A 57,671-nucleotide genomic window follows, 5' to 3' on the forward strand; every position below is an offset into this window, starting at 1 on the left:
GCTTTTCCAAAGGTGCGTTTTCACCAAACATTTGGGACAAGCGAGACAGGAATAATCCAAACAAAAAGCCTAAAAGATTCTATAAAACTAGAAAATATAGATTACAAAATCAAAAACAATGAACTTTATTTAAAAAGTAAAACTCAAAGCTTAGGTTATTTAAATAGTGATAATAAAGTATTTGATGATGAAGGATACTTTGCTACAGGTGATTTAGTAGAAGTAATGGAATCTAGTGGAGAAGAATATATAAAAATTGTTGCTAGAACAAAAGAAGTAATAAATGTTGGTGGTGAAAAAGTATTACCTAGTGAAGTTGAGAGTGTGATTTTAGAATTGCCTTATATTTTAGATTGCTTAGTTTATGGAGAAACAAATTCTATTATGGGACAAAGTGTAAGTGCAAAAGTAGTATTAGATTCTAAAATAGAATCTAATGCAGAACTAAAAAAGAAAATTAGAATCTACTGCAAAAATAAGCTTGCAAACTACAAAATCCCTACAAAAATAGAACAAGTAGAATCTCTAGAGATAAGTGAGAGATTTAAGAAAGTTAGAATATATGCAAATTCTACTAAAGGCTAAATGATGCAGGGATTTTATTCAAATTTAGAGCTAAAAAAATTAGGATTTAAAAATCTTGGTAACAATATATTTTTAAGTAAAAAAGTAAGCATATATGGCATAGAGCAAATAAGCATTGGCAGCAATGTGCGTATTGATGATTTTACGATATTAAGTGGAAACATACAAATTGGCTCATTTGTGCATATTGGAGCTTGTAGTCAAATCGTAGGGGCTGAAAGCGGCGTAATTATAAAAGATTTTGTTAGCATTAGTAGCGGTGTAAAAATCTATGCCTCAAGTGATGATTATAGTGGAAATAGCCTTACAAATCCGCTTATTCCCACACAATACAAAAATATCACACAAGAGCAAATCACACTTTGTAAGCATAGTATTATTGGAAGCAATAGCGTGCTTTTACCAAATAGTAAAGGTTTGGCTTTTGGTGTAAGTGTAGGCGCTCTAAGCCTTGTTATGCGTCCTACAAAACCTTTTGGAATCTACTTTGGAATCCCAGCAAAAGAGATTGCAAAAAGAAGTAAAGATATTTTAAAACTAGAAGAAGATTTTAAAAAGAACTTTATGGGGGGGGGGGAATTCTAAAAAATCCTCTATAAATAATCCATCAAAGGCATGTGCATGATAAAAATTATCACTGCCACTAAACTGCATTATAAATATCAAAGCGATATAAAAACACTAATAAAACTAGCCTACACCTCATCATTTAAGCCTAATATAATCACAAAATCACTTATAGATGAAATAAAGGATATAAAATGAATAAATATCCTGCTATTGGTGGCTATTTTGCATTGGAATTATGTAAAAATTCATATCCACACAAAAATGCACTACATTTAAACCTAGCAAGAAGTGCCATAAAGCTTATTATAAAAACTCATAATATAAAAGAAATTTTTATTCCATATTTTACTTGCAAAAGTGTGCTTGATAGCATAAAAGAGCAAAATTGCAATATTAGATTCTATCATATCAATGAAGATTTAAGCCCAAGATTGGATTGTAAAAAGCATTGTTGGATAATTTATAATGATTATTTTGGCATTAATAAAAACAATGTAAAACTACTAAATAAAAAATACAAAAATCTAATCATTGACAATGCACAAAGTTTTTTTGCAAAAAAATCAAAAATATGTTTTTATAGTCCAAGAAAGTTTTTAGGCGTAAGCGATGGCGGAATCTTATATGATAATAAAAGCAAAATAGACAATATAAAACAAGATTCTAGTCTATATAGAGCAAAATATTTATTTACTAGAATCGAAAATGGTGCTGAAGCTGGATATAGTGATTTTTTAAAAGCTGAAAAAAGCCATACAAAACACATCAAAACGATGTCAAATCTCACATATACATTACTTCAATCTATTGATTATAAACAAATCAAACAAAAAAGAATCAAAAACTACAACTATCTAAATAATGCACTAAAAAACTCCATAAAACCAAATCTAGAATCTGATGAGATTCCTATGATTTATCCTTATTTTGGAGATAAAAGCCTAAGAGAAAAACTAATTAAAAATAAAATTTTTGTGGCTACATATTGGAATGACATGGAAATGTGGTGTGAAAAAAAATCTTTTGAATTGCATCTAAGAGATCATCTCTTACCTCTACCAATAGACCAAAGATATGGAGAATTTGAAATGAATAGAATTATTAAAATCACTAAATGGGGGGGGGTATTAGATGATAGATACAATAGCCCAAGCCATATTACAAAATATGAGGTGCATTGTGCCTAAGATTTGTTTTTATGTATCAGGGGCTGCCCAAAGATTGATTGCATTGTTTAAAAAAGATTCTAAGATATTACAATCCACTGCATTAATAGTATTTGATAATCCACCATTATCGCTTTTAAATCAATATGCAAAAAATAAAAATATAGAATTATTAGAAATCGATTATAAAAAACTCGGCTTAAACCTAAAAGAGCGAAATATTTATCTAAGCAATACACTTTTAAATGCGATGCAAAGATTGGATATTACACATTGTTTTTGCTTTGGTAGATTGCTTTTAGTAGGTGAGTTATTAAAAATCTATCAAAATAAAATAATCAACTTCCACCCTTCTATTTTGCCACTTTTTAGTGGAAATAAAGCTATTGATAAAGCATTGGAAAATAAGGCATTTTTACTAGGAAATACTGCGCATTTTGTAGATGATGGTATAGATAGCGGTCCAATTATTATGCAAAGTATCATAAAATCAAGTGAATTTAGAGATTATGAAGATGTATTATCTTTGCAGATTCCAATGATTGAATATATTTATAATAATATAGATTCAATCTCTATAAAAAATAATATTGTATCAATAAAAGATTCTACAAGCTATCCTGCATTTTTCCCTAGCATTTTGCACAATAATACAAAAGAGAAAAAAGCTATTTTTATTGGCAATAGATTAGATGTATTAGATGAGATTTTGCAATCAAATATAAGATTAGAAAAAATTTTAATATTGAAAGATTCTTATGCACACAAAAATATAAAACTAGAAAATTTTATTTTATTTGATACAAAAGAAATACTCTTAAATGAGATAAAAAATTGCAATTTTGATATATTAATCTCAAATGGCTGCCCTTTTATACTACCTGTATCATCACTAAAAAAACCTAATCAAAAATTTATAAATATCCACCCTTCACTACTTCCTAGCCTTCGAGGCAAACACCCTATAAATGGAGCAATCTTGTTTAATAAAAAAGCTGGAGCTAGCGTGCATATGATGAATGATGAAGTAGATAAAGGAGAGATTCTATCTCAAGTTGAAATACCGCTAAAAAATCTAAGCTTAGCACTTTTATACAAACTATCATTTAAAGCTGAAGCAATGGCTTTTAAAATAGCATTACAAAATGATTTTAAAGCCACAAATAAAATAAAAATATACAAAGAGAGCTACTACTCTCGCCCAAAAGATATAAAAATCCACATAAATAGCAACAATAAAAAACTAATACGCACGATAAATGCCTTTGGTATAGAAAATATCGCTGCGACAATAATCACAAAAATAGGAGAATTTAAAGTGTTAGAAATAAAAAAAATAAAAAATAAATTTTTAAAAAAAATAAGCCCACATTATAAAGAATATGAAATATTAGAAACATATGAAGACAAGATTTTATTTTTAAAAAATGATGAATTTTTAGAACTTAGATTTTTAAACAGAAAAGATATATCAAAACTAAAAAGCAAAATGATTCTATGGGGGGGGGGATATTAGATGAGATTTTGCAAATTTTTAGTTTTTTACCAAATAAAAAAGCTTATTTTGGAGGCAATTATGCCTTATCTTAAAGAAGAACAAATAGCAAAACTTGGATTAAAAAGCTATGGGAAAAATCTCCTTATAAGCGACAAAGTTACATTTTATCGCCCAAATAGAATCTCCCTTGGAAACAATATAAAAATAGATGATTTTGTAGTGCTTGGCAATCATATCACAATAGGAGATTATGTGCATATTAGCCTTGGTTGTAGCTTGCTTGCAAGTGATGATGGTGAAATCATAATGGAAGATTTTAGCGGATTTGCACCAAGAGTTCATGCATTTAGTGGAAGTGATGATTATAGTGGTGAATTTATGACAGGTGCTTGCATCCCTAAAGAATATAGAGGAACTTACTCTAAACCACTTTATATTGGACAAAATTCCATTGTAGGCTCTATGAGCTGTATCATGCCTGGAGCACACATAAGAGAAGGTGTCGCAGTTGGAAGTAGTAGTCTTGTTATGCGACCTACAAGACCTTTTGGAATCTACTTTGGAAATCCAGCAAAAAGAATAGCTGAACGAAACAAAAATTTACTCAAACTAAAAAATGAATTTTTAAGCAAATTTAAAAACAATAATGGGACTTTTTCATGAAAAAACTTCTAATGTTAGGCGGTAGCTATTTTCAAACACATGCTATTTTAAAAGCAAAAGAAATGGGCTTATATGTCATTACTTGTGATTATTTAAAAAACAATCCTGGGCATAAATATTCAGATGAATATCACAATATCTCAACAACAAACAAAGAAGAAGTATTAAATCTTGCAAAAAGATTAAAAATCGATGGGATATTAGCTTATGCAAGCGACCCAGCTGCACCTACTGCAAGCTTTGTAGCACAACATTTAGGATTAAATGGATTGCCTTATAAGAGTGTAGAGATACTAACAAATAAGGCGCTTTTTAGAGAATTTTTACATAAAAATGGATTTCATGCACCAAAAGGCATTAGTTTTTGTGATTTACAAGATGGCTTAGAAAAAATGCAAGATCTTGCATTTCCACTTATCTTAAAACCTGTAGATTCAAGTGGCAGTAAAGGCGTTTATAAGATAGATTGCAAAGATGATTTAAAAAAATACTTCTTCAAAGCCATGCAATACAGCCTAAGTAAAAAAGTCATTTTAGAGGAATGGATAAATTATGATGGATTCCAGATAGCAGGTGATGGTTTTAGCATAGATGGTAAGCTTGTATTTTGTGGCTTTGCAAATGAACATTTTAATACAAAAAGCAAATCACCATTTGTCCCGATATGCGAGAGCTTTCCATATATTGGAGATGAAAAAACAAAAAATATGCTAAGAGATGAAATACAAAAAGTATTAAATCTATTAGATTTAAAAACAGGAAGCTACAATTTTGATATTAGAATAAAAGATAACAAAGTATATTTTTTAGAAATTGGTCCTAGAAATGGAGGGAATCTCATCCCTCAAACAATTCATTTAGCCTATGGAGTAGATTTAGTAGATGCTCAAATTAGAGCAGCTCTTGGGATGGACTTACAAAAACTAAAAGATGAGATAAAAAACTCCACTTTAAATGGTTATTTTGCTTGCTATGTTTTACATTCAAACAAAAGCGGTATATATGAAGGTTTAGAAATAGATAAGGATTTTAAGCCAAATATTCAATCTTTGCAAATATTTATCAATATTGGTGATAAAATCAGCCATTTTAGCGGTAGCAATGCAACTATAGGAATAGTTATTTTTAAATCTAGCTCAATTCAATCAATGCATAAAAACATAAAAAATATGCAAAATCTAATAAAAATAAAAATGGGGGGGGGAAGCCCATCATACAAGAATCTTAGAATCTTATTTATTATTTACTACCCACTCCCATCATACACTAAGGAGTGCGTAGCATGAAATACACTCCTAAAAATCAAAGTCTAGCTATAATGCAACCATATTTTTTGCCATATATTGGATATTTTCAGCTAATTAATGCAGTGGATAATTTTATTATATATGATAATATTCAATATTCAAAAAAATATTTTGTAAGCAAAAATCAATTTTTGCAAAATGGCAAGCCAAAAGCATTTTCTATCGCCTTGCAAAAAGATTCTGATTATTTAAATATAAATGAGCGATATTTAGCAAAAAATTTTGATAAAGAAAAATTACTAGATTCTATTCATTTTGCATATATCAAAGCACCATATCATAATGATTTAATGCCACTATTAGAATCTATTTTTGCATATCCAAAAGAAAATTTATTTGATTTTATTTATCACTCAATCCTTAAAATATGTATTTATTTAAAAATTGATACAAATATTTTTATCTCATCAACTCTACCTATAAATCACGAATTGAGAGCACAAGATAAAGTTATAGCACTATGTAAAGCTATGCAATCAAACATATATATAAATTCTATTGGTGGAATCTCACTTTATGATAAAAAAGAATTTGAAAAGCAAAATATCAAACTTAGATTTATGCAAATAGATTCTAATCTTTTTTATAATCAATTTGGAAATACTTTTATTCAAAATCTTAGCATTATCGATGTAATCGCATTTAATAACAAATCTCAAATAAAAAATCTCCTAAAACAATATTGCTTTAAAAATGGGGGGGGGGATTCTATTTTTTAAAAATTTTCTTTTATTTCATTTTATCTACACAAATAATGGAGGGATAAAATGAAAGCAAAATTTAAAAACATCTCCATAAAAGCCATTTTTAGCACTATCCCAAATAAGATAATAAATCTAAAAGAGCAAATAAATATATTTTATGATGGTGATTTAAAAAAATATGATGGATTATTTCTATCTTATACAATGATACAAAATGGAGCTAGAAATGTATTATTATGCGTAGGCGATACAATAAGCAAGATAGTAAATCCTCTAGATTCCAATACTGCACCAATCTTTGGCGATGCAGGAAGCACTACACTAATCTCTTGTGATAACACAAATAAAGATTCTTATTTTAGTTTGCATGCAGATGGCAAAGGATATGAGAATCTAATATATCCAAATAGTGCATTTAGGATTGATAATAAAGAAAAATATCTATTTATGAATGGAGCAGAAATATTTAATTTTTCTATTGATAAAGAGCCAAAAAGCAACAATAAAGCAAGTTTTATTTGGATTAGCTCAAATGCTAGTATCAAAGCACAAAAAGGACTTGCAAACTACTCTGCATCAAAAGCAGGAATCAATGCTGCCATAAAATCAATAGCCTTAGAAGTTGCACCAAAATATCGCATAAATGCAATATCACCAGGATTTGTATTAACAGAGATGATAGAATCTTGGAAAAGTGTCTATGATAAAGAATATATTTCAAATATAGATATGATGTATCCGCTTGGCATTGGAAAAGTAGAATATATAACTCCGCTTGTTATTTTTTTATTAAGCAAAGATTCTGCATACATAACAGGGCAAAATATCGTTATTGATGGTGGAGGAATCTTATGAAAAAACCTCTAAATATAATCACAAATCTCATGCAATCCCAAAGAAACAAAAGTCATTATAGTGATGATGAACTGCAAAATATTGGATTTAGAGAAATTGGAGATAATGTATTAATAAGCAAATTTGCAAGAATCTATTCACCAGAAAAAATAACACTAAAAAATAATATCAGAATAGATGATTTTGCGATTTTAAGTGGAAAGATTACTATAGGGAATTTTGTCCATATTGCAAACTATGCAAGTATTATAGGCGGGGAAAGTGGTGTTGTTTTTGTGATTTTTGTGGAATGAGCTCATATGCAAAAATTTATGCAAGTAGCGATGATTTTTATAATGGCAATTTAATTGGTCCTTGTATTTTAGATAATTTTAGAAATGTTTTACATAAAGAAGTGATACTAAAACGTCACAATCATATTGGAAGTCATAGTTTAGTGCTACCTGGGAGTATATTTGAAATAGGTGCAAGCCTTGGTGCTATGAGCTTAAATATAGGACGCAAGCTAAAATCTTGGAATTATTATTTTGGGAATCCTGCAAAAATCATATATAAAATAGATTCTAAAAAAATCGAACAAAAAGAATTTGAATTTTTAAGATTATGGGAGGATTAAAATACTATTTTTTACGCTCTGTGCTGCATTTATATAAATTCATAAAAACAAATCAAGAATCTTATAATAGATAAATGCGATATAATAACTACTTTTTTCAAAGGAATTTTATGAATCTAGCACCAATTATTCTTTTTACATACAATAGACTTGAACATACAAAAAAAGTATTAGAAAGTCTCATGCAAAACAAATTAGCAAAAAATAGTGAGCTTTATATATTTTGTGATGGTATAAAAGATAATGCAACAAATCAAGAGATTTCAAAATCACAAAAGCTACAAAGCTATCTAAAAGATTTCAAAATAAAATCTAATAATTTTAAAAATATCCATTTAGTGATACAAGATAAAAATATAGGACTTGCAGATTCTATTATAAATGGCATTAGCAAGGTCATAAAACTTCACAAAAAAGCAATCATACTAGAAGATGATATCGTAGTAAGCAAGGTATTTTTAGATTATATGAATGAAAGTCTAAATAAATATGAAAAACAAAGCAAGGTATGGAGTATCAATGCATGGAGCTATCCAATAGATTCTAATGATTTAGATGATTGCTATTTTTGGAGGATTCCACATTGTTGGGGCTGGGGCACTTGGGAGGATAGATGGAATCTATATGCTAGAGATATAAAATGGGTAGAAAATAATTTTAACAAAGCAGATATAAAAGCAATAAATCTTGAAGGATATGCAAATTATTTCAATGATTTTTTATTAAATAAAAGTGGCAAAATAAAAACTTGGGCAATTTTTAATTATCTAATATGTTACAAATCTAATGCCCTAAATCTAGCACCAAAAATATCCTATATAAAACAAATAGGATTTGATGGAAGTGGTGTGCATTGTGGTAGTGAAGATATTTATAATGCAAAAGCTATAAATGAAAAATTCCCTATTTCTTTTCCATTAGAGATCAAAGAAGATAAAATCGCTCTAAATAAAATACAGCAATTTCACAAAAATTTAAAAAAACCGCTAATTTCAAGAATAAAAAATAAGATTCTAAAATTATACAATAGGGGGGGGGTAGCCAAATCTAGCTACGCTCACACCTCCAAAAAGGCTGCATAATGGCAGCCTGCAAATCTCCAATTTTATTCCTAACATTCAATAGACTTGATACAACAAAAGAAGTTTTCAATCAAATTGCAAAAGTAAAACCACCAAAAATATATTTAGCAAGTGATGGAGCAAGAGATAAAATAGATACATTTGGGATAAAAGAGAAAGATAAAGTAGATGAAGTGCGAGAGTTTCTAATCTCGCATATATCGTGGGATTGTGAAATAAAAACAAGATTCTTAAGCAAAAATCTTGGTTGCAAAAAGGCTGTAAGCTCTGCTATTGAGTGGTTTTTTGATAATGAAGAATATGGAATCATACTAGAAGATGATTGTTTTCCAAGCATAAGCTTTTTTAGATTCTGCGATGAAATGCTAGAAATGTATAAAAATAATGAAAAAATATTTATGGTGAGTGGCTGGAGCGCATTTGATTTTGATAAAAAAACAAAAGATTCTATAAATTCAAGTTATTACTTTTCAAAATATAATCACATTTGGGGCTGGGCTAGTTGGAGAAGAGCATGGAAAAAATACGAACTTGAAAACAAAAATTTTATTGATGATTTTAAAAAGATCAAATTTGATAGTAGAAAAGAAAAAAATGAATACAAAAAAGTATTAAGTGCATATTTTAGGGGAGAGATTGATACTTGGGATTATCCTTGGAGTTTTAGCATATGGAAGAATAACGGGCTTTGCATATATCCAAAAAATAATATGATAAAAAATATTGGATTTAATAGAGATGATGCCACACATACAACAGGAGAATCTAAATATCAAAATATGCCTATCTATGAGATATGTTTTCCACTAAATCACCCAGATAAAATCCAAAGAAATCAGAATCTTGATATGGCAAATTATAAAATCATAGCAAGCCCAAATATATTTAAAAGAATAATAAATAAGATAAAAAGATATATAATAAAAAGAAAAACAAAGGATTGATAAATGAAGCAAATTATAAAAAAACTAATTCCAAAATCATTGCTAGATAAATATTACCCATACAAATGGCAATATCTAAATATAAAAACACTAATAAAAGAATACAATCAACTCCAAAGCATGAAAGAATGGAAAAGTATAGATAAAAACAATAATCCAATTGCGTGGTATACCTATCCAACTTTAGAATATCTAAATGCACTAGATTTAAGAGAAAAATTAGTTCTTGAATGGGGGGGGGTAGCTCGTCTTTATACTGGAGTGCAAGGGCAAAAGAAGTAACTACAATTGAAAGTGACAAAGAGTGGTTTGATACAATAAAATCACAAATGAAACCAAACAATCACTTACATCTAAAGACTGCAATAAATACAAATCCAAATGATGATTATGCAAAATTTCCACTTACTTTAAATAAAAAATTTGACATAGCAATTATTGATGGTGGTGGGATTTTTGGTAAAGATACAAGAATGCTATGTGCAAAAGTGGTGCTAGATATTTTAAATACACAATCAAAAGATGGTGTCATGGTGATACTAGATAATGCTGATTGGTATAATGGAATCGCAAAATTTTTGCGAGAAAATGATTTTATACAAATTGATTTTTCTGGATTTGGTGCGATAAATTGCTATACATGGACAACATCAATATTTTTAAGTAGAAATTTTGCTTTCAAGCCACTAGATAGACAGCCAAATTATTCTATATCAGCAATTCATCACGATATTATTTAATATCAATAATATTTTTTTAAAAATAAATTATATAGAATGGCAAAATTTAAATATAAAAAGGAATAAAGAATGAATGAAATAGTCAATGGGGGGGGGCAGAAAGGATTCCCAAAATAATATAATAATAAAAAATATCAATAATGATTTTGTCCTTACAAACAAAAAGCTTCCTACAAGACGCGGAGTGATTTGGCTTGGACAAACTTGCAATCTTAATTGTTATTTTTGCTATTTCAAAGAAAGGATAGAAGATAAAAGCCACCCAGAACATCCATTTTTCACACTCACAAAAGCAAAAGAGATTTGTAAAATTTTTGTAGATGATTATGGATTAAATAGTATTGACATACAAGGCGGCGAACCTACCATATATCCACATATTTTTGAACTTATAGAATATTGCAATAAAATTGGGCTAAAACCAACTCTCATAACAAATCTGATTTCTCTTGCAAATGTCAATCACGCAAAGAAGTTTAAAGATGCTGGGATTTATGATTTCTTGGTCTCACTTCAAGGTGTAGGAGAGACTTATGATAAGGTAGTTGGCAAAAATGGTGCATTTAATAAACAAATGCAAGCCTTAGAAAATCTAGCAAATTTAGAGATTCCAATACGAGTAAATGCCGTCTTATCCAATGAAATTATAAATGATCTCGAAAAAATCACACAAATAGCTCTAGATTACAATGCAAGGGCTGTGAATTTCATAGGTTATAATAATACTGGCGATCAAAAAATGCTAAGAGATAAATATAAGATTCCATATTATGATATTATCGCTCAAAAACTAGAACCCCTAATTGATAAGCTAGAATCTAATCATATTGAAGTAAATCTTAGATTCTTACCATTTTGCGTAGTAAATGAAAAATATCGCAAAAACATCCAAAATAGCACTCAAATGTTATATGACAATCATGAATGGGAATCAAGCTCAAGGCTGTGGATTGATAGACCAAATCAAAGAAGAGCAAAAGAAGATATTGAAAAAAGACGCACGATATATTATCTATCAAGATTTAAATTACACAAAATTTATCGTGGAAATTTGAGAGAAAAATTTATATGGTTTGCAAAATTTATAAAGCCATTTATCACTTTTTCTCCAAAATATGCACCAATCCCTGCATACCAAAAGCCAATTTTAGAAAAAATGAGATTCTATACACCAGATACATATTTTAGAAGTGGATTTAGCAAAATAGAACATTTTTATTTTGAGCAAAAAGAAGTCTTAGAGCAGTTAAACAAATCAAAAATTCACCATCAAAAATGCCAATCTTGCGATATTAAAGAAATATGCGATGGATTTGCATGTGATTTTATCGATGAATTTGGTAGCAATGCAATCAAACCTATAAAAATTGCAAATGGAAAGCAAAGCAACCCTAGATTCTACTTAAAAGATCAACTTAAAGTCATTGAAAAAGAAGAATGGGAATGGTTTTTTAGCAAAGATGAAATTAGTCGCATAAAATAAGGATTTGTGATGCAAATGCCAAAAGTAAGCGTTCTAATAAATCTTTTTAATTATGAGAACTTTATCATTCCTTGCATAGAATCTGTAAAAAAACAAAATTATCAAAATATCGAAATCATCGTTGTAAATGATGGTAGCAGTGATAATTCACTAAAAATTATAGAATCTATAAAAGATATAAAAATTATTAATAAACAAAATGGTGGTCAGCTAAGTGCATTTAATGCAGGGTTTGAAGCAATAGACAATGATACTAAAATAGTATTTTTTCTAGATGCTGATGATTTGATGAATGAAAATTATATACAAACTTGCATAAATACATACATACAAAATCCACAAATCGATTTTATGTTTTGCCAACAAGAAAATATTTATCAAAATGGAAATATTGAAAAAATCACAAATGAATATAAAAGCGGCATTATTGGATTTGGATTATATAGGGCATATTTTCTTAAAGATTATTTAGGGACATCTACATCGACAATTAGTATCAAAAAAGAGATATTAGATAAGATTCTGCCACTTCCATTTGAAAATGAATGGAGAATCCGCGCTGATGACTGCATAATATGGGGCGCATCTCTTGTATGTGCAAATATATATAATCTAGATTTTTATGGTATCAAATATAGAATCCATGGACAAAATAATCACTATGGCAAAAACTTTGATTTTAATTATCTTTTCAAAAGAGAAATTAGTATTGAACGACTTTTTAGATTTTTAATCAATAAAAACAAAATATACTTCTCTACTTCAAGCCTGTATCTTGAATTTCTATCAAATAAAGAAAAATGGAAATATATAAAAATCACACTTTATACGCCATTTTCATTTTTTAGAAAACTAATGCTAATTGCCAGAATCCTAAAAGGATAAAAATGAAAAAAATTATAAAGAAAATCATAAAAAAATTTTTAGGACTAAATAAATTTGATGATTATGTTGATATTGGCTATTATTGGAGTGATAGCTTTAAAGATTCTATCTTTAAATGCGATATAAATCAAAATTTAAAAAGACTAAAAGCAAATTTGCCTGAAGATTCTAAAAAAGTCATTGATTTGGTATTGGAACGATTAATCTTTTTAATACCACGAAAAAATCAAAAGATTTTAATTCATAAAAATACATTATTTAGTGAATATGAATTAAGCTTGCAAGAAAAAATATTGAGAGAGAAAACTTATGAAAAATATCCTTTTAAATATCATTATTTTACAAGTGAGACCTACTTTTTTCATAATGGAATAAAATTTTTAAATAAAAACAATATAGACAATTTCATAACAAATAATGTTATTTTAGATGTAGGTGCTTACAATGGAGATTCTGCATATATTTTTAGTTTATACAATCCAAAGCAAATTATTTCTATCGAAGCAGATAAAAATAATTTTTTAGCATTGAGTGAAAATATCAAAAAATTTAATCTAAAAAATGTCTTGCCACTAAATAAAATGATAGATAGTATTAATAGCATTGATAATATTATCAAAGATTTATGGGGGGGGGGATCTCAAAAAATAGGATTTATCAAAATGGATATTGAAGGAAGCGAGATGATGGCACTAAATGGAGCGACAAATACGATTATAAATCACAAGCCGATCCTTGCAATTTCTATTTATCACAATGTTGAGCAATTTTTTGGAGCTAAGATTTTTTTGGAAAATCTTAATTTAGGATATAATTTTAGGATAATAAAGCTATCGATATTTCACCCAAGCGATGAAATATACCTACTTGCAATACCAAATGGAGATTAAATATTTATGAAGATTCTAGTTACAGGTGGTGCGGGATTTTTAGGTTCGCATTTATGTGAGAAATTATTGCAAAATGGAGATGAAATATTATGTGTTGATAATCTCTTTACTGGCACAAGACAAAATATTTTACATTTACTTAGCAATCCAAATTTTGAATTTATGCGTCATGATGTAACCTTTCCTTTATATGTAGAAATCGATGAGATATACAATCTTGCTTGCCCTGCAAGTCCTATCCATTATCAATTTGACCCTGTGCAAACGACTAAAACTTCTGTAATGGGAGCAATAAACATGCTAGGGCTTGCAAAAAGAACAAAAGCAAAGATACTTCAAGCAAGCACAAGTGAAGTTTATGGCGACCCAGAGATTCACCCACAAATTGAATCTTATAGAGGCTGTGTGAATCCTATAGGCATTCGTGCATGCTATGATGAGGGCAAAAGATGTGCAGAAACGCTATTTTTTGATTATCAAAGGCAACATAATGTAAATATAAAAGTTATGCGTATTTTTAATACTTATGGACCGCGTATGCACCCAAATGATGGACGCGTAGTAAGTAATTTTATCATACAAGCACTAAAGGGTGAGGATATTACAATTTATGGAGATGGAAGCCAAAGTAGAAGTTTTTGTTATGTAGATGATTTGATTGATGGAATGATAGCTTTGATGAATAGTAAAGATGGATTCTATGGACCTATAAATATAGGCAATCCAAATGAATTTAGCATACTAGAATTAGCACAAAATATATTAGAACTTACAAAATCAAAATCTAAACTCATATTCAAACCACTTCCACAAGATGATCCAAAACAAAGAAAACCAGATATTAGCCTAGCAAAAAAGGAACTAAATTTTGAGCCAAAAACCGAGCTAAAAGAGGGTTTATTAAAAACTATACAATATTTTAAAAAAACTTTAGATTTGTAATCTTTAAGGAGTTTTTAGTGAAAAATAATGATTTTATTTATATAACAACTAAAAAGATTCTAAAAGATTGATAAAGTCAAATTAATAATAGATTAGATGCAGTAATTTGCTAACATTATAAACTTATATTTTAAGGAATTTTATGAATATTACAATAGTAGGAAGCGGATATGTAGGGCTTGTAGCAGGTGCTTGCTTAAGTGATATAGGACATAAAGTCATATTACTAGATAATGATGAAGTAAAAATTAATGCTATTAGGGGGGGGGCAGATACCAATATATGAGCCTGGTCTAAAAGAATTAATACAAAAAAATAAAGAAAATATTACTTTTAGCACAGATTTTAAAAAAGCATATAGAGATTCTAGTATTATTTTTATTGCAGTTGGGACACCTCAACAAGATAATGGCGATGCAAATATGGACTTTGTAAAAGCTGTTGCAAAAGATATAGGAAGCAGTATACAAGATTATAAAATCATTGTAAATAAATCTACAATGCCTGTTGGTAGCACAAAACTCGTTGAAAATATCATAAAAGAAAATCTAAGAGATAAAAATATTAAATTTGATGTCATATCAAATCCAGAATTTCTAAAAGAAGGTTCGGCTATAAAAGATTTTATGTCTCCAGATAGAATCATAATTGGTGGTGTAAAAAAATCTGCTATAGATTCTATTAAAAGCGTATATGCTCCATTATTTGCAAGAAATAATAGAATAATTACTATGAGTGCAGAATCTGCTGAAATGACAAAATATGTTTCAAATGCGATACTTGCTACAAAAATCAGCTTTATAAATGAAATGAGTCAAATTGCAGAGAAAGTTGGTGCAAATATCAATGATGTAAGAATTGGAGTAGGTGCAGATTCTAGAGTGGGATATAGCTTTATATATCCAAGTTGTGGATATGGTGGAAGCTGTTTCCCAAAAGATATAAAAGCACTAAGATTTATAGCAAAAAAATACAATATTGAGACAAAAATACTAGATGCAATAGAGCTAGTAAATGAAAATCAAAAAAATATATTAGTAGATAAGATATTAAATAGATTTAAAGATTTAAAAAATATGACTTTTTGCATATGGGGACTTAGCTTTAAGCCAGAAACAGATGATATTAGAGAATCTCCTAGTATAAATATCATCTCAAAACTTCTTTCTTATGGTGCTTTTGTGCAGTGTTATGATCCAGAGGCTATGGATAATATGAAAAATATATTTCCAAATATTAAATATTTTAATAATAAATATGATGCACTAAATAATGCTAATGCACTTATCATAATAACTGAATGGAATGAATTTAAAAATCCAGATTTTAAAAAAATACAAAAGCAAACTAATATCATTTTTGATGGAAGAAATATATTTCATAATATAAATATGAATGATTTTGAATATTACTACATAGGTGGAGATAATCTAAAATAATAAATTTTTATGTGTTATAATTGTGCAAAATTAGAAAATTTATAGGATATTTTTTATGGCTAATTTAGCACCAGTTTTAATCACAGTATATGATAGATTAGATTGTTTGCAAAATGCGATTAATTATCTAAGTAGGGGGGGGCAGCTAGCAAAGGAGACAAATCTATATATAGTATCAGATAATGCTTATAAAGAAGAACATAAAGAAATAATAAAACAAGTAAGAGAATATATCACTAGCTTAAAAGACAAGGGCTATTTTAAAAGTGTTGAGGGAATCTTTTGGGAACAAAATAAAGGTAGTTTTGATTCTATAAATGATGCTATAAGATATATTTTTAAAAAATATGACAAACTTATTGTTTTTGAAGATGATATTTTGGTATCTAATAAATTTTTAGAATACATGAATAATGCTCTAGACTTTTATAAAGATGATAAAAGGATCATGTCTATTGCATCACATACTCATTATAAAAAAATCGCACCCAAAGACTATCCATATGATGTATATATGTTACAGATGTATTCTCCTTGGGGAGTTGGAATCTGGAAAGATAGATTTGAGAGTATAGATTTTGAGATAAATGATATACAAGATTTTTTAAATGATAAAAAAGAAGTAGAAAGATTTAATTCTATTTCAAGGCACATGCTTGCAATCCTAGAGGATATGCTAAAAAAGGGTAAAAAATATGGAGATGTTATCATCTGCTACAATATGTTTAAAAAAGATAAATACACAATCTATCCTATAAAACCACTATCTGTAAATAGAGGACATGATGGTAGAGGTGAGCATTGTGGCACTGATAGATTATGGCAAAATCAAGAATTGGTAAATGATTTTCTACCAAAATTAATAAAAGATATAAATCTAGATTCTAGAATCACAAAAAATACATATAAGGCATTTTATTCATATAAAAGAGATATCATAGAAAAAGGACTGCATAAACTTGGTATCTATAAACCTGTAAGATTTGTTTATAAAAAAATAAAAAATGTATTTGTAAGCTAATGCTTTCTTAAACAAAGCTAATATATTGTGAGTTTGCAAGTCTAGCACTTCCCTACTACAGCTAAGCCCATCAACTCTACAATACAATTTTAAAAGACTTGCTTCTTGTGTATGATTTATTTGGCTTAAGAAAGATAAGGTTTTAAAAGGCACAAAGCATAAGTTAAGCAATAATAAAGTTTGTTATAATTACACACTTTTTAAGTTTGAATGGTTAATTAAATGAAAAAGATTATATTGTCTATATTGTGCGTTTTGGGCTTTTTACATCTAAACGCGATAGATTTAAAAAGGAGCAAAATATGCAAAAAGTTTATATCATTCATGGCTATGATGCACACCCACAGAAACATTGGTTTGTATGGCTAAAAAATGAACTTGAAAAAGATAATAATGTAAGTGTAGATATTTTGAACCTACCAAATGCAAACAATCCTACACTAGAATCTTGGATAAATGCTTTGAGTGATCAAATTAATAAAATAGATGAAAATACATTTTTTATTGGGCATTCTTTGGGTTGTATTACAACTTTACGCTATTTAGAGGGACTAGATTCTAAAAAAGTCGGTGGAGTGCTTCTTGTAAGCGGCTTTGATAAACCTTTGAGTATTTTACCTAGCCTTGATCCTTTTGTAAAAGAGCCTTTAGATTACAAAAAACTTCAAAAAAATATCAAACAAAAAATCGTGCTTAGTGCTAAAGATGATGAAATCGTGCCAACAGAACTTAGCAAAGAGCTTGCAAAAAATCTAGGTGCAGAATTTATACAGGCTAAACAAGGTGGGCATTTTATGGAAACTGATGGATTTAAAACTTTTCCACTAGCACTAGAAAATATGCAAAAAATGCTAGAGAAGTAGCCTAATTTTAGCTTAATTAAGCTAGATTCTGCAATAGAATCTAAAATCTCATCTTATATCTTATATAAACATTCTAAAACTCCTCTTTTTTTGACAGACACAAAACCTCATGCTGTATAATTGCATTTTTAAAACAACTTTTTACACAAGGAGAATAGATGTAATCAACAAAAAACCAGCCTGTAAAAGGACAAACAGCATAGCCAACTGCACCTCCTGCACTTCCCCCAAGTAGTCCGCCCCCAAATACTGCTCCACCTGATATAGTAGCCTTAGGTTTATTTTCACAGCTCATTTGTCCTCTCCAAAATCTTTTGCATTTTTGGCTGATTATTATATTTTTCTTGCAAGATTTTGTAATCTTGCGAAAGTGGCTTACAATATTGTTCTAATTTTTGGCTAAGCTCTTTTTCTCTCGCCTCATTATATCTATATTCACCGCGAAAATAGTTGCAAGCGCAAGCATTTTGTATATATGTTTGTAAATCTTGTGGATAAAGCATTTTAGATTCTATAATGCTTGCTACATTTGTATCTATTTGCTTTAAAGATATGTAATAGCTTCTGTAAATGCAAATTCTCTCCCCATTATCAAAAGCCTCTAGGCTGATTTTTACCTCTTTTGTATTTTCCCACTGCACCTTCAAAGTTTTATATCCATAGATTTCACTTTCCTCATCATCAAATGTTTGTGTGATATTTTTCATAGCCTCAATATCTTGTGGGAGGTAATAGCCCTCTGAAAAACTATTTTTCATTTGTTTGTAAGCTTTTGTGATATTTGTATCCATAAAAGTCTCTACAGCATTTAAAGGGGTGCGTATGAAAAAAATCATTGTCTGCATAGCCGTTGTTATCGTTGCTATAGGACTATACGCGCCGATTGTGGAACGATTTTATACTCTTGATTTCGGACAAGATTTGGCAAAAAAGCCCGTGCATATTGTGCTTTTAAGCGATATTCATTCTGGCACATTTTATCTTCAAAACCTTCTTGAAAAGCTGAAAGCAGCCAAAATGCGCGATGAACTCGATGCTATTTTTTTGTTGTGTGATATTGTTGATGATGAAGTACCGATAGATGGGGCTATCAAGCTATTAGAATCGCTTAATGCGGAGTTTGCTGATTTGCCGCGTTTTTTTGTAGCGGGGAATCACGAGTTTTGGGGCGATATAGCCGCTATCAAGCAGCTTATGCAAACGCATGGAGTGCTTGTTTTGGATGCGAATTTGCCCAATGTTTGCGTGCGTATCAATAAGTGGAATCTGCGCATTGTTGGAGTTGACGACCCTGTGAAAATGGGCGTAAAAAATGGAAAAATCAGCTTGAAAAATCGCTAACCAAGCAAAAATGTAATGACAAAATAAATCCAAAAATCCGCTGGCTTGCGCCTATAATCGTGGATTCTGCGGCAATAGAGCGAACATTATTGCTTACTCATCACCCAGAATTTGTTGATGAATTTGCGAGGCTTCCTGTTGATGTCGTGTTTGCTGGGCATACACATGGCGGGCAGGTGCGCATTCCATATCTTTTAAATGGCTTATATGCCCATAATCAAGGGGTTTTCCTGCCTTTTGCTGGCGGAATCTATGAGCTTATGCCAAATATCGTGCTAAAAGATACATCAATTACGCATAATCCCGTGCATTTAGGCAATCTATCGACTTCAACAACGCGCTATCTTGTTGTATCGTGCGGAATAAGCCTTAATTGGCTGCTGCCGCACATTTTTAATCCACCTGAAATTGTATGAGTGAACTTGCATTAAACTTTAACTATTCTTTTCATATAGCCCTTTTTCAACCTCAATATAAAAAGCAGCAATGGCATTATAAGCCTTGTCCCAAGCCTCTAATATATCAGGAGTTGCGGCATCTTTTAGCACAGTTGTAAGGGCTTTTAATAAACATTCACCAACAATTGGATAATGCTTAGGTTTTACATTTAGCTTAACATGAACATTACCAATATTTGTTATTTGTTTGCGAATAGCTTCAAGATTCTCAATATTCTCTGCTGCATTGAGAATTGCAAGTGCCAATGCCTTTGGTTGCTTGCCATTTTTTTGCTTTTCCATGTCAAACATACCTTTAACACTTGGATAACGTTCAAACATATCCGCATAAAATGCCTTTGTAATTTCCTCTCCCCTCGCCCTAAGAATCGGCACGGTAGATTTCACAATCTCAATTGTTTTGTTGTCAAGTTGCATATTGTTCCTTTGTAAAAAAATGAATGTGATTGTAATAAAACACGGGCTATCTGTCATTAACATTAGTTAAGTAATTGAGATTCTGTGGCTATGTGCCGCAGGCAACCTTAGACAAGGATAACCAAAGTATGTTGTCGTCATTATGGCATCTTCGTGGATTCTTAGAGTCATTGCGAGCATAACGAAGTGCAGCGTTGCAATCTATGTTTTATGGATTACTTCCAAACGTTGCAATGACTAAGGAATCTGTGAATTGCTTTATGCCTAATAAGACGTTATTATCTTTGCACGTCTTTACCTTTTTTGTCATTCTAAAGAAGTGAAACGACTGAATAATCTTTGTTTGTGTTATTTAGATTCTATAAAATTATCTAATAATTTTTAGTAAAATTTTCACGTTTGTTTATAGATTGCTTCGCCTATCGGCTCGCAATGACGCTTAAAAAAGATTCTTCGGCTTACGCCCAAGACATGACAAGGCAATTTAGATTCTGTAAAGATGTTTCGCTTCACTTCGTTTCGCTCAATATGACAAAAAAGGTGAGTTCGCACATTGCACTAGCATTACACACCTGCACTTACAAACATGAATATTTATAGAATCTAATTTCCCTTGTCATTGTAAACCTGCAAAGCAGGTGAAGAATCTTTACAAACAGATTTTTAAAAGCAGCTTTTGAAGTATAATGCCAAGACTAAATTGGAACAATGGTGTTTAGCTTAAATATTTGTTTAGCAAATACAAATCCTTTGACTGACAAATCAAAGCATATTTACCACCCACAAAATCGTGATGAATTAGTGCAACTTTTAAGAGATGAAAATATAAAGCTAGATTCTATTGATACAAGCAAAATCACCGATATGAGCTTTTTGTTTGCTAATATGTTTGACTACTGGTGTGATGAATTTGCACCACATATGCAAACTTGTAAAAATACCGCTGGCAAGCGAAAAGATTTTAGTGGGATTGAGACTTGGGATGTGAGTAATGCAACAGATATGGACTCTATGTTTTATCATGCAAAATCTTTTAAACAAAATCTAGATTCTTGGAAAGTAAATAAAAATGCAAACATAAACTATATGTTTTACAACTCATCCATAGAATCTAACCCGCCGAAGTGATATAAGGAATAAAAGCAAAACTGCCAAAAAGCATAACAAAAACACAGTTCAAGAGTAAATAGATTTTTACAAGCCTTGCCTTAAAACTTTTTTTGAAAAAAATTTACAAATTCTTTGAGTTTGCTCTTGACTGAGAGCCGCTCTCATCCTTTATAATTTATTTTTTGTTATTTTGATTAAAAATTAAAATTTACTTAAAATAAAGGAAAAGAGTATGAACTCACAAAATGAAAGTATTTCAAACAACAAAAGAAGAGAGTGTTTGAAAAACTCAGCTAAACTTGGCATAGCAAGCTTTGGCGTCTTAGGCTTGGCTCACTCGCTTTTTACTGCAGGCTCTAACACAGCTTCAAATTTAGCCAATGCTGTGCCTTTTACTACTTTAAATAACGGCGTAAAATGCCTATGGTGGGTTTTAATACCTTTAACATGAAAGATTCAAAAGAAGTGCAAACTAGCGTAGATTCTGCCTTAGAAGTGGGATATCGCCACTTTGATACAGCACAAAGATATGGTAGTGAAGAAGGCTTGGAAGCTGGAGTTAGGGCAAGTGGGATAAAAAGAGAGGAAATTTTCATCACAACAAAGCTTCTGCCACGCTTTGCAAATAAAAAAGATACGCTAAAAGCATTTGAGGATTCTTTAAAAAGATTGCAAACTGATTATGTTGATCTTTTTTTTACTGCACTGGCCTGTAAATGATACTTATGCAGCTTGGAGGATAATGAGCAAATTGCAAAAAGAAGGCATGATAAAAGCCCTTGGAGTGTGTAATTTCACAGCAGATCGCCTTGTGGATTTTGTATCAACAATGAGATAAAGCAGCTATTAATCAAGCTGAGTTTCATCCCTTATATCGACGCACAGCCTTGCAAAAAGCAGGTTAGGAATACAGCGTAAAGCTTGTTTCTTGGTCGAGCTTTGGAAGGGGACGCGAGGGCGTGCTTGATAATGCTGAACTAGCAAAAATCGCTAAAAAACATAATAAAAGCGTAGCTCAAGTGGTGCTAAGATGGCTTATAGAGCAAGATATCATCGTTATGCCAAAAACGACGCGAAAAGAAAGAATGGTAGAAAATATCAGCATATTTGACTTTAAGCTTAATGAGAGCGATAAAACAGCCATTGCTAGGCTTGATAAGGGTAAAAGTTTGTTTTATGATCCTCAAGATACTCAAAGGATAAAGTGGTTTAATAGTAAAGAATATGACATTATCAAGCTTTAGGGATTAAAAAGCTAGCAAGAAAAAGGGCAAAAACTCAAAAAAAATTATAAATTCTTTGAATTTGCTCTTGATAGACACTAAGTGTCTAGTTTTTTAATTACATAAAAAATAAATAAGAAATAAAAAATGGTAGCACAAAACTTTTTATATAGGATTCTAAATTTACAAAAGGGCGAGTTTTTCTTGCTTTTATATTCATTTTTATTTATGTTTTTACTCTTTGCAAGTTATGGAATTTTACGCCCTATTAGAGATGCTTTGGGTTTAGAAGGTGGAAGTGAGGAGCTAAAATGGCTCTTTTTAGGCACTTTTATAACAACTTTGCTTAGCTCTTTGCTAGCTATGTGGCTAAGTGGTTTTGTCAAACGTAAGCTTTATATAGATTGTATTTTTGCTTTTTTACGCTAAATTTGCTTTGTTTTTTTGTGGCTATGCTTAACATTGCTCCTGAAAGTGAGTATTTTGTCTATCTTAGTCGAACTTTTTGCTATCCTAATTTCAAAGATTTTACTTTTAAGAGTATGTATGAATATTTGAAACAATGGATTTGTGATTTATCCGGGTAAGTTAAGCGGTGCTAATACTTTTAAAATAGGTAATATAGGTGATTTGTAAGCTCTATGCTTTGGTTTAGGAAGTGGTTTATTTGATAGCTCTATCCTCATTAATTAGCTTTAAAATTCTATCAAACTCATTAAAAATATTGTTACCTTTTTTAAGATTGATTGGATATTCTTTATCATCAAAGCAAATCTTTGATTTTATGCTATTTTTATGCAGTAATAGCTATTTAAAATCTTGAAAAATGCTATCTATATCATATTTTATACTTTTAAATTCATTTATGCTATGCGATTCAAGAATACTTATCCTTAGAATCTATCACATTTTCTCATATATCTTTTAAAAAACCATACTCACATTTACAAAGATTTTGTTGATTAAATTCTTCTATCCATTTTTGGTTAATTTTCATTGCTTCTTTGCTCTCATCAATGCCAATGAAGTTTCGCCCAAGCAAGAATGATTCTCTCAAAAATCCACCACTTCCACAAAAGCAATCCATTACTAAGGAATCCACATTAGAGGACATTTGAATAATTCTTTTTAACATTGCATTATTTTTCTGTGTAGGATAAATAGGATTTTGTGTGTCTTTAAACTCCCAAATATCCTGAATCTTTTTACCCTTAGAATCTTGCGCATACACCTTTTTTCTGGGCACTCCATTTTTGCTCCATTCAATCAATCCTGCTTTTTCTAGCCTATCTAACTCACTTAAAGAGCAACGCCAATGCCTACCAAGAGGTGGTTTTAAACCATTCCACTCTTGACCACTCTCACCATTTTGCGTAACTCCTGGTGCGTGAAGCGGAATCGTAGTATAAAAGCCCTTATCATCTTGTTTTTTAAATCGTTTATGTAAATCAGTTTTTGTGATTTCCTCATAAATTTCATTCCAAATATATTGATTGCTTTTTACATAAAATAAGATTCTATCTTTGATATTTCCATAAGCTCTGCGTTTAAAGTTTTTGGGATTGCATTTAATACGCACAATATCACTAATAAAATGCTCTCTGCCAAAAATCTCATCACAGAGGATTTTGACATAATGCCCCACCTTATCATCAATGTGTAAATATAAACTTCCCTTTTCACTCATTAATTCTTTGATTAAGATTAAGCGATAGTAGAGAAATTCCAAATAAGATTCCAAATTAAATTTATCTTTATAGGCAACTTTTGAATCCAAACTCGCACTCATCGTGCTTCCCAGTCTAAAGATATTATTGGTAGCAAAAGGAGGGTCAATATAGACTAAATCTACACTATTTTTAAAAGTCTTTTTATGATTAAAATCTTTATTTTGCAAGAGATTTTGCATAGCATTAAGGTTATCATCAAAAATAAGTAAATTTTCTTGATTGTAATTCCCTTGTAATTCTCTGCTCAATGGGAGTTTGAGAAAATCTTGCGGGGATTGAAAAGAGTTAAAAAGATGAAACATTGCTATACCTGATAAAGAAAATCTCTTAAAAGTAATGCGGATAAAATATTATGATTTTGGTAGCCTTTTGTGAGTGTTTCAAACATTTTGTTTTTGCCTTGAATATAACATACTCCGTCTAAAATTGCTACTTTGATAATATTTGGAGTTAAAGAAGTGTTAAGTAAGCTTATCGCATCTTCAAGTTGAGCATTTTGATGTCCTCCAAAATCACTTAAAAATTTTGCTTCTCCAAGAATCATTTTTCCATTGAACCTCGCAATAAAATCTAAACCTTTTAAACGAGTATAGCCCAAATGTTCTTTTGCAAATTCTTGCATAGCTGAATCTGAAGCGTTTAAAATAGCATTTTCGTTAGTATTTTTAAATACTTCTAGGCTAACAGGCTGGATTCCTAAAATTCCACTATTCACCCAACGCTTAAAAAGCGGTCCTATTTGGCGATTCGTTTCTTTTGGTTGTGAGAGATTTTCATAAATTTTGTTTAATCCCATTTCTTTTAATCTCCCACAAATTCTTGCTATCGTTGCAGGATTCCTTTTGATTGCACTTTTGTCGCGCCTTAGATAGGCGATATAAGAATCCTTAATAGGAAACAAATCAAAATCAAGCAAGGATTCTATAATTTTTTCTTGCTCATTGACACTAAAGGCTTTTTCAAACCTATCCCATTTGATAGAATCTATTTCTCTTATATTGTCTGGACTCATAGGATATACTCTAAAAAGCTGGTCTAAATAATCTTTTTGATTTGCAAGCTCTATGCTTGATTTAAGAAAACAATTCATTATCTCTCCATTCTTAAAAGTTTAATATTTTTGAAAATACCCAAAAAAATCAAGATAATCACTAAGATTCCAAAAAAATTAAAAAATGGAAATAGGCTTTTAGGTTTGGTTGTATATTTTTGCAATTTTATTTTTTTGCCTTTACTTTCAGTTATGTTTTTATTTATCCAAGATTCTAAATTATTCCTAATATCTTGATACGCACCTTTTGAATTTGGTTCATAACAATGAATATCAAAGACATTTTGCCCTTTTTTCGTTGTTTGGTGCTTTCTATCTTTTAGATTGTGAATAAAGATTCCAAAAATAGGAATCCCTAACTCTTTAGCTCTTTTAACTTCATATTTCACCCATTGTCTTGTATGTGTTTTCTCACCTATTAGCACTATTACACAATCGCAACCTTTCATTTGTTTATCTATCCAATTTTGAATAGATTTATCCCCACTTTTTTTAATTTGTTCCCAATCATTAGTATTGCAAACCCTTTGTCCCTCAACAACACCCATATTGCGTATTTGTTGCACTCTCCAACTATCTAAGTCATAGTGAAAACTAAAAAAGACTTTTTTCATAAAACACTCCATAAAATAAAACTACAAATTCCTACCAATCCATAAAAAAGCCAAATAGAATGAGAAAAAAATACTTTCATATAGGATAAAAATCCTTTTTGATAATTTTTAAAACTGCTAAAATCAAAGTCTTGAATTATGCTTTGCTCTTTGATTGCTTCAGCATAAAAATCTCTAAATTTTCTCTCTTGCCAAAGGTAATACATATCTAGCAGACAACAAAGGAATAGAGGAATAAAAGCAATAAGAATCATTTGTTTATTTTGACTTGATGCATACACAGCAAAAAGAGCGGATATTATAGTGATACACATTGTTTTTATTTGCGAGGAATTTGTATTCATTCTTGAAATTGTATTTTGGATAAATTCTAAAAATTTCATTCTCTCTTGCGTCATCTCTCACTCCTAATTTATCTTGTGGCTAGTTTTTGGCAATTTTTTGGCAATATTAATTTTATAATTAGAATCCAAATACCACTCATCTACAAAAGATTTACATATAAATTTATTTTCTTCAATATCTTCTTTGTTAATAATATACATCGGTTTTCCTAGTGCCTTAAAATAGTTTAACTCATATTTACACCAATCTGATTGTCTCGAATTGTCGGAGTCTACAAATAACAAGCTCTTAGATTGCTCTAATCTTTTTTCCAAAACTTTTAATGTGGCATTGCATAATAATTCTCGTTTCAAATAATCTGAATCATTTATCCAATCACAAAAAATATTCTTCCCATGTTTATTTTCAAATGAAATTAATTTTTGCACTACGACATAATCCTTATAGCTATGCGAAATAAAAAAATCATATGTTTTTATTTTTTGCTCTTTCGCATTTTCAATTCTGTATTCAAGTTCCATCGGAGTTTCAGGTATTGTATATTTTTCATTAGGATATACTTTTTTTAAATACTCTTTTCTCTTTTTATTGCTTGTATGTACTTGCATATATTTTTGTTTTCGTGCTCTAGGCTGATAATTAAAACTTTGCAAATGATCAAACGCAATCAACCTAAGCTGTTTATTGAGTTCAGCATCATTCAGTTTGAAAAAGAACTGTATTATTTTAGAGCTATAATACTTCTTCAATTCTAAAAGAATATACATTTTATCCTTTTGACTTGCATTCTTTCTTTCATAAAATCCAATTAATTGATCGATAAACTCGGGTGTCATTTGCTGCGTTTTTAATTTAGCATGTTCTATTTTTTGATTTATCTTTTCAATCTTTGGCTTTCTTTCATTCCATAATTTCTGTTTTAACTCACTTACTGTTTCTTCTGAATAATTAGCAGCATATTCTTTTCGTGTTTCTGCAGATAAAATTTCCCTATATTTGTTTGAAGAATATAATAATTTCTCCGGCTTTTCCATATTATAGCGTGCCTTTCCAAAACGCTTTTTTAAATGCTTATCCTTTTTATTGTAATACCAATACTTGATCTCAACTGAATCCCATTCATGTGGATAAAAATATTTCAACATATCAACAACATCATTATCCGTATAATCTTTTGGCAATAATCCTTGAATAGATTTTAACTGTATATTCCACATTGAAATAATATCCCTTATTTCATGTTCGTAAATGTGTTTTGTAACCCCAGACATATATTCCCTCCTTTAAGTTTTTAAATATGTGCTATAATACATATAAATTGCTTTATGACTCTGCACTTCTAAGTGTCGGCACTTATTTTTCAACTTCTCACTCCCACTCAATCGTGCCCGGGGTTTAGAAGTTATATCATACACTACGCGGTTAATGCCCTCTATTTTATTTCTATCCATTTTGAATAACCCTCAAAATCTCTAACACATCGTAATTGTGATTCTTGCTTAAGATTCCAAAAATCTTAAAACACTCAAACACAAATGTCTTATGTCTAGCATCTAATGACAAAATCCCACATTCTTTAGCCCTAGCAACTCTTCCAAGAAAACCTATATTCTCCTTAGATTCTAATTCTGTGATAGGAAAGCACATATAAAGCATAGGTTGCACTCCTATAGCTCTTTGCTTTTCTTTGATGATGATTTCAACCAGCACATCAAAATTACCAAATTTATGAACTAAAAGCGGATATTTCACTTCACTTACATAAAATTCTATGTCTAAAATTTGCTTCTGCTTTGGGTGGCTTCTAAAAATCTGTAAATCCTCTCTGCTGTCTATAAAATCCTCATTTTTAAGACTTTGTAAAAATGCGCAAAGATTTTCGATCTCTGCCTTGTTGATAATCCCCCACTGCACAAAATAATATAAATATTCACTTAGCTCATAAAGTGCCTTATTTTTCCCATTTGCTCCTACAAAATGCGTCTCTTGCAAGGTGCTTAAAACAAGTTTTTCTTTATCGCTTTTATCCACATCATAGCCGATTTGCCATTCAATATAATGCTTTTGTGAGAATGGAATTTGTTTTGTTGCCGTTGGGATTCCATATTCATAAAAACTATTTCTTGTCTTTACTCTAATCTTACCGCTTTGTGTTGTAAGCGGAATCTCTATGCGAATTTTATTATTTTCCAAACCCTCAATCCTCATAATGCACCCCTAACAAATCTTTGAAATACTGCACTATATCCTCACTTAGATTCTTGCTTTCACTTGCTTTGATAAATGCAGATTCTAAGGCTTGAAATTTCTTAAAATCTATGAAAATATCACAATTTCCTAGATAATAAGGAATATGCTTGATGATTTGCTTAAACACATCAACATAGCAATAAAGGCTATATTTATCTTGTGTAACATACACCGCATTTGCAATATTTTTGCTTATAAATGTTTTAGAGCGGCGGAGGGCATTAATATCGCGCAGAGTATAAAACATTGCCACTTTTTCAGCTTCGCATACCCGCTTTTTATTTGGATATTTATCAATGTATCTTGCGATAAAATCAAAATCATTGAGCTTAAAAGATTTGCCCTCACGAGTTTTAAAAGTAAAATTACAAATAAAATCATAATCCATTCCTTGATTGTCCCTTTCATACAAGGCAATGACAATAGGAAAAAATCCCAAAGATTTAGGGCAAAAGATTTGTGAGCTAATAATTGTAGAATCCAATAAGCGATAGTGTTTAGTAAAGTTTTTTAAGGATTTAAAGTTTGTTTCTTTAATCAAATAAGAAAGCGGATGAAGCACACAGATATAATCAGCTTTTAATATATTAAATGAGCGCAAAAAGCTAATGCCTATATCTCGTGCTTTAAGATGAGAATCCACAGGGTTAGAATCTGTGCTTTTAAGGTGATTTTGCACGATAGAGGTTTTGTCATTATAGGGCGGATTTCCAATAATAATGAGCTTATCGGATTCTGTAAGGCTAAATTTGTCTCTTTGGACATCGGCGAGTGCGTTAGTATGGATAAATAAGGGCTTCATATAAGAATCTTTAAAATATGCTTTTGCTTTTGATAGGGCAACACTATCAATATCTGCACCGATATTTTGCTTAAAACCCTCTAAATTTAAAAAGCTGCCATAACCACAAGAGCTATCAAGCAAAATATAATCTTTTAGATTACTGATAGAATCTGCAAGCATTTGATAAGCAATCTGCACAATACAGCTCGGTGTGTAAAAGCTACCTTGATTCACCATTTGGATTCTATCTAAATGTGCTTGAGCTGTCATTTATTCTGTTCTCACTTTACTCCCAATGTTGCTATATTAATAGATACTTTTCTAGGTTATATTCTACCGCTAAAGAATCGGGCTTTTCTGATTCTTTATGTGGAATGGAAATAATACGATTATCCAAGCTATTTAAGATTCCATATTTATCAGCAATTCTATGAGAGCTAGAAATTTTAATTCTTAAATTTTTACTTTCATCATAAACAAATCCAAACAATCCGTTATCAAACATTTTGTGCATTTCATAGCTTAAAGCTATTCCGTTAGATACTGCAAATGAGCCGCCATCTCTATAAGGAATAATATGTGCTGCTTCAAGCAATACCCTATTGTCTATAAAAATACTTTGTCCCGTAATAGCACATTGATAGTTGTAGGCTTTTAAAACATTTTCTCGAAATAGCCTTTGTTCTCTTGCAGGGCGAGAATTATTTTGGATAGGAGTTGGTTGAGAAAAAACAATATTATTCATTTCAATTTGTAGTCTATCTACAAAATTAAAATCAACAATTATATTATAATTAGAATCTATCACTAAAGCAGTTTGTAAAAAATTATAAATATATGAAATAGGTCTCTTTAATTCATCTTGAGTGTCTAAATCAAGATTATCAAAGGCGTTATCATCATATCGCATTAATAAAATATTTTCTTTTGTTTGGGCTAGAATATTTTGCAATAGAATTTTATCAAGCATTTGAATATTATAAGTCCTTATAAAATTTAAAAGTGCCAAATAAGGACGGATTAAATCTGCAGTGTCGTAATACGAGAGAATCAGCTTTAATATTTCATACTGATAAAAATCTAATAGATCAGAATCTGCAAAAGACCGAATCAAAAGGTTGGGTGGTAAAGAATCTATATTTTTTCTTCCTGCTCTTAAATCATTTTCATCGTAAGCATTTTGATTCAAAAGTGAATTTCTCATAAAAACATTTGTTTCAGGTGTTAGCTTAAAAGCAAAATCACTCGGCTTATCATATTCTATCAAGCCAATTTTCCTCATATCTGGGTATTTTGATTTATAATTAGTAGAAATGAGGTTTAAATACCTCTCAACACCAAGTTGGCAAAGCGTGGGTAGCTCTACCCCTATGAGATTAGATAAATTATGCTTAAAATGCTTGAAAGAATCGAAAAATAATTCTGTATTTTTCCTTTTATATCGTATATTAACTTGTTTCAACACTTTTCCTTTTGTAATACAATAATACTTTCTCTCAAATAAAATTTAGATTTAGAATCTAGGATTTTCATTTGTTGGCTTGAAGTTTTAAGCTTTCTGGCTACAATGACTTCCACACATTTAAAGCCTACTTTTTGTGCCTCTTGTGCTAAGATTTCATCTGTTTTTATCGGCACTCCCCTATAACAAGAATTTCCTACCACAATAAAACAAAATCTATTATTTTTAAGAATATCAAAGCAATTTCTTAAAACCTTTTGCATATCAAAAAAATAATTTGCAAGCATTATGAGCGTGCTAGATTCCAAATTTCTATCTTTAAGAATTGCAAGTGTTTCATCTAATAAAACATTGTTGATATTATCTGTTTTTTGCAAGTTGGCATTTTTATTATTTCTCAAAGCAGATTTTTTAAGCTTTTTCCAATCCTCATAATTTTGGATAATGCCACTGCTCCATAATTCCATTTTATAAATTTCAAAATAATCAAATAAATTTGCATAAGGAGGGGAAGTAAGAATACAATCAACTTTATCTTTGAGTTTATGAGTAATAGACGAAAGATTTTCCAACATTAAAATTTTAGTGTTTTTACTATCAAATTCTTTTTTTAATTCAAAAGCCCTTAAGGTAAGCTCTTTGAGATAAGATTGCGTATCTTTAATTTTAGATTCTCTAAATTTTATACCATTACCGTCTTTTTTATAATTTAATATTTTTTCTAAATTGCAAAATACTAAAAACCTCACAAAATGATAGACTTTAGAATCTAAACCCTTAAAAGATTCTATAAAATCTATTATGATATTAAATTGCTTTTTATTGGCATATTTACTAAAAGATTCCCATTTGGGATAAGGATAACTTTTGTTGCTAAATTGAAAATTCTCTGCAATCTTTTTTGCTTTTTGCAATTTTTTAGAATCTAGTTTTTCTAATTTTGCCTTTGCTACATTGATAGCAAAAGGTGAAGTATCAAACCCAAAACATTGTTTTATCTGTGGATTTAAAAAACTAGAACCAACACCACAAAAAGGGTCATACAGTGATTGTATAGAGCAATGGAATTTATTTTGCAATTGCTCTATCAAGTAAGGACTAAAAGCTTCTTTATAAGGGAAAACTTCGTTTAGAGAATCTAAAGTGTTATCGCTATTAACTAAATTTGCCATCTTATCGGGGAAACTTTTTAGAATAGATAAAGATTTATTTTGCAACCTATTGATTGCAATTTCGCAATACTTGTAAGAGAGTTCAATACCAATAAATTGCCTATTTAAAAGATTTGCCATATAAGTTGTTGTGCCTGTTCCATTAAACGGGTCTAACACAATATCATTTTTATAAGAGTAAATTTTTAATAATCGTTCAATCAGTTCTTCGGGATACGGTGCGGGGTGCAAATCTTTTTTAGCGTTATTACTTGCACACAAAATATTTTCAAACCCCTGCTCTTTCTCCTTATCAAAATACCATACATTTTTTGTCCATTCTTTAAATTCTTCACTAGAAATATCTATATCTTGAGAGTTTCCTTTATGTGTCCGCTCTCCCTTATAAAACACTAAAACAGATTCTCCAAGAGGTCTAAATGAAGGACAAGAAGGGCTTTTCCAGCTTCCCCACGCGGTATTATTGCCCTGAAAATGTTTAATGTCTTTGCCTTTGTGCCAAGAAATCAACTCAAACTCATTAAAGCCAATTTCATTAAGAATTTGCGTTATATATACAGAAAGAAATCGCACTTGTTTAGATTCTCTGTTTTTTACAGCAAAAGGAATATTTACACATATTCTACCGCCTATTTTTAAGACACGATAACATTCTTTAAATATTGCACGCATTGAGTTAAGATAAGATTCAAATTCTAAATCATCATTATAATTTTCATATTTATGTGCGACATTATAAGGTGGAGAAGTAATAATAATATCTATTAATTCATCAGCAATATACTTTTTCAATATTTGCAAACTATCACCATTCAGTATTTCTTTAAACATAACTTACTATTCCCACTCAATCGTGCCCGGGGGTTTAGAAGTTATATCATACACTACGCGGTTAATGCCCTCTACTTCGTTGATAATGCGATTACTCACAGATTCTAAAAAATCGTGGGGTAAATGTGCAAAAGTCGCTGTCATTCCATCAATTGCTTCCACCGCACGCACACAAATTGTATTATCATAGGTGCGATTATCTCCCATTACGCCCACGCTCCGCACATTGAGCAGCACACAAAACGCCTGCCACACTTTATCATAATAGCCTTGCTTGTGCAGTTCCTCTATAAAAATAGAATCCGCCTCGCGCAGCAAATCTAAATCCGCCTTATTCACCTCTCCCATAATGCGTATAGCAAGTCCGGGTCCCGGGAATGGGTGGCGCATTAGCATAGATTCGGGCATTCCAAGTTCTCGCCCTAACGCCCTCACTTCATCTTTAAAAAGCTCCCGCAAAGGTTCAATGAGTTCAAACCTCATCCACTCCGGCAACCCACCGACATTATGGTGGCTTTTTATCGTCTTAGAAGGACCCTTCACACTCACAGATTCTATTACATCAGGATAAAGTGTGCCTTGTGCTAGGAATTTTATCTCGCCCTTTGCATTATGCTTTTTTGCCTCTTTTTCAAAGACTTCAATAAAAGTCTCACCGATGATTTTACGCTTTTTCTCTGGCTCAATCACACCTTTAAGGCGGCTTAAAAACAACGCACTAGCGTCTGCAGTGATTAGTGGCACTTTGAGATTCTCTCTAAACATTTTCTCCACTGCCTCTCTCTCACCCTTGCGTAAAAGCCCGGTATCTACGAACACAGGAATAAGGTCGTCCCCAATGGCACGATAAAGCAACGCTGCAACAACGCTAGAATCTACCCCTCCACTCACCGCACACAAAACCTTAGAAGGCGTTGGCTTTTTGGTGCTTTTAGCGGATTGTTCGCTCGGTGCTTGGTCATTACCCTCAAGGTAACTCCCTCGTGTCGCACCTTCACAACCCTTAAAATCCCTCAAAGATACTGCCGAACCTGAATCTGCACTAGATTCTAAATGACTTTGCATTTTAGTATCGCTAGATTCTGTATGTTGAGAATCCACAATTCTAGTATTTGCAGTGTGGCTGTGTAAGTTTTTTGGATTTTTTGTAAGGTTAGCGGACTTGGCGTCCGTGCCTTGCGAAAAATCCAAAACCTTATCGCATTGCATACCCAAAGACGAATTGCGCCTAAAGCACGAGGTAAGGTGGTCATTCACCATTCCAATAGCCTGCATAAACGCATATATAGTCGTAGTGCCGACAAACTTAAACCCACGCTTTTTCAAATCCTTAGCGATTGTATCCGAAAGCGGTGTAGAAGCAGGTAAATCTGCAATGCTTTCAAAAGCGTTGATAATCGACTTACCTCCCACAAAGCCCCAAATATACTTATCAAAGCTTCCAAACTCCCTTTGCACAGCCATAAACGCCTTAGCATTGATAATCACGGCTTCTATTTTGGCGCGATTGCGGATAATCCCCTCATTGTGCATTAAAGATTCTATTTTGCTTTCATCATAAGCGGCAATTTTTTGGTAATCAAAGTCATCAAATGCTGCCCTAAAACTCTCGCGTTTTTTAAGAATCGTAATCCAACTAAGCCCCGCTTGAAAGCCCTCTAAAATCAAAAACTCAAAAAGTTTCCTATCATCGTGCAGTGGCACTCCCCACTCATCATCGTGATAATTTTCATACAATTTACGCGCCACCTCGTCCTTATCGGTAGCCCAAGGGCAACGCACCTTTTCACGCACACCCTCATTTGAATCTTGCACCTCAAGCCCTAAAGACTTTTGCAAACTCTCACGCGTAATGTTTAGAGACATTAATTCGGACAAAAATGCACTAACACACCCCTCATAGGTAGGCTTTTTCCCTGTTTTTGCAAATCCTAAAGCTTGATAGAATCCTAAAGCCCATTCAAGACTATTAACCTTTATGACTTCAAATGCACCTAAATACCGCATAAATGCTTCTTTGAGTAGTGCTTTGCCTATACCTTTTTTAAAGGCTTTTGGAGCGACAAAAAGCAATATAATTTCATTTTTTTCTACTGCAATAAAGCCTAGCCATTCCCCATTTTTTTGCGCTATAAGTAGATTGTTGGATTTTAAAATATCCTCCCGTATCTCTTCTCTCATACCCGCAATTTCATCTTCGCTTAAATCTTTGTGGGTGGCTCTTGCACCCTGCTCCCAAATAGAGACAAGATATTGAATCGCTTGCTTTTTCCCAACTTGCTTAAAAGATTCCACAAGAGTGATAAAATGCAAAGAATCCCTTAGGGATTCCAAAGCACACTCTAAGTCCTCCCTTGCTACCTCCATAGGCGTTAGCATAATCTCCCGATAATTTCCAACGCAAAAGGGTTCTCCTACTTTGTAAAAACCTAGTTCGCTATAATAAGAGAGGGCTTGCTTACGACTATTAAGTTTGATTTTTTCAAATGGGTATAAATGCCGATTCAAAGCCTCTTTAAGTAATGCTTTGCCAATCCCTTTGCCAAAATATTGCGGAGCGATAAAAAGCAAAGTAATTTCATCTTTTTGCACCGCGATAAAGCCTAGCCACTCCTCTGTTGTCGTGCATATCAGTATTTCCTCTGCCTTTGCAATATAATCTTTTTCTATCTCTTTGCGTCTGTGGGTGATAAATTCCTCACTCACTTCTTGCGTGGCTCTTACAGAATCTTCCCAAATTTTAAGGAGCTTTTTTATCGCTTGCGCTTTGCCTATTTCTTCAAAAGCTTCTTTTATATCCTTAAAGACAGGATTCACACATTGCCTAACCCCGCTTCCATACACGATTTGACGCAGTTTTACAATTTCATTTTGTGCAAAATTCCGCATATTCCAACTTGTATCCGCCCCGCAAATCCCTACTGCAAAATTCTTTAGAATTTGCCCCCCACACTCACTATGCACGACTTCGGGGTGAAACTGCAAGGCATAAATACCCCTCTTAAAATCTGCAATGGCGCAATAATGCGTGTTACCCGATTTTGCAAGCTCTCTAAATCCTTGCGGGATAGATTCCACCTTATCTGCGTGGCTCATCCACACGATAGAATCTTGCTTCACATTTTTAAAGAGTGTGTTTGCTCCAAGCCCTTGCGTGTTCGTGCCGCTCTCTAATCCTTGCCATACATTTTTGTCAAGTTTAAAAACAAGATGATTAATTTTTTTGCCCTTATAGGGTTTAGGATATTCCCCCACTTTTTGCATACTAAGCCTTTTTGCTACCTTGATTGAAGCGGTATTATCCTCTTTGATGAGGCAATACACTTCCTCTAATCCCAAAGTTTCAAAGCCATATTTTACGCACATTCTAGCCGCTTCGCTTCCATAGCCTTTGTTCCAAAAATCGCGGTGCAAAAGATAGCCGATTTCTACGATTTTTTGAGTTTTGCCCTTTAGGTTTATCTCTGCATAATTTAGCCCCGCATTACCGATAATCTTGCCACTTTGCTTCTCCACAATCGCCCAGATTCCAAAGTCATATTGTTGATAATGCGCTAATTGCTTCTCTAGCCATTCCTCACTTTCCTTTTTACTAAAGCCGTGCCCCCACGCATACATTGTTTGCTTATTGCTCACAATTTTATGCAATGCCGCAAAATCCGCCTGTGTATAAGGACGGAAAAAGACGCGCTCACTCTCGCACACAAAAGCATTTGCCACAGAATCGCTAGTTTCTCTTTCAAGTGCTTTTTTTAATGTTGTCTTATCTGTTTTTAAATGCGCAATAGGAAAGTCTCTCCCTGCGGAATCTTTTTCGCTCATTCCTATTTTTTTAAAGCCCAAAGACTTATAAAATGCCAAGCCTTGCGCATTTTGCTCGTTACAATCCACCAAAATGCAAGGATAATCTTTTAAGTATCGTTCCAATGCTTCTTTAAGCAATGCCTTACCCACACCTTTTCTAAAAGCACTTGACGCCACAAAAAGCATTTCAATCTTATTGTCTTCCACACCAACAAAGCCCAAAAAATCCTTTTTATCTGTCGCAGTGATGATATTTTGGGAGCTTTTGAGTGCTGCTTTGACTTCTATTTTAATCTCTGCAATGTGCTGATTGTTTAAAAAAGTATGGCTTGCTCGCACAGAATCTTCCCATAAATCAAGCAAGGCTGTTAGCATTTGAGGAAACTTGCTGTGGCTAAAAAGCGTAAAAGTAAGGTTCATCGGTGCTTGTGTGCCTTGAGACGCACCTTGAAATGTAAGATAAGATGAAACTTTAGAATCTTTATCCGCATAGGATTCCATAATCTCTAGCACCGCCTTGCCAAACTCCTGTGCCTCTGCTCTGACTACACGTCCACCGAAAAAATCCGCGATATACTGCATTCCATAGCAGATTCCTAAAATTGGGATTCCAAGCGTGAAAATCTTAGAATCAGGCTTGTAGGCGTCTTTTTCATACACACTCGCAGGTCCTCCACTTAGGATAATCCCACGCGGATTCTTAGCTTTTATGGAATCTAACTTTTCAAAGTAAGGGACAATCTCGGTATATACGCCCGCCTCACGCAACCGCCGCGCAATTAACTGCGTGTATTGACTCCCAAAATCTAAAACTAAAATTTCGACTTTTTGCATCATTTCTCCTTGCTATCTTTAAGCTTTATCTAAAATGAGAATCTGGCTCTTTTAACTTATCTAATGTTATTTATTGCCTACTTTTTTACAAGCAATCTTGAAAGGAATTACTTAGCAATATTTTATATCCTCTGCCCTATTATATCTCTAATCCTTCGTAAAAACCATTCATAATCATTCTTAAAACTCTCACTACTATTATGAAGAGATTTTTCTATATCTTTGATATTTTCTTTTGCTATATTTTGCAAAGTATTGCTATTTTTAATAGAATCTTTAATCTCTTTTTGCAAAAACTCAACAATATTTAAAATCTCTATATTTGATTTATTTAAAAATAAAGCATTTTCTTTTATATGGTGTGATACTTCGCTATTTAGGACTTTTATATCTTCTATGCTTGTGCGACTTAGCTCAATTTGGGCTTGTGAATTCGATAAAGTAATTTCTTCTAATGTTTCTAAATATTTATTAAAAAGCTTGTTGATAGCAGAATCTAGCATTTCTTGATTAGAATAAATAGAATTTGACATATTGTTTAATAATGTATTTTGCAAATTTGACATATCATCAAAATACGATTTTGATATGCTTTGTAAATGCTTTATCCCGCTTTTATTTATATCATTCATAGTTTCACTTGCATATTTACTAATTGAATTTAAATTTAGCTCGATATCATTGCCTAGCTTTTTATAGCTTTCATAGATATCTTTATTGTTTTGCAACATTATTACACCAAGATTGTTTGTCTCTTTTATGGATGATTGAATCTTATTATTAGTGGATAAATTTATAGAATCTATATTTTTTGCCATAGATTCTAAAAGTGTCATTAGTGAAATATTTCTAGAGCTTATAGAATCTATCATGGCTTTATTTTTAGATTCAAATTCTTTTGTAATATCTAAAAAGACATTATCGATGATATTTTTTGTATTATTTATTAGATTTGCATTTGTCTGTTTTAAATGTTTATTTAAATCATCAAAAAAATTATTCATAGATTCTAGTGTAGCTACTGCATTTGTGCCAAATGAACTTATTGTTTTTAGTTTTTCACTTAGATTTTTATTCTCAATTCTATATTCTCTTAGAATCTTTATTGCTTCATTATACAAGGTAGTCATACCTTCATCTCTTTTAATGATATTTGTCGTGATGGCATTTAACTTCTCTAGTGATTTTGCTTGTTTTTCTATATTTTCTTTTAATGCATATAAATCATTTTTGTGTTTTTCCTGCCATTCTATTAAGCTATCTATACCATTATTAAATCGCTTAAAATTCTCGCTAAAATGCAAATTTATTGTATTTGTAAAGCTTGATATAAGGCTTGATATTCTTTGATTTAATGTGGAATCTATACTATTTGATAGCTCTTTTATTTGTGTATTAAAATTTGTATTTAGGCTTGTAAGGCTACTAATGAAACTTTCTTTAAAATCTTTATTTGAATCTTGTAATTTTTCTAATATCGCTTGATTATCTTTGCTTAGAGTTGAAAAATTATTTTTATTTGACTCGATTATATTTTTTAGATTTGTATTTGCATCTCTTAAAAGCTCAATTTGTCTTGTATTTACCTCGAAAATATCATTAAAACATGATTTATTTCTATCAATTAAGAGTTTTGTATTGTTAGAATTGGAATCTTTTAGCATTTCAAAGCCATTTTGAATAGATTCTATATTTTTTGATAAAAACTCAGATTCTATGAGTTTATTTAAGCTATCTTTTATATCTTGCAAACTCTCTTTGATATTTTGATTTGTAGAATTAATGCTTAAAAGCTCATCTAGCTTATCTAGCTTTTTTATTTGCAAAGTAATAAAATCAAGATTTTCTTTATTTTCTTTTTTGAATCCAAGAAATTTTTGATACATGCCAAGTATCAAAACAAGTGTAATGCTTGCAAATAATGTATAAAATGATATTTGTAATCCATATAAAATATTTGGTATAGAATCTTTAATATTTTCAATATCAATATCATAAAATCCTATCAATATTCCACTTAATACGCCTAGAATTCCAATCAAAATAATACTTGATTTGTAATTTTTATGATTTGATGTTTTTGCACTTCTAATATCAATGATTGCAAGTATTACCATTATTACAACAAAAAATATATTTATCATAGTCCCACCATTTCAATTATCTTTTTCTTTTGCCAAATCTATCTTCAAATTCACTATCACTCATCCAATCAGGCTTACCTATATCTGATTTTCTATTGACAATATTTAAATATATTCTAATTGCAATAACAATAACTGCCATAGTGATCACAGCAGAGAAAATAAGTCCAAAGTTATAATTTGTAGCAATCATAAAAAACCTTTTTATTTTTTATTATCATCTTGAACAAGTACAAACAAATTTTGATATTCTAGCTTTTGGAGCATATTCATAACAATAATAAAACTATCAAAATTACTCTCTTTATCGCCATTTATCACGATACTAGAATCTTTTGGAAGCCTAGATATAAAAGATTCTAGATTTGCTATATCAAATATCTTATCATTGATGAAAAATTCTCCATTTTTATTGATTGTAATAATTGTATCTTCATTGTCTATCTTACTTGTATTGCTATTTGCATTATCAACTTTTGGAATATCAATATCAATGTGACTTCTAGATATAAAAGTAGCACTAGTTAGCACAATCACAAGCAAAACAAGAACAATATCAATAAATGGAACAAGATTAAGAGAATCTATCTTTTTCAAAACATATTCCTTAAATCATATAATCATTATTTTGATGGATTAAATCCCATTTCAAAAGTAAAACTTCACTCTTTCTAAGTAATAAATTATAAGAAACTATTGCGGGAATAGCGACAATTAGCCCCATTGCAGTTGCTTTTAGTGCAAGAGCAAGTCCTGTCATAATAGCTCCTGTATTTACCATATCATTATTACCAATTTCTATAAAAGTAAGCATTATTCCACCAACTGTTCCAAGAAGCCCTACATATGGTGCATTTGAACCAATAGTAGCTATCAAAGTAAGATTATTTGTCAAATCTATCTCTAAAGCCTTTTTTTCATCATAGCTAGCAACATCAATTTTTCTATAAATATACAATCTCTCTAAAATGAGGCTAACAACGATAATACTTAAAAATCCAAGAAATCCTAAACAACCATAATCTAATATATCTTTTAGTGGCATAAATATCCTTAAATAATACAAACAATTCTTTGGATTCTAGCTAAAATAAAATTTGCATTTAATTAATTTTATATAAAAACTTTAGTATATTTATTTAACTTTTATGATACAATTACGCTAAAGAGTAAAATAGTAAAAGGATTATTAAGCGATGAATAAAAGTCTATACGACACATTAGGAATCTCACAAAATGCATCAAGTGATGATATTAAAAAAGCATATAGAAAACTTGCAAGGCAATATCACCCAGATATAAATAAAGAAAAAGGTGCAGAAGAAAAATTTAAAGAAATAAATGCAGCATATGAAATATTGAGTGATGAAAATAAACGCGCACAATATGATCAATTTGGTGATAGCATGTTTGGCGGGCAAAACTTTAGTGATTTTGCAAGAAGTAATCAAAATGTAAATATCGATGATATTTTGGCTTCTATATTTGGTGGTGGAGCAAAAGGCGGTTTTGGCGGTGGTAGCTTTGGTGGTGGAAGTTTTGGTGGATTTGGTAGCTTTGGAGGATTTGGTGGATTTGATAATAGATTTGATGATAGTGCTCTAGATTTAAATGATCAAATTACAATTCCATTTGAGAGTGCATTGCTTGGCGGAAGCTATCATTATAATAATAATGGTTTAAAATTTGATATAAAGATTCCAGCAGGAATTAAAAACAATGAAACACTTAGAATCGCAAACAAAGGCAAAAAAGCCGGTGGAAGAACTGGGAATCTATTATTAAAAGTGATAGTTGCACAATCAAGTGAATATGAAATAAAAGAAAATGTATTGTATAAAACTATTGATATTCCCCTTAAAATCGCATTATTTGGGGGAAAAATCAAAGTCAGCACTCCATATAAAGAAGTGATGCTAACAATTCCACAAAATACAAAAAATAATCAAAAATTAAGAATCAAAGAACAAGGTATAAAAGATAGAAAAACAAATAAAATAGGTGATTTGATGCTTATTACAAATGTGATTTTACCGCCAATTGATACAATTGATGAAAAATTATCAAAACTTATGCAAGAAAAATTACCACAATAAAGGAGTAAATATGCATAGCTATGAAGAACCAGTTTTTTTAATAAGTGTAGTAGCAAGGATTCTATCAATCCACCCTCAAACTCTAAGACAATATGAAAAAGAAGGGTTGATAGAACCAGGAAGGACAGATGGAAAAATGCGTCTTTATTCACAAAAAGATATAGACAAAATAAAAACGATACTTAGACTTACAAGAGATTTGGGAGTAAATCTTGCAGGTGTTGATATAATCTTGCGATTAAAAGATAAATTAGATGAATTAGATTCTACGATAGAAGAATTGCAGAGCTCTATTGATAAACAAGATAATAAGAAAAATAGTATATCAGTAAAACGAAATTCTTATGATGTAATCATATTTAAAAAATAATGCTTGCATTAAAAGAGCGTCCAAATAATATTGATGATTTTATAGGACAAAAACATTTAGTTGGGGTTAATAAACCCATAAGCAATATGATAAAAAACAATACTCCAATGCATTGTTTTTTCTATGGACCTCCTGGAGTTGGTAAAACCTCGCTTGCTAGAATCTTAGCAAATGAATTTGGCGGTGAATTCATAGAATTTAACGCAACCTCAATAAAAATTGATGAGCTAAGAAATAAAATAGCAAAATACAAAGGCACATTAATAAAGCCTATAATTTTTATAGATGAAATTCATAGACTTAGCAAAAATCAACAAGAAGTCCTGCTCCCTATAATGGAAAATTTTGATGCAATCATATTTGGAGCTTCTACTTATAACCCTTATAGAAGCCTTACAAGTGCGATTCGCTCGCGTTGTATGATATTTGAATTTTATGCATTAAATAAGCTTGAATTATTAGAAATCCTAGAACTTGCAATCAAAAAAAATAATATAAAAATAGATGAAGATTCTAAACAATACATAATAAATACAAGCAATGGTGATGCAAGAGCTATGCTAAATCTACTTGAACTTTCAAAAGATGATCCAAACCTCCAAAATCTAAAACAAATCCGTCCTGTATCACTAAATGAAGGTATAAGCGAGGATTCTACTCATTATGATTTAATATCTGCGATGATTAAAAGCATAAGAGGAAGCGATGAAAATGCGGCTTTGTATTATCTAGCAAGACTAATTGTAGCAGGAGAAAATCCAGAATTTATAGCAAGAAGACTTGTGATACTAGCTAGCGAAGATATAGGAAATGCAAATCCAAATGCACTAAATATAGCGACAAATACGATGCTTGCAGTAGAAAAAATAGGCTATCCAGAATCTAGAATAATTTTAAGTCAATGTGTAATTTATCTAGCTTGCTCACCAAAATCAAATACAGCATACAAAGCCATAGATGACGCCATTGCCTTTATCAAAGACAATCCAAATCATAAAGTTCCAAATAATATTTCACATTTTCATAAAGATTACAAATATCCACATAATTTTGGAGGCTATGTAAAGCAAAATTATCTACCAAATGATATAAAAGATATAAAATTTGTCCGCTGGAGCGATATAGGTTTTGAAAAAAATCTAAAAGAATGGCTAGAAAAAATACAAAATAAATGACTATAAATAAAAAATAAATATTTTTAGCTTTTAAGGAAATATTCAAAAAAAAAATGTTTAAATTTCATTAACTTTTATCCTAATGGATTTAAGAAATCTTTTAAAAAGGAAAGAAAATGAAAAGAAGTGGTTTCTCAATGATTGAGTTGGTATTTGTTATCGTTATACTAGGAGTTTTGGCAGCAGTGGCTGTGCCTAGATTTGTAACAACAAGGACAGATGCACAAGTGGCAATGGCAAGAAGTGATATTGCCTCTACACTAAAAGCAATCCCTGCAAGAGTTTTTGCAGAAAATCTAGACCCTACAGCATCAACTCCTACTGGATTTAGCTCTTGGGGTGAGTGGATGATAGATACAGGAGGACTTGATCGAGGTAGATGGCAAGTTGGTGGAAATGGTGCAAATGGAAACAATGGGATCCAACCAATTGGAAATGTAACACAAAATGGAGGATCAACAAATACAACTGGTGGCTGTGGAGCAGTAATAGTGCTAGATACTACAACTGGTAATCTACAATTTAAACCTGAAAATATCAATCTATCTAATCACGGAAATGCTGGGACATTTTGTAAAGCACTAAAAGAATCTTATCCAAGTGGATCAAATAGAATTATCCCACTTGCAACTACTGGAGCAGTGAAATTCTAAGATCCTTTTAAAACTCTAGATTCTAGCCTATGGGTTAGAATCTAAAATATTTCTCTTAATAAATTCAAATTATTTTTTGCTTTAGCCTAGATTTTAGGATGGAATCTAAATATTTCTATAAAAATCTAACTCACAGAACATTGTCTATCTTGCAATAAATGACCTATTTTTAGATTATATTCTTGAAGCATTAATAAATCTTTATTTGGTACTTCGCCATTTGTAGTGAGATAATCTCCAAGCACAATAGAATCTATCCCATAATCAAATATTTCTTTTTGATTTTCTCCAAATACCACTTCTCTGCCACCTGCAAGCATTAAAATAGAATCACTTAATATTTCTCTTGCAAGTATAATACACTCTAATGCCTCATCTCTATTTATTACTTGCTCTTTTATAGGAAGGGCTTTGTTTGGGATAAAAAAATTAATAGGTGAGCTATGTGGATTTAATTCTTCTAATGATTTTAAAAACTCTATCCTCTGATTCATATTCTCTCCTAAACCAAAGATCCCACCACTACAAAGTTTTAAGCCTGCACTCAAAACATTTTGACAAGTTTCAAATCTAGAATTAAAACTATGTGTAGTGCAAATATGCTCAAAATAGCTCTTAGCTGTCTCTAAATTGTGATTGTAACTATCTATTCCATTTGCTTTTAGATATTTTAAAGATTCTATGTCAGCCTTGCCACAACACGCAATAAGCAGCATTTTTGGCAATTCTGCTTTAATACTTGAAGCAAGTTTTGCTATATAATCGCATTTATTAGAATCTAGCCCAAGTCCAGAAGTAACAAGACAAAATCCACTTGCACCAAGTTTTGCTAATCTTTTAGCTTCTTGTAAAACTTTTTCTTCTGGTTTATTTTTATAGACTGCTATATTTGTATTGTATTTTATACTTTGAGTGCAATATGCACAATCTTCCTTGCACGCACCACTTGTTACATTGCTAATTGAGCATAAAAATACTTTTTTCATAAAATCTCTTTTATCATTCTTTTATATCAACTTTAGCTTTACATTTTAAACAATAAAGATATTTTTTACTTTTTGTTTCTTTTTTTGCCATTAGATAGCCGCATTCCTCACATTTATTATTTGTTGGCTCATCATTGCTTATAAAATTACATTTTGGATAATTAGAACAACCATAAAATGCCCTTCTTTTAGAGAATCTTTTTATGATATCTCCACCACACATTGGGCAATTTACTCCCTCTAATATATTTTTTGATACTTGTTTTTGATTTTTTATATTTTTACATTTTGGATATCCGCTGCAAGCTATAAATTCGCCATATCTACCGACTTTTTTTACCATATCCTTGCCGCAAATTTCGCATTTCTCATCGATTATATCGCTTTCTTTTTCTCCTTTTATATATTTACATTTTGGATATCCGCTGCAAGCTATAAATTCACCATATCTGCCATTTCTAATTACAAGCTCTTTCCCACAATTTGGACAAGATTCTCCTGTTTGTTTTACTACTTTTAGTGAAGCTATATTTGTTTTACCATCGCTTACTTTTTTATTAAAAGGTTCATAAAAATCCCACAAAACACTTTGCCAATCAAGCTTAGAATCTGCGATTTTATCTAGCTTTTCTTCTAACTTTGCAGTAAAACTAGAATCTACAATCTCTAAAAAATTCTTCTCTAGCATATCAATGACTACAAATGATATATCCGTAGCAAAAATCTGCTTTTTTTCAATCTTTATATATTCTCTATTAGATAAAAGTGCTATTGTTGGTGCATATGTGCTTGGACGCCCGATACCTAATCCTTCTAACATTTTTACAAGTGAAGCTTCAGAGAATCTAGCTGGTGGCTCTGTTTGGTGAGTGTTTAGCTCACATTTATCAAGATCTAAATTAGAACCTTTCTTTAAAGGAGAGAGAATCTTATCTTTATCGCCACTTCCTAGAATCTTATGAAATCCATCAAAAATAAGCTTTGAGCCACTAGCTTTAAATACAGCTTTTTTATCACTTATAAATAAACTTTGAGATTCAAATATCGCATCACTGCTTTGTGAAGCTAAAAATCTATTATAAATTAATGTATAAAGTTTTAGCTCATCGCCTTTTAGATAATCTTTTGCGATACTTGGAGTAAAATCAATTCTTGTTGGACGAATGGCTTCATGTGCTTCTTGTGCAGATTTTTGCTTTGTAGTGTAGATTCTTGGTTTTTTTGGAATATAAGATTCTCCAAAACTCTCTTCAATGAGTTTCCTTGCTTCATCTTGTGCAACTTTAGCGATATTTAAACTATCTGTCCTCATATATGTAATAAGCCCCATAACACCTTGATCACTCAATGCACCCTCATATAATTTTTGAGCAATTTGCATAGTCTTTGATGGCGAATATCCAAGATTGCTAGATGCGCTTTGTTGCAAACTTGAAGTCATAAATGGCGGTGGTGGGGATACTTTTTTATTTTTTATATCTATTTCTTGGACAACAAAGCTAGAATCTTGTATGTATCTATGTATATCTTGTGCTTGTAATTTATCTTGCAATGTGAGTTTATCTATCTTTTTCCCTTCCCATTCTACTAGGATAGATTCTACTTTGTCCTTGCCATTTTTAAAAACTGCATCAATACTAAAATAAGTAATTGGTTTAAATCCTCTAATCTCTTTTTCCTTATCAACAACAAGTTTTAATGCACTGCTTTGCACTCTACCTGCACTAAGTCCTTTTTGTATTTTTTGATTTAAAAGAGGACTTAGCTTGAATCCTACGATTCTATCGAGTAATCTTCTAGTTTGCTGTGCATTTACCATATCTATATTTATATCTCTAGGATTTTTAAGAGAATCTAATATTGCTTTTTTTGTAATCTCATGAAATACAATGCGTGGAAAAGATACATTTTTATTAATGATTTGATTTATATGGTAGCCTATTGCTTCACCTTCTCTATCTTCATCAGTTGCGATATAAATGACATCTGCTTTATTTGCTAATTTTTTGATTTGTTCTATCACATCTTTATGGTCTTTTGACACTTCGTATTCTGGATTAAAATGCTTATCATCTATTTTGATTCCAAAATTATATTTTGGAAGATCTCTAATATGTCCTTTTGAAGCGATAACTACATAATCATCACTTAAAAAATTTTTGATTGTTTTAGCCTTAGCAGGCGATTCTACTATTATTAACTTCAAGTATTTTCCTTGCATTTGTTATAAAAATTTAGCATTTTAACACAAAAGAATCTTGCAAGTAAAATTTAATTAAAAAAATAATGGAATACTATTTGCTTTATATTGCTAAATTTTAAAAGCAAAGGAAGCAATATGAGTTTTAGGATTAATACAAATATTTCTGCATTAAATGCACATACAATAGGTGTGCAAAATAATAGAAGTATCCACAATTCACTAGAAAAACTTAGCTCAGGACTGAGATTAAATAAAGCAGCGGATGACGCTTCTGGTATGGCTATCGCAGATAGTCTTCGTTCTCAATCAGAAGCTTTAGGGCAGGCTGTTAGAAATGCAAATGATGCAATCGGTATGATACAAGTTGCCGATAAAGCTATGGATGAGCAATTAAAGATTCTAGACACAATAAAAACAAAAGCCGTGCAAGCTGCACAAGATGGGCAAACAACAGAAAGCAGAAGAGCTTTGCAAAGTGATATTATAAGGTTACTAGAAGAGTTAGATAATATTGCAAATACAACAAGTTTCAATGGGCAACAAATGCTATCTGGTAGCTTCTCAAATAAAGAATTTCAAATTGGTGCATATTCAAATACTACCATAAAAGCTTCCATAGGACCAACAAGTAGTGATAAAATAGGACATGTAAGAATGGAGAGTTCATCATTTTCTGGTTCTGGTATGGAGCCAGAAAATGGCAAGGACAATCTAACAGAAGTAGCACTAAAAGCAATTGAAGTAGATGGCGTAAATAGTTATGAATTAGAAACTGTTAAAATCTCTACATCTGCAGGAACAGGTATAGGCGTGCTAAGTGAAGTAATCAATAGATATTCAGATAAGCTTGGTATGAGAGCATCATATAATGTCATGGCAACAGGAAGCAGTGCTGTTATGTCTGGAACAATTCGAGGGCTTACAATAAATGGTGTCCAAATTGGTGCTATAAATGATGTTAGAAAAAATGATTCTGATGGAAGATTGATAAATGCAATCAATTCCGTAAAAGAGAGAACAGGGGTTGAGGCATTTACAGATATTACAGGAAGAATGAATCTAAGAAGCATAGATGGACGCGCAATTAGTATAAAAACACTTGAAGGACATGAAGTCTTTGGCGGTGGAAACTTTACTGGAATTGATGGAGATACTCATGCAGTAGTTGGACGTTTAAGCTTGGTTAGGACAGATGCAAGAGATATTATTATATCTGGTGTGAATTATAGCCATGTAGGATTCCATTCTGAACAAGGAATAGCAGAATACACAGTAAATCTAAGAGCACTAAGAGGTGAATTTGATGCAAATATCGCTTCTGCATCTGGAGCAAATGCAAATGTCGCACAAGCACAATTAAATATCAATGGTATTGGTGCAGGTGTAACAAGTCTAAGAGGTGCGATGGTTGTAATGGATATGGCAGAATCTGCAAGAGCGCAGCTTGATAAAATTAGAGCAGATATTGGTTCAGCACAAATCCAACTTATCGCAACAATAAATAATGTATCTGTTACGCAAGTAAATGTAAAAGCAGCAGAATCTCTAATTAGAGATGTGGATTTTGCCGCAGAGAGTGCGACATTTAGCAAGCACAATATATTGGCACAATCAGGTAGCTTTGCTATGGCACAAGCAAATCTAGTTCAACAAAATGTCCTAAGATTGCTTCAATAAATCGATTAAATAATGGATATTTATTCAAAGAATCTTGAAGTTATAAAAACAATAGATTCTACTTTATATGAATTATTAATAAATATAAAGCCAAATGAAAATCTTGAGATTTTCATAGGCAAAGATTCTGCAGATATAAACTTTTTTGATAAAAAACATAATAGATTCTTGTTTGATAAAAATGGCGTTGATTTCACCATCAATAAAATAAATGAATTTAATGAATTTAGCCTATATCCGTATTTTTATTGTTTTGGTATTGGCAATGGAATCTTTTATAAAATACTAATTGCAAATCAAAATATTAAGCGATTAATTGTCATTGAGCCAAATATAGAAATATTATTTAGCGTGCTAAATCTAGTAGATTTTAAAGAAGAGTTAAAATCAAAAAGACTTATTTTGCTATATTCAAAAAATCAGAGTATAGAGACTTTATCACCATTTTTACACCAAAATCGCTACGCATTAATATATACAAAACTATATAATTTGCATATTTTTAATGAATATTATGATTTGTTTATAGATGAAGCAAGTAGGATAAATAAGCTATTTATTGAGATTATTGAACATGGTGTAATAAGTATAGGAAATGATTCAAAAGATGCAATCACAGGGGTAAAACAACATATAGAGAATCTTCCTTTAATGCTTCAAACCCCAAGCCTAATAAATTTAATAAAAAATGCAAAAAATACAAATACTGCTATCATAGTTTCAACTGGTCCATCACTAAATAAACAGCTAAAAAGATTAAAAGAAATAGCGCCATATGTAAGTATATTTTGCATTGATGCATCATTTCCAATACTCTCAAAAAACGATATCAAACCAGATATTGTTTTATCATTAGAAAGAGTAAAAGAAAGTGCTAGATTCTACAAAGACACACCAAAAGAATATTTTAATAATGTTATATTTGAAGCTACATCAATTGTCCATCAAGATTTAATAAAAGAAATTCAAAGCAAAGGTGGGGAATTACAAATTAGTGAGCGACCATTTGGATATACGCATTATTTTGGATTTGATGAATATGGATATTTAGGCATTGGAATGAGTGCTGCAAATATGGCTTATGAGCTAGTTGTGCATTGTGGCTTTGAGAAATGTATATTGATAGGGCAAGATTTAGCTTTTGGAGATGATGGCACAAGTCATAGCATAGGTGCAGTATATGGTGAAAGAGAAATAAAAAAACAAGATTCTAATATTTTTCTACCAAAATATGGAAGCACAAAATATGGTAATAATGAAATGGTAGAATCTACAAAAGTTTGGAAGCTATTTTGGACTTTTTTTGTAAAAGATATATATGATACAAAAGATAGGATAAAAGTCATAAATGCTACAGAAGGTGGTGCTCACATACCTGGCACAATAGAACTTAGCTTTAAAGAGGCTACAAAAGATATAGATACAACTTGCACAAAAAAACAAATAAAACTAACAAAACCAAATCAATCCCAAATACAAAGCAATCTAAAAATAGCAAGAAAAAAAGTAGAAGAGATTCTAAAATATGGAAATGCAAAAAAACAAAAAATAGAGAATCTATTCTTAAGGGTTGCAAAAAAAGTAGATGAATTAGAAGAATTAAACAAACAAAATAATATAGAATCTTTTGATTTTAAGAGCTTAGAGAGTATATTTGATGAGATTGAAGAGATAAAAGGACTATTTAAAAGCAAGAAATTTATTAGTATTTTCAATGAAGCTTCACAAGCATATATTTTTCATCAAGAAATGGAACTTGCAAAAATTATTACAAAACACACAAGCAATGAAATAGAAATCCAAGTAAAAAAAATAGAATGGCTTTTTGCACATAAACAATGGCTATTTTGCCTCGCTGGCTGTATGGATAGTGTGCTATTTTGCGTAAAAGAAAGTTTTGATAAATGGGATTTAGAATCTTGATTTTGGTGAAATATCTAAATCATTCATATCTATAAATTGTTTCAATTTATACGCCTCAATAGCGCATCTGCCAATCATCGCTGCATTGTCACTACAAAATTCTAGCGGTGCAAATAAAATCTCTTTATTATAATCATTACACAATGAAATAAGATTCTCTCGTAAAACCATATTTGCGCTTGCTCCACCAACAACACCAAAATATTTAATATTTTTTGCACTAGATTCTAAATAAATTTTACTTTTTTTAATGATATGTGAAATAGCGCTTTTTTGAAATGCAAAACAAATATCATCTATCAAATTGTCATTAAGTTTTTTATCTTGCAAAAATAATCTCACAGCATTTTTAAGCCCAGAAAAACTAAATGCAAGATCTTTATTGTGAATAAGTGGGATTGGAAAAGTGATATTATCTTTTCCATTTTTTGCTCTAGATTCTATGATAGGACCTCCAGGATACGAAAGACTTAGCATTTTTGCAACCTTATCAAATGCCTCACCAAAACTATCATCAAGAGTGCCTGCAATAATCCTAATATCATTATAAGAATAAGCCTCTATTATCAAGGTATGTCCGCCAGATAGCAATAAAATAGCAAGTGGAAAAATACTCTCTTTTTCTAAAAATAAAGAATAAATATGCCCTTTTAGGTGATTTATATTTAAAAGTGGAGCTTTGAGGCTTAAATGAAGTGCTTTTGCCATCATCACACCTTCAATAAGCGATACGCTAAGCCCTGGTTCATTTGTAACTGCTATCCCTGCAATATCACCAAAATCAATATTTTTATCTCTTAGATTGCAAAGTATTTTTGGTAACATCACAGCATGAAGTCTTGAAGCGATTTCTGGCACTACACCGCCATAATTTGAATGCTCTAAGTCTTGAGAAATTTTTTGATGAAATAAAATTTTATAATCATCTATTCTTGTTATTGCAATACTGCTATCATCACAACTGCTTTCAATACTTAAAATCAAATCCAAAATACAACGCTCTTTTTGTTAAAATTATAACCTAAAATATCGTAAGGATAAAAATGCAAAATAAAGAATTAAGGTTTATAGGTGAATGGGAAAAACAAAGCTATACTATACTTGCTATGCCACATATTGATAGTGATTGGAGTGAGTATTTAATAGAAGCACAAGATAAAATGATTAGATTTGCAAAAGAGATTGCAAGATTTCAAAAAGTCATTATGCTTTATAAATATGAAAAAGATATAAAAAAACTAAAAAATAATAAACAGATTCTACTAATAAATATTGCTACAAATGATACTTGGTGCAGGGATTTTTGCATGATTAGCTGCAAGAAAAATAATAAAATTGTTTTTCTTGATTTTGTATTTAATGCGTGGGGTATGAAATATCCTGCATATCTTGATAATCAAGTATCAAGAAAACTATTTGCTACAAATATTTTCAAAAATACAAAACTAAAATCAAAGCATTTTATTTTAGAAGGTGGCAGCATTGATAGCAATGGAAATGGAATAATTTTGACTACATCAACATGTCTTTTAGAAAAAAATAGAAATAATATTAGCAAAGAAAAAATAACTAAAAAGCTAAAAAAATATTTTAATGTAAAAAAGATTCTATGGCTTGATAATGGCTATTTAAGCGGTGATGATACAGATTGTCATATCGATAATTTAGCTAGATTTGTGGATAAAAATACTATTTGTTATCTAAAATGCTATGATGAAAATGATGAACATTTTCATGCTCTAAATAAAATGGAAAATGAATTAAAAAAGTTAAAAAATTTAGATAATAAATCTTTTTCTCTCATACCAATTCCTATGCCAAAAGCAGTATTTTATAAAAACAAAAGACTTCCTGCTAGCTACATAAACTTTTTATTTATCAATAATGCCCTGCTTGTGCCAATATTTGATGATGAAAATGACAAGATTGCAATAAATATTTTTAAAAAAATATGTAAAGATAGAGAAATAATACCAATAGATTCTAGAATCTTTTTAAGACAAGGCGGTTCTTTGCATTGTCTAAGTATGAATGTAGCTAAAATTTGATTTTTAAATTAAAGTGCCATTTAATAAATTTGCAAGTAGAATCTTGCATTTATTTTTAAAGGTTTTTATATGGATTTTGAAACTATCATTGGACTAGAAGTGCATGTTCAGCTAAGTACAAAAACAAAGATTTTTTGCTCATGTGCTACAAGCTTTGGAGAAAATGCAAATACAAATGTCTGCCCTACTTGTTTGGGATTGCCCGGAGCATTACCTGTATTAAACAAAGAAGCTTTAAAAAAAGCAATTTTATTTGGAAATGCGATAAACGCACAGATTAATCAAGATTCTATATTTGCAAGAAAAAATTATTTTTATCCAGATTTACCAAAAGCTTATCAAATAAGCCAATTTGAACGACCGATCGTAGGCAAAGGAAGTATAAATATTGAAGTTGGTGATACAAATAAAACTATAAATATCACAAGAGCACATTTAGAAGAAGATGCCGGAAAAAATATACATCAAGACAATTATTCACAAGTTGATTTAAATCGTGCTTGCACGCCACTACTTGAAATCGTAAGTGAGCCTGATATGAGAAGTAGCAATGAAGCTATCGCATATCTTAAAAAACTCCATTCAATCGTGCGTTTTATAGAAATCTCTGATGCAAATATGCAAGAAGGGAGCTTTCGTTGTGATGCAAATGTATCAATCCGCCCAAAAGGAGATAGTAATTTTTATACAAGAGTTGAAATAAAAAACCTAAATAGTTTTAAATTTATTCAAAAAGCTATTGATTATGAAGTAGAAAGACAAATACAAGCATGGGAAGATGGAGTATATAAAAGTGAAATAGTCCAAGAAACAAGGCTTTTTGATACACAAAAAGGCACTACAAGAAGTATGCGAAACAAAGAAGAATCTGCTGATTATCGTTATTTTAGTGACCCTGACTTATTAAGAGTGCATATCCCGCAAGACTTACTTGATAGTTGTAAAAATTTGCCAGAATTACCAGATGAAAAGCTAAATAGATTTGTAAATGAATTAAATATCAAAAAAGATGATGCAAAGATTCTCATTAGCTCGCTTGAAATGGCAAGATTTTTTGAAGATATGTTATCTTTTGGTGCAAGTATAAAAAATAGTTCATCTTGGCTTTTAGTAGAATTGCTTGGAAAACTCAAAGGTGAAGTAAATCTAAATAATTGCGGCATCACTTCGCTAGGATTGGCTACTTTAGTAAAGCGAATTGATGAGGGTAAGATAAGCGGAAAAAGTGCAAAAGAGATTCTAGATGCAATGCTAGAATCTAAAAATAATGATGTAGATCACTTTATAAAATCACTAGGTTTAGAGCAAGTAAATGATGATGGGGCAATAATAAAAGTAGTAGATGAAGTGATTAATGCAAATAGTGATAAAGTAGAAGAATACAAAAATGGTAAAGAAAAATTACTTGGATTTTTTGTAGGACAAGTATTAAAAAATCTAAAAGGTGTAAATCCAGCAAAAGTAAATGAGATTTTAAAAGAAAAATTAAAATAAAAAAATCAAATACTAAGGTTGCATAAAAGTAGAATCTATTTCAGATTCTACCCATTTCTATATTTATAATCATCATAGCCAAACTCACGCACAATTTCAAAATCTCCATTTTCTTTTAAGATAGCCAAATCTGGAAGTGGGATTCCATTAAAAGTATTATTTTTTACGATTGTATAGTGAATCATATCCTCTATAATGATTTTATCGCCGATTTTTAGCTCTTTATCAAATTCATAATCACCTATTACATCACCAGCAAGGCAGCTTGGTGCTCCAAGTCTATATGAAAAATCATTATCAATAGATTCTAAATTGATTATTTTTGCACCGCGAATTTGTGGTATATATGGCATTTCAAGACAATCTGGCATATGAGCTGCTGCACTTAGATTTGTAATTGCAATTTTATATTTATTTGTGATAATATCTCTTACTTCTCCTACTAAGCTTCCAGTTTGCCAACCTACAGCTTCACCTGGCTCTAAATATACATCTATACCCCCAAATTCATCTCTAAAATCATTGATGATTTTAATCAATAAATCTATATCATAATCATTTCTTGTGATATGATGTCCGCCACCAAAATTTACCCATTTCATATCTTTTATATATTCTCCAAAATGCTTTTTAAAATGGATTAATGTTCTTTGCAGTGCATCACTATTTTGCTCACAATGAGTATGAAAATGAATTCCACTAACTTTTGATAACAAATGCAATCCTTTTTTAAATTCGCTAGGAATCATTCCAAGCCTAGAGCCATCTATACAAGGATTATAAATTGCAGGGCTTACTTCAGAATAAAGTGGATTCACTCTAAGCCCTATATCGATATCATATCCATTTAATAATGGATAAAACATCTCTAATTGATTGATAGAATTAAAAATAATATGATTTGAAATAGGAAGCAATTCTAAAATCTCTTTTTTACTAAATGCAGGTGAAAATACTGCGATTTGAGAATCTTTATTATATTTTTTAAATTCTTCAAATCCAAGTCTTGCCTCATAGATTCCGCTTGCTGTAATGCCACTTAAATATTTTGAAACCAAATCAAAACTACTCCAAAATGCAAAACCCTTTAATGCAAGTAAAATCTTTGCACCAGTATTTTTTTGAACATAATCTAAAATCTCTAAGTTGTATCTTAGTTTTGAGATTTCTAGCACATAAGTTGGTTTTGTTATTTTGTGTAGTATTTTTTCTATTTGTGAATTTGGTGGAGATGATTTTATATATTGCAATGTTTTATCTTTCATTTAAAAATCCCATAATTAATCTTAAATTGTTATAATACACGCTTTTAACTTTAGATTTTGGATAAATAAGAAATAAATGAAAATAATAATATATTTAATAATATTTGCAATGCAGCTCTTTGCAGATACAAAAATAAATGAAAATGATATAAATGGTATATGGGAAATACCAGAGGAAATAGAGGGGTTTGCATCAATTGGTGAGATTTTTACACAAGATAAAATTGCGCATGCATACGCATTTGCATATGCTAAAAAAGCAGGTGACAAGCTAGTTCCTAGAATCTTAGATGATGAAAATAAAAATGCAAACAATCTAAAAGGCAAAATATTTCTATCAAATTTAGAATTTAATGGAAAAAAATGGGTAAATGGCAGAATCTACAATCCAAATAATGGTGGTGTTTATTATGCTGAAGCACATTTATCGCAGGATAAAAATACACTTTTTATAAAAACTAGCATTGATAGTTTTGGTATTATTGGCATTACTCTAAAATGGTATAGAATCCAAGATACAAAATATACACCGCTAAATCACGATGAAGTAATAATGATAGATGAACTAAAGGAAAATAAATGAATAAACTTTTTTTGATAAAAATAACATACATCAAGCCTATAGAAATAGTAGAAAAAATACGTCCTATGCATAGAGATTATCTAAAAGAAGGATACAAAAATAAATTGCTTTTATTAAGTGGTCCGCACAAAGAATATAATAACAAGCTTGGTGGAATTATCATTGGTAAATTTAAAGATATGGCACAAGCAGATAATTTTGCAAAAAATGATCCTTTTTATCTAAATCAAACTGCAACATATGAGATTATTGAGTTTGAAGCAGTGCTTTTTGATAATACATTAGAAAAACTATTTTGCAATGAATAAACAAAAATTAGTAGATACAAGATTTTTTTATTTTATATTACTTTGTATATCTGCTATGACAGCACTTGGAAGTATTGTGATAGCACCATCATTGCCATATTTAGAAAAACATTTTAATAATGTAGCAAATATCGCTTATTTATCAAAATTAGTTTTGACAATACCAGCAATATTTATCGTCTTTTTCTCACCAATTAGTGGATATTTATTTGATAAATATAAACGATTAAATCTTTTATATCCAGCAATGCTTATTTGGGGAATTAGCGGAGTTAGCGGATTTTTCTTAGATAATATTTATTATATTTTAATATCTAGGGCTATATTTGGTATAGCAAATGCATTTGTGATGACTGGAGCTAGCGCATTAATAGCAGATTATTATACAGGCACAAAAAGAGAAAAAGCACTAATAGCTAAGAGTTTAGGTTATGCATTTATTAGTGCTATATGCGTAATTTTGGGAGGATTTTTAGCAAAAATATCTTGGAGATATCCATTTTTGATATATGGCATTGCATTTGTGATTTTTCTTTTTGCAATTTTTTTATTATTTGAGCCTAAAAAAAGCGATATGATAAATAAAAATATAAAAGATATAAATTTTAATTTTTTTACATTTTTGCCAATTTATACATTTAGTTTTTTAGGGATAGCATTATTTTACATAGCACCTACACAAGTGCCATTTGTAATAACAAATATATTACAAAAAAGTGGAGATTTTATAGGTTATGGCTTAGCACTTATTTTTATATGTAGTGCTAGCGTATCTATTTTTTATACAAAAATTAGACAAGTCTTAAGCCTATATTCTATGTATAGCCTATGTTTTGGTGCTATTGGCATTGGACTATGTATCATAAAAATATTTCAATCATATCCTATGACATTAATTGCACTTAGTGCTATTGGATTTGGACTTGGAATCCTTCTTATAACAAATTCAATTTGGCTTTTCTCGCTAACAAATCAACATAATAGAGCAAAAGCATATGGATTCTTGGTGAGTTCAGTTTTTATTGCTCAATTTTCCTCACCACTTCTTACACAACCTATTGTTGGAA

General features: G+C 30.8%; 63 protein-coding genes and 2 pseudogenes (2 of these 65 cut by a window edge). 42 read left to right on the forward strand and 23 right to left on the reverse strand.

The window, feature by feature from the left end; translation table 11 throughout:
• From CQA42_RS02170 to CQA42_RS02265, 23 genes are all read left to right on the forward strand, one after another.
• Positions 1-585, forward strand: partial view of a fatty acid--CoA ligase family protein gene (locus CQA42_RS02170; RefSeq protein WP_115583047.1) — the final stretch only. Its footprint begins 744 nt before the window's first position; only the last 585 of its 1,329 coding nucleotides appear in the window; its start codon lies beyond the left edge, outside the window; the stop codon is at positions 583-585.
• 3 nt (positions 586-588) lie between these two features.
• Positions 589-1,170, forward strand: coding sequence for a transferase (locus CQA42_RS02175; RefSeq protein ID WP_115583048.1), 582 nt, complete (start codon positions 589-591; stop codon positions 1,168-1,170).
• A 36-nt stretch (positions 1,171-1,206) separates the two neighbouring features.
• A complete protein-coding gene (locus CQA42_RS08235; protein WP_181881456.1) occupies positions 1,207-1,350 on the forward strand; it encodes a hypothetical protein in 144 nt (47 codons plus the stop codon).
• Positions 1,347-2,342, forward strand: coding sequence for a hypothetical protein (locus tag CQA42_RS02180; protein WP_115583049.1), 996 nt, complete (start codon positions 1,347-1,349; stop codon positions 2,340-2,342). The genes CQA42_RS08235 and CQA42_RS02180 overlap by 4 nt, the downstream gene beginning before the upstream one ends.
• The gene (locus tag CQA42_RS02185; RefSeq protein WP_115583050.1) at positions 2,287-3,837 is read left to right on the forward strand and encodes a formyltransferase family protein; all 1,551 of its coding nucleotides are present in this window, start codon (positions 2,287-2,289) and stop codon (positions 3,835-3,837) included. Before CQA42_RS02180 ends, CQA42_RS02185 begins: the two co-directional genes overlap by 56 nt.
• 60 nt (positions 3,838-3,897) lie before the next feature.
• Positions 3,898-4,482: an acyltransferase gene (locus CQA42_RS02190; RefSeq protein WP_181881457.1), complete on the forward strand. Its 585-nt coding sequence runs from the start codon at positions 3,898-3,900 to the stop codon at positions 4,480-4,482.
• Positions 4,479-5,768, forward strand: coding sequence for an acetyl-CoA carboxylase biotin carboxylase subunit family protein (locus CQA42_RS02195; protein WP_115583052.1), 1,290 nt, complete (start codon positions 4,479-4,481; stop codon positions 5,766-5,768). The genes CQA42_RS02190 and CQA42_RS02195 overlap by 4 nt, the downstream gene beginning before the upstream one ends.
• Entirely contained in the window at positions 5,765-6,508 is a 744-nt protein-coding gene (locus CQA42_RS02200) for a WbqC family protein (protein WP_115583053.1), read from the forward strand. Before CQA42_RS02195 ends, CQA42_RS02200 begins: the two co-directional genes overlap by 4 nt.
• A 48-nt stretch (positions 6,509-6,556) precedes the next feature.
• Positions 6,557-7,348: an SDR family oxidoreductase gene (locus tag CQA42_RS02205; RefSeq protein ID WP_115583054.1), complete on the forward strand. Its 792-nt coding sequence runs from the start codon at positions 6,557-6,559 to the stop codon at positions 7,346-7,348.
• Positions 7,345-7,641 carry a hypothetical protein gene (locus tag CQA42_RS08400; RefSeq protein WP_258865527.1) on the forward strand — a complete coding sequence of 99 codons (297 nt, stop codon included), beginning with the start codon at positions 7,345-7,347 and terminating at the stop codon, positions 7,639-7,641. The genes CQA42_RS02205 and CQA42_RS08400 overlap by 4 nt, the downstream gene beginning before the upstream one ends.
• On the forward strand, positions 7,638-7,964 hold the full coding sequence (locus tag CQA42_RS08405; protein ID WP_258865528.1) for a hypothetical protein: 327 nt from the start codon (positions 7,638-7,640) through the stop codon (positions 7,962-7,964). The genes CQA42_RS08400 and CQA42_RS08405 overlap by 4 nt, the downstream gene beginning before the upstream one ends.
• Positions 7,965-8,074: 110 nt before the next feature.
• Complete coding sequence (locus CQA42_RS02215; protein ID WP_181881458.1) at positions 8,075-9,046, forward strand: glycosyltransferase family A protein; 972 nt, start codon at positions 8,075-8,077, stop codon at positions 9,044-9,046.
• Positions 9,046-9,990 (forward strand): methyltransferase FkbM, encoded by a 945-nt coding sequence (locus CQA42_RS02220; RefSeq protein WP_115583056.1) that lies wholly within the window; start codon positions 9,046-9,048, stop codon positions 9,988-9,990. Before CQA42_RS02215 ends, CQA42_RS02220 begins: the two co-directional genes overlap by 1 nt.
• 3 nt (positions 9,991-9,993) lie before the next feature.
• The gene (locus CQA42_RS02225) at positions 9,994-10,272 is read left to right on the forward strand and encodes a hypothetical protein (protein WP_115583057.1); all 279 of its coding nucleotides are present in this window, start codon (positions 9,994-9,996) and stop codon (positions 10,270-10,272) included.
• Positions 10,221-10,730 carry a hypothetical protein gene (locus CQA42_RS02230; RefSeq protein WP_147289248.1) on the forward strand — a complete coding sequence of 170 codons (510 nt, stop codon included), beginning with the start codon at positions 10,221-10,223 and terminating at the stop codon, positions 10,728-10,730. Before CQA42_RS02225 ends, CQA42_RS02230 begins: the two co-directional genes overlap by 52 nt.
• Positions 10,731-10,815: 85 nt before the next feature.
• On the forward strand, positions 10,816-12,213 hold the full coding sequence (locus tag CQA42_RS02235) for a radical SAM protein (RefSeq protein ID WP_258865529.1): 1,398 nt from the start codon (positions 10,816-10,818) through the stop codon (positions 12,211-12,213).
• Positions 12,214-12,222: 9 nt separating this feature from the next.
• Positions 12,223-13,098, forward strand: a complete 876-nt coding sequence (locus tag CQA42_RS02240; RefSeq protein WP_115583059.1) for a glycosyltransferase family 2 protein — start codon at positions 12,223-12,225, stop codon at positions 13,096-13,098.
• 2 nt (positions 13,099-13,100) lie between these two features.
• The gene (locus CQA42_RS02245) at positions 13,101-13,988 is read left to right on the forward strand and encodes an FkbM family methyltransferase (protein WP_115583060.1); all 888 of its coding nucleotides are present in this window, start codon (positions 13,101-13,103) and stop codon (positions 13,986-13,988) included.
• 6 nt (positions 13,989-13,994) lie between these two features.
• Positions 13,995-14,930: a UDP-glucuronic acid decarboxylase family protein gene (locus CQA42_RS02250; RefSeq protein WP_115583061.1), complete on the forward strand. Its 936-nt coding sequence runs from the start codon at positions 13,995-13,997 to the stop codon at positions 14,928-14,930.
• A gap of 142 nt (positions 14,931-15,072) precedes the next feature.
• Complete coding sequence (locus tag CQA42_RS08515) at positions 15,073-15,216, forward strand: 2-dehydropantoate 2-reductase N-terminal domain-containing protein (protein WP_309544417.1); 144 nt, start codon at positions 15,073-15,075, stop codon at positions 15,214-15,216.
• Positions 15,182-16,369 carry a UDP-glucose/GDP-mannose dehydrogenase family protein gene (locus CQA42_RS02255; RefSeq protein WP_309544418.1) on the forward strand — a complete coding sequence of 396 codons (1,188 nt, stop codon included), beginning with the start codon at positions 15,182-15,184 and terminating at the stop codon, positions 16,367-16,369. Before CQA42_RS08515 ends, CQA42_RS02255 begins: the two co-directional genes overlap by 35 nt.
• A 55-nt stretch (positions 16,370-16,424) precedes the next feature.
• Entirely contained in the window at positions 16,425-17,390 is a 966-nt protein-coding gene (locus CQA42_RS02260) for a glycosyltransferase (RefSeq protein ID WP_115583062.1), read from the forward strand.
• A gap of 302 nt (positions 17,391-17,692) precedes the next feature.
• A complete protein-coding gene (locus tag CQA42_RS02265; protein ID WP_115583063.1) occupies positions 17,693-18,253 on the forward strand; it encodes an alpha/beta hydrolase in 561 nt (186 codons plus the stop codon).
• Between the two features lie 73 nt (positions 18,254-18,326).
• On the opposite strand, the gene CQA42_RS02270 is transcribed toward CQA42_RS02265, so the two are convergent.
• Both CQA42_RS02270 and CQA42_RS02275 read right to left on the reverse strand, forming a co-directional pair.
• Entirely contained in the window at positions 18,327-18,548 is a 222-nt protein-coding gene (locus CQA42_RS02270) for a hypothetical protein (protein WP_115583064.1), read from the reverse strand.
• Complete coding sequence (locus tag CQA42_RS02275) at positions 18,538-19,044, reverse strand: hypothetical protein (RefSeq protein ID WP_258865530.1); 507 nt, start codon at positions 19,042-19,044, stop codon at positions 18,538-18,540. Before CQA42_RS02275 ends, CQA42_RS02270 begins: the two co-directional genes overlap by 11 nt.
• 31 nt (positions 19,045-19,075) lie before the next feature.
• Between CQA42_RS02275 and CQA42_RS02280 the strand changes: the two genes are divergently transcribed.
• Both CQA42_RS02280 and CQA42_RS02285 read left to right on the forward strand, forming a co-directional pair.
• The gene (locus tag CQA42_RS02280; protein ID WP_115583065.1) at positions 19,076-19,594 is read left to right on the forward strand and encodes a metallophosphoesterase; all 519 of its coding nucleotides are present in this window, start codon (positions 19,076-19,078) and stop codon (positions 19,592-19,594) included.
• Positions 19,595-19,653: 59 nt separating this feature from the next.
• Entirely contained in the window at positions 19,654-20,010 is a 357-nt protein-coding gene (locus tag CQA42_RS02285) for a hypothetical protein (RefSeq protein ID WP_115583066.1), read from the forward strand.
• Positions 20,011-20,028: 18 nt separating this feature from the next.
• Here the strand turns inward: CQA42_RS02285 and CQA42_RS02290 are convergent, their stop codons facing one another.
• Complete coding sequence (locus tag CQA42_RS02290) at positions 20,029-20,469, reverse strand: globin domain-containing protein (protein ID WP_115583067.1); 441 nt, start codon at positions 20,467-20,469, stop codon at positions 20,029-20,031.
• 711 nt (positions 20,470-21,180) lie between these two features.
• On the opposite strand from CQA42_RS02290, the gene CQA42_RS02295 reads away from it, so the two are divergent.
• The 6 genes from CQA42_RS02295 to CQA42_RS02320 all read left to right on the forward strand — a co-directional run bounded on the left by CQA42_RS02295 (position 21,181) and on the right by CQA42_RS02320 (position 23,231).
• Positions 21,181-21,597: a BspA family leucine-rich repeat surface protein gene (locus CQA42_RS02295; protein ID WP_181881459.1), complete on the forward strand. Its 417-nt coding sequence runs from the start codon at positions 21,181-21,183 to the stop codon at positions 21,595-21,597.
• A gap of 214 nt (positions 21,598-21,811) precedes the next feature.
• Positions 21,812-22,030 (forward strand): hypothetical protein, encoded by a 219-nt coding sequence (locus tag CQA42_RS02300; RefSeq protein ID WP_115583069.1) that lies wholly within the window; start codon positions 21,812-21,814, stop codon positions 22,028-22,030.
• Positions 22,027-22,299: an aldo/keto reductase gene (locus CQA42_RS02305; protein ID WP_181881460.1), complete on the forward strand. Its 273-nt coding sequence runs from the start codon at positions 22,027-22,029 to the stop codon at positions 22,297-22,299. Before CQA42_RS02300 ends, CQA42_RS02305 begins: the two co-directional genes overlap by 4 nt.
• Positions 22,300-22,321: 22 nt before the next feature.
• Positions 22,322-22,417, forward strand: coding sequence for a hypothetical protein (locus CQA42_RS08410; protein WP_258865531.1), 96 nt, complete (start codon positions 22,322-22,324; stop codon positions 22,415-22,417).
• 121 nt (positions 22,418-22,538) lie between these two features.
• Positions 22,539-22,823: an aldo/keto reductase gene (locus tag CQA42_RS02315; RefSeq protein ID WP_115583072.1), complete on the forward strand. Its 285-nt coding sequence runs from the start codon at positions 22,539-22,541 to the stop codon at positions 22,821-22,823.
• Positions 22,824-22,949: 126 nt separating this feature from the next.
• The gene (locus CQA42_RS02320; protein ID WP_115583073.1) at positions 22,950-23,231 is read left to right on the forward strand and encodes a hypothetical protein; all 282 of its coding nucleotides are present in this window, start codon (positions 22,950-22,952) and stop codon (positions 23,229-23,231) included.
• A gap of 484 nt (positions 23,232-23,715) precedes the next feature.
• On the opposite strand, the gene CQA42_RS02325 is transcribed toward CQA42_RS02320, so the two are convergent.
• From CQA42_RS02325 to exbB, 16 genes and pseudogenes are all read right to left on the reverse strand, one after another.
• Entirely contained in the window at positions 23,716-24,834 is a 1,119-nt protein-coding gene (locus tag CQA42_RS02325) for a site-specific DNA-methyltransferase (protein WP_115583074.1), read from the reverse strand.
• Positions 24,835-24,836: 2 nt separating this feature from the next.
• Positions 24,837-25,622: a restriction endonuclease gene (locus CQA42_RS02330; RefSeq protein ID WP_115583075.1), complete on the reverse strand. Its 786-nt coding sequence runs from the start codon at positions 25,620-25,622 to the stop codon at positions 24,837-24,839.
• Positions 25,622-26,197 (reverse strand): TIR domain-containing protein, encoded by a 576-nt coding sequence (locus CQA42_RS02335; protein ID WP_115583076.1) that lies wholly within the window; start codon positions 26,195-26,197, stop codon positions 25,622-25,624. The genes CQA42_RS02330 and CQA42_RS02335 overlap by 1 nt, the downstream gene beginning before the upstream one ends.
• Complete coding sequence (locus CQA42_RS02340) at positions 26,194-26,595, reverse strand: hypothetical protein (protein ID WP_115583077.1); 402 nt, start codon at positions 26,593-26,595, stop codon at positions 26,194-26,196. The genes CQA42_RS02335 and CQA42_RS02340 overlap by 4 nt, the downstream gene beginning before the upstream one ends.
• A gap of 9 nt (positions 26,596-26,604) precedes the next feature.
• The gene (locus tag CQA42_RS02345; RefSeq protein ID WP_115583078.1) at positions 26,605-27,813 is read right to left on the reverse strand and encodes a TIR domain-containing protein; all 1,209 of its coding nucleotides are present in this window, start codon (positions 27,811-27,813) and stop codon (positions 26,605-26,607) included.
• A gap of 172 nt (positions 27,814-27,985) precedes the next feature.
• Positions 27,986-28,750 carry a R.Pab1 family restriction endonuclease gene (locus CQA42_RS02355; RefSeq protein WP_115583080.1) on the reverse strand — a complete coding sequence of 255 codons (765 nt, stop codon included), beginning with the start codon at positions 28,748-28,750 and terminating at the stop codon, positions 27,986-27,988.
• Positions 28,740-29,846 carry an Eco57I restriction-modification methylase domain-containing protein gene (locus CQA42_RS02360; protein WP_115583081.1) on the reverse strand — a complete coding sequence of 369 codons (1,107 nt, stop codon included), beginning with the start codon at positions 29,844-29,846 and terminating at the stop codon, positions 28,740-28,742. Before CQA42_RS02360 ends, CQA42_RS02355 begins: the two co-directional genes overlap by 11 nt.
• Before the next feature lie 31 nt (positions 29,847-29,877).
• A complete protein-coding gene (locus CQA42_RS02365) occupies positions 29,878-31,041 on the reverse strand; it encodes an HNH endonuclease (protein WP_181881461.1) in 1,164 nt (387 codons plus the stop codon).
• Positions 31,035-33,041: a DNA methyltransferase gene (locus CQA42_RS02370; RefSeq protein ID WP_115583083.1), complete on the reverse strand. Its 2,007-nt coding sequence runs from the start codon at positions 33,039-33,041 to the stop codon at positions 31,035-31,037. The genes CQA42_RS02365 and CQA42_RS02370 overlap by 7 nt, the downstream gene beginning before the upstream one ends.
• 6 nt (positions 33,042-33,047) lie before the next feature.
• Positions 33,048-34,301, reverse strand: a complete 1,254-nt coding sequence (gene guaA / locus CQA42_RS08350; RefSeq protein ID WP_309544419.1) for a glutamine-hydrolyzing GMP synthase — start codon at positions 34,299-34,301, stop codon at positions 33,048-33,050.
• Positions 34,281-37,346 (reverse strand): annotated as a pseudogene (locus CQA42_RS08415) (GNAT family N-acetyltransferase); the annotation flags it as partial. The pseudogene CQA42_RS08415 and the gene guaA, both read right to left, overlap by 21 nt.
• Positions 37,343-37,679 (reverse strand): annotated as a pseudogene (locus CQA42_RS02395) (glutamine amidotransferase-related protein); the annotation flags it as partial. The pseudogenes CQA42_RS08415 and CQA42_RS02395, both read right to left, overlap by 4 nt.
• 122 nt (positions 37,680-37,801) lie before the next feature.
• Positions 37,802-39,823 carry a hypothetical protein gene (locus CQA42_RS02400; protein WP_115583084.1) on the reverse strand — a complete coding sequence of 674 codons (2,022 nt, stop codon included), beginning with the start codon at positions 39,821-39,823 and terminating at the stop codon, positions 37,802-37,804.
• A 16-nt stretch (positions 39,824-39,839) separates the two neighbouring features.
• Positions 39,840-40,016, reverse strand: a complete 177-nt coding sequence (locus CQA42_RS08240; RefSeq protein WP_181881462.1) for a hypothetical protein — start codon at positions 40,014-40,016, stop codon at positions 39,840-39,842.
• Positions 40,017-40,027: 11 nt separating this feature from the next.
• Positions 40,028-40,420, reverse strand: coding sequence for a biopolymer transporter ExbD (locus tag CQA42_RS02405; RefSeq protein WP_115583085.1), 393 nt, complete (start codon positions 40,418-40,420; stop codon positions 40,028-40,030).
• 10 nt (positions 40,421-40,430) lie between these two features.
• Positions 40,431-40,868: a TonB-system energizer ExbB gene (gene exbB, locus CQA42_RS02410; protein WP_115583086.1), complete on the reverse strand. Its 438-nt coding sequence runs from the start codon at positions 40,866-40,868 to the stop codon at positions 40,431-40,433.
• 151 nt (positions 40,869-41,019) lie between these two features.
• Here exbB and CQA42_RS02415 point away from each other — a divergent pair, with 151 nt between their 5' ends.
• The 4 genes from CQA42_RS02415 (at position 41,020) to CQA42_RS02430 (ending at position 44,117) form a co-directional block, all read left to right on the forward strand.
• The gene (locus tag CQA42_RS02415; RefSeq protein WP_115583087.1) at positions 41,020-41,919 is read left to right on the forward strand and encodes a DnaJ C-terminal domain-containing protein; all 900 of its coding nucleotides are present in this window, start codon (positions 41,020-41,022) and stop codon (positions 41,917-41,919) included.
• 10 nt (positions 41,920-41,929) lie between these two features.
• The gene (locus CQA42_RS02420) at positions 41,930-42,289 is read left to right on the forward strand and encodes a heat shock protein transcriptional repressor HspR (RefSeq protein WP_115583088.1); all 360 of its coding nucleotides are present in this window, start codon (positions 41,930-41,932) and stop codon (positions 42,287-42,289) included.
• Positions 42,289-43,464: a replication-associated recombination protein A gene (locus tag CQA42_RS02425; RefSeq protein WP_115583089.1), complete on the forward strand. Its 1,176-nt coding sequence runs from the start codon at positions 42,289-42,291 to the stop codon at positions 43,462-43,464. Before CQA42_RS02420 ends, CQA42_RS02425 begins: the two co-directional genes overlap by 1 nt.
• A gap of 116 nt (positions 43,465-43,580) precedes the next feature.
• Positions 43,581-44,117 carry a type II secretion system protein gene (locus tag CQA42_RS02430; protein WP_115583090.1) on the forward strand — a complete coding sequence of 179 codons (537 nt, stop codon included), beginning with the start codon at positions 43,581-43,583 and terminating at the stop codon, positions 44,115-44,117.
• 125 nt (positions 44,118-44,242) lie between these two features.
• Here CQA42_RS02430 and CQA42_RS02435 read toward each other — a convergent pair whose 3' ends face one another.
• Both CQA42_RS02435 and topA read right to left on the reverse strand, forming a co-directional pair.
• Positions 44,243-45,103, reverse strand: a complete 861-nt coding sequence (locus CQA42_RS02435) for a biotin synthase (protein ID WP_115583091.1) — start codon at positions 45,101-45,103, stop codon at positions 44,243-44,245.
• A 13-nt stretch (positions 45,104-45,116) separates the two neighbouring features.
• On the reverse strand, positions 45,117-47,309 hold the full coding sequence (gene topA, locus CQA42_RS02440) for a type I DNA topoisomerase (RefSeq protein WP_258865532.1): 2,193 nt from the start codon (positions 47,307-47,309) through the stop codon (positions 45,117-45,119).
• Positions 47,310-47,441: 132 nt separating this feature from the next.
• Between topA and CQA42_RS02445 the strand changes: the two genes are divergently transcribed.
• Together CQA42_RS02445 and CQA42_RS02450 are read left to right on the forward strand one after the other, a co-directional pair.
• Positions 47,442-48,983, forward strand: coding sequence for a flagellin B (locus CQA42_RS02445; RefSeq protein WP_115583093.1), 1,542 nt, complete (start codon positions 47,442-47,444; stop codon positions 48,981-48,983).
• Positions 48,984-48,995: 12 nt separating this feature from the next.
• A complete protein-coding gene (locus CQA42_RS02450) occupies positions 48,996-50,906 on the forward strand; it encodes a 6-hydroxymethylpterin diphosphokinase MptE-like protein (protein WP_115583094.1) in 1,911 nt (636 codons plus the stop codon).
• Here the strand turns inward: CQA42_RS02450 and tsaD are convergent.
• The gene (tsaD, locus tag CQA42_RS02455) at positions 50,895-51,890 is read right to left on the reverse strand and encodes a tRNA (adenosine(37)-N6)-threonylcarbamoyltransferase complex transferase subunit TsaD (RefSeq protein WP_115583131.1); all 996 of its coding nucleotides are present in this window, start codon (positions 51,888-51,890) and stop codon (positions 50,895-50,897) included. The genes CQA42_RS02450 and tsaD overlap by 12 nt on opposite strands.
• A 59-nt stretch (positions 51,891-51,949) precedes the next feature.
• Between tsaD and CQA42_RS02460 the strand changes: the two genes are divergently transcribed.
• Both CQA42_RS02460 and gatB read left to right on the forward strand, forming a co-directional pair.
• Complete coding sequence (locus CQA42_RS02460) at positions 51,950-52,954, forward strand: agmatine deiminase family protein (RefSeq protein ID WP_115583095.1); 1,005 nt, start codon at positions 51,950-51,952, stop codon at positions 52,952-52,954.
• A 69-nt stretch (positions 52,955-53,023) separates the two neighbouring features.
• Positions 53,024-54,448, forward strand: coding sequence for an Asp-tRNA(Asn)/Glu-tRNA(Gln) amidotransferase subunit GatB (gene gatB / locus CQA42_RS02465; protein WP_115583096.1), 1,425 nt, complete (start codon positions 53,024-53,026; stop codon positions 54,446-54,448).
• Between the two features lie 47 nt (positions 54,449-54,495).
• On the opposite strand, the gene nspC is transcribed toward gatB, so the two are convergent.
• Positions 54,496-55,713: a carboxynorspermidine decarboxylase gene (nspC, locus tag CQA42_RS02470; RefSeq protein ID WP_115583097.1), complete on the reverse strand. Its 1,218-nt coding sequence runs from the start codon at positions 55,711-55,713 to the stop codon at positions 54,496-54,498.
• Positions 55,714-55,789: 76 nt separating this feature from the next.
• Here nspC and CQA42_RS02475 point away from each other — a divergent pair, with 76 nt between their 5' ends.
• The 3 genes in view from CQA42_RS02475 to CQA42_RS02485 are tightly spaced (each overlapping or abutting the next) and all read left to right on the forward strand, a layout consistent with a single transcriptional unit that may run on beyond the window.
• The gene (locus tag CQA42_RS02475; RefSeq protein WP_115583098.1) at positions 55,790-56,296 is read left to right on the forward strand and encodes a DUF2147 domain-containing protein; all 507 of its coding nucleotides are present in this window, start codon (positions 55,790-55,792) and stop codon (positions 56,294-56,296) included.
• Positions 56,293-56,604, forward strand: a complete 312-nt coding sequence (locus CQA42_RS02480) for a YciI family protein (protein ID WP_115583099.1) — start codon at positions 56,293-56,295, stop codon at positions 56,602-56,604. Before CQA42_RS02475 ends, CQA42_RS02480 begins: the two co-directional genes overlap by 4 nt.
• Positions 56,597-57,671, forward strand: the 5' portion of a protein-coding gene (locus CQA42_RS02485; protein ID WP_115583100.1) for an MFS transporter. Its footprint extends 113 nt past the window's final position; 1,075 of the gene's 1,188 nt are visible here — the first part of the coding sequence; the start codon lies at positions 56,597-56,599; the stop codon falls past the right edge of the window. The genes CQA42_RS02480 and CQA42_RS02485 overlap by 8 nt, the downstream gene beginning before the upstream one ends.

Source organism: Helicobacter sp. MIT 99-5507 (assembly GCF_003364295.1).
In the GTDB taxonomy this organism is placed as follows: Bacteria; Campylobacterota; Campylobacteria; order Campylobacterales; family Helicobacteraceae; genus NHYM01.

Coding starts and splice junctions, on each gene's coding strand:
- CQA42_RS02175 (WP_115583048.1), top strand. CDS start 589: ATGCAGGGATTTTATTCAAATTTAGAGCTAAAAAAATTAGGATTTAAA.
- CQA42_RS08235 (WP_181881456.1), top strand. CDS start 1,207: ATGATAAAAATTATCACTGCCACTAAACTGCATTATAAATATCAAAGC.
- CQA42_RS02180 (WP_115583049.1), top strand. CDS start 1,347: ATGAATAAATATCCTGCTATTGGTGGCTATTTTGCATTGGAATTATGT.
- CQA42_RS02185 (WP_115583050.1), top strand. CDS start 2,287: ATGATAGATACAATAGCCCAAGCCATATTACAAAATATGAGGTGCATT.
- CQA42_RS02190 (WP_181881457.1), top strand. CDS start 3,898: ATGCCTTATCTTAAAGAAGAACAAATAGCAAAACTTGGATTAAAAAGC.
- CQA42_RS02195 (WP_115583052.1), top strand. CDS start 4,479: ATGAAAAAACTTCTAATGTTAGGCGGTAGCTATTTTCAAACACATGCT.
- CQA42_RS02200 (WP_115583053.1), top strand. CDS start 5,765: ATGAAATACACTCCTAAAAATCAAAGTCTAGCTATAATGCAACCATAT.
- CQA42_RS02205 (WP_115583054.1), top strand. CDS start 6,557: ATGAAAGCAAAATTTAAAAACATCTCCATAAAAGCCATTTTTAGCACT.
- CQA42_RS08400 (WP_258865527.1), top strand. CDS start 7,345: ATGAAAAAACCTCTAAATATAATCACAAATCTCATGCAATCCCAAAGA.
- CQA42_RS08405 (WP_258865528.1), top strand. CDS start 7,638: ATGAGCTCATATGCAAAAATTTATGCAAGTAGCGATGATTTTTATAAT.
- CQA42_RS02215 (WP_181881458.1), top strand. CDS start 8,075: ATGAATCTAGCACCAATTATTCTTTTTACATACAATAGACTTGAACAT.
- CQA42_RS02220 (WP_115583056.1), top strand. CDS start 9,046: ATGGCAGCCTGCAAATCTCCAATTTTATTCCTAACATTCAATAGACTT.
- CQA42_RS02225 (WP_115583057.1), top strand. CDS start 9,994: ATGAAGCAAATTATAAAAAAACTAATTCCAAAATCATTGCTAGATAAA.
- CQA42_RS02230 (WP_147289248.1), top strand. CDS start 10,221: ATGGGGGGGGGTAGCTCGTCTTTATACTGGAGTGCAAGGGCAAAAGAA.
- CQA42_RS02235 (WP_258865529.1), top strand. CDS start 10,816: ATGGGGGGGGGCAGAAAGGATTCCCAAAATAATATAATAATAAAAAAT.
- CQA42_RS02240 (WP_115583059.1), top strand. CDS start 12,223: ATGCAAATGCCAAAAGTAAGCGTTCTAATAAATCTTTTTAATTATGAG.
- CQA42_RS02245 (WP_115583060.1), top strand. CDS start 13,101: ATGAAAAAAATTATAAAGAAAATCATAAAAAAATTTTTAGGACTAAAT.
- CQA42_RS02250 (WP_115583061.1), top strand. CDS start 13,995: ATGAAGATTCTAGTTACAGGTGGTGCGGGATTTTTAGGTTCGCATTTA.
- CQA42_RS08515 (WP_309544417.1), top strand. CDS start 15,073: ATGAATATTACAATAGTAGGAAGCGGATATGTAGGGCTTGTAGCAGGT.
- CQA42_RS02255 (WP_309544418.1), top strand. CDS start 15,182: ATGCTATTAGGGGGGGGGCAGATACCAATATATGAGCCTGGTCTAAAA.
- CQA42_RS02260 (WP_115583062.1), top strand. CDS start 16,425: ATGGCTAATTTAGCACCAGTTTTAATCACAGTATATGATAGATTAGAT.
- CQA42_RS02265 (WP_115583063.1), top strand. CDS start 17,693: ATGCAAAAAGTTTATATCATTCATGGCTATGATGCACACCCACAGAAA.
- CQA42_RS02270 (WP_115583064.1), bottom strand. CDS start 18,548: ATGAGCTGTGAAAATAAACCTAAGGCTACTATATCAGGTGGAGCAGTA.
- CQA42_RS02275 (WP_258865530.1), bottom strand. CDS start 19,044: ATGGATACAAATATCACAAAAGCTTACAAACAAATGAAAAATAGTTTT.
- CQA42_RS02280 (WP_115583065.1), top strand. CDS start 19,076: ATGAAAAAAATCATTGTCTGCATAGCCGTTGTTATCGTTGCTATAGGA.
- CQA42_RS02290 (WP_115583067.1), bottom strand. CDS start 20,469: ATGCAACTTGACAACAAAACAATTGAGATTGTGAAATCTACCGTGCCG.
- CQA42_RS02300 (WP_115583069.1), top strand. CDS start 21,812: ATGAACTCACAAAATGAAAGTATTTCAAACAACAAAAGAAGAGAGTGT.
- CQA42_RS02305 (WP_181881460.1), top strand. CDS start 22,027: ATGAAAGATTCAAAAGAAGTGCAAACTAGCGTAGATTCTGCCTTAGAA.
- CQA42_RS08410 (WP_258865531.1), top strand. CDS start 22,322: ATGAGCAAATTGCAAAAAGAAGGCATGATAAAAGCCCTTGGAGTGTGT.
- CQA42_RS02320 (WP_115583073.1), top strand. CDS start 22,950: ATGGTAGCACAAAACTTTTTATATAGGATTCTAAATTTACAAAAGGGC.
- CQA42_RS02325 (WP_115583074.1), bottom strand. CDS start 24,834: ATGTTTCATCTTTTTAACTCTTTTCAATCCCCGCAAGATTTTCTCAAA.
- CQA42_RS02330 (WP_115583075.1), bottom strand. CDS start 25,622: ATGAATTGTTTTCTTAAATCAAGCATAGAGCTTGCAAATCAAAAAGAT.
- CQA42_RS02335 (WP_115583076.1), bottom strand. CDS start 26,197: ATGAAAAAAGTCTTTTTTAGTTTTCACTATGACTTAGATAGTTGGAGA.
- CQA42_RS02340 (WP_115583077.1), bottom strand. CDS start 26,595: ATGACGCAAGAGAGAATGAAATTTTTAGAATTTATCCAAAATACAATT.
- CQA42_RS02345 (WP_115583078.1), bottom strand. CDS start 27,813: ATGTCTGGGGTTACAAAACACATTTACGAACATGAAATAAGGGATATT.
- CQA42_RS02355 (WP_115583080.1), bottom strand. CDS start 28,750: ATGAGGATTGAGGGTTTGGAAAATAATAAAATTCGCATAGAGATTCCG.
- CQA42_RS02360 (WP_115583081.1), bottom strand. CDS start 29,846: ATGACAGCTCAAGCACATTTAGATAGAATCCAAATGGTGAATCAAGGT.
- CQA42_RS02370 (WP_115583083.1), bottom strand. CDS start 33,041: ATGTTTAAAGAAATACTGAATGGTGATAGTTTGCAAATATTGAAAAAG.
- guaA (WP_309544419.1), bottom strand. CDS start 34,301: ATGGTGAATGACCACCTTACCTCGTGCTTTAGGCGCAATTCGTCTTTG.
- CQA42_RS02400 (WP_115583084.1), bottom strand. CDS start 39,823: ATGATAAATATATTTTTTGTTGTAATAATGGTAATACTTGCAATCATT.
- CQA42_RS08240 (WP_181881462.1), bottom strand. CDS start 40,016: ATGATTGCTACAAATTATAACTTTGGACTTATTTTCTCTGCTGTGATC.
- exbB (WP_115583086.1), bottom strand. CDS start 40,868: ATGCCACTAAAAGATATATTAGATTATGGTTGTTTAGGATTTCTTGGA.
- CQA42_RS02415 (WP_115583087.1), top strand. CDS start 41,020: ATGAATAAAAGTCTATACGACACATTAGGAATCTCACAAAATGCATCA.
- CQA42_RS02420 (WP_115583088.1), top strand. CDS start 41,930: ATGCATAGCTATGAAGAACCAGTTTTTTTAATAAGTGTAGTAGCAAGG.
- CQA42_RS02425 (WP_115583089.1), top strand. CDS start 42,289: ATGCTTGCATTAAAAGAGCGTCCAAATAATATTGATGATTTTATAGGA.
- CQA42_RS02430 (WP_115583090.1), top strand. CDS start 43,581: ATGAAAAGAAGTGGTTTCTCAATGATTGAGTTGGTATTTGTTATCGTT.
- CQA42_RS02435 (WP_115583091.1), bottom strand. CDS start 45,103: ATGAAAAAAGTATTTTTATGCTCAATTAGCAATGTAACAAGTGGTGCG.
- CQA42_RS02445 (WP_115583093.1), top strand. CDS start 47,442: ATGAGTTTTAGGATTAATACAAATATTTCTGCATTAAATGCACATACA.
- CQA42_RS02450 (WP_115583094.1), top strand. CDS start 48,996: ATGGATATTTATTCAAAGAATCTTGAAGTTATAAAAACAATAGATTCT.
- CQA42_RS02460 (WP_115583095.1), top strand. CDS start 51,950: ATGCAAAATAAAGAATTAAGGTTTATAGGTGAATGGGAAAAACAAAGC.
- gatB (WP_115583096.1), top strand. CDS start 53,024: ATGGATTTTGAAACTATCATTGGACTAGAAGTGCATGTTCAGCTAAGT.
- nspC (WP_115583097.1), bottom strand. CDS start 55,713: ATGAAAGATAAAACATTGCAATATATAAAATCATCTCCACCAAATTCA.
- CQA42_RS02475 (WP_115583098.1), top strand. CDS start 55,790: ATGAAAATAATAATATATTTAATAATATTTGCAATGCAGCTCTTTGCA.
- CQA42_RS02480 (WP_115583099.1), top strand. CDS start 56,293: ATGAATAAACTTTTTTTGATAAAAATAACATACATCAAGCCTATAGAA.